The organism is Devosia sp. MDV22-iso42 (genome assembly GCF_058629155.1).
Window position 1 is genome coordinate 1 of the sequence record NZ_JBZVWR010000004.1, and the last position, 49,994, is coordinate 49,994.

Sequence of the window (49,994 nt, forward strand, 5' to 3'; positions counted from 1 at the left end):
CGGCGGCAGATGACGCGGCGCGCCCCTTGACACAAACCGCGATAGAGAAGCTGCCAGTGCCAACGGTGCTCGTGATCAAGTCCAGCCCTACAGTGGCAGCTTGCCGACCGGCGGGCAGGCCCCAGGAACATGGTTCATTGAAATTTGCCATTTCCGCACAAAGCGTGGCTTGGCACGGCACTTCCAGTCATCATGCCAGTCGCTTCCGTGAAGCTTAACGGCTGCACAGGTGCTTGAAACGTTCCGGCAAAGCCAAACCGCCGCTCTTGTACTCGGACGCGAGCCGGTCGCGATACCTGCAGGCTGCAATTGCTATGACCTCGTCTTGCCTGTCAGGCGGCACGGCGTTTGGGAACCCATCATCGCAAATAGCGAGCATCCGTTGCTTATTGTCGTCGCTAATTGCAAGCGCATGCGCTTCGTCCGCTACTCGCCGCATCTGCGCATCCGCATCGCGGGAAAGCCCACCCATGACGGACTGCTGAAGCTCCAACATGTTCAGAAGACACTCTTCCTGTTTGGTCAAAGAGGCCTCTTGGGAAGCCGCGGACAAAACATTTAGAAGGGCGAGAAGCAGTGCAAATCCAAACGCCCTGAAATATGCCACACGCAGTTCTCCCGCACCATGGTGAGCATAGACCACTATTTGTGCCGACCACAAACCAAGGCGCTGGTGGATCAATCAGTGGCATAGGCGCTTTCTGGCAGACGCGCAGTGCACCACGGCCGACATCAGCCCTGACCGGTGCGCCTCTCAGCTTACACGGCCAGCGAGCCCAGATGCAGCCAGTCTGGAAACCACCCCCAAACTTCCAAAACCGCCTTGCGCTATGCCTGTTGTGGCAGCGCTTCCAGGAACCGCATGGGCTGGCCGGTCGAGGCCGTCACCAGTTCGCCCTGCCACATCACCGTCCTGCCGCGCACAATGGTGCCGACCGGCCAGCCGGTGACCGTGACGCCGTCATAGGGTGTCCAGCCGACGCGGCTTTTGACGTCCTCGTTGCGGATCGTTTCGCGCCGCTTGAGATCGACAATGGTCAGGTCGGCGTCATAACCCACCGCGATGCGGCCCTTGCCGGCGATGCCGAACAGGCGGTTGGGGCCGGCGCTGGTCATGTCGACGAAGCGCTGCAGCGTCATTTTGCCGGCATTGACATGATCGAGCATGATCGGCACCAGGGTCTGCACGCCCGTCATGCCGGAATGCGAGGCGGGATAGGCATGGTCCTTTTCCTCGCGTGTATGCGGCGCGTGGTCGGAGCCAAGGATATCGGCCACGCCATTGGCCACGCCGCACCAGATGCCCTCGCGATGGGCCTTGTCGCGTACCGGCGGGTTCATCTGGGCATAGGTGCCCAGTTTTGTGTAGGCGGTTTCGTCCAGCGTCAGATGGTGCGGGGTGACCTCCACGCTGGCGACGTCCTTATGATCGGCGAGATAGACCATCTCCTCGGCCGTCGAGATATGCAGCACATGGATGCGCTTGCCGGTCTTGCGTGCCAGGTTCACCAGGCGCGTGGTGCAACTCATCGCCACTTCGGGCGAACGCCAGACCGGATGGCTCGACGGATCGCCCGGCACGCGCAGGTGCTTGCGCTCTTCGAGCATGTATTCGTCTTCGGAATGGAAGGCGGCGCGGCGGGAAATGGCGCGCAGGATGGCCTCGACCCCGGCATCGTCCTGCACCAGTAGCGAGCCGGTGGACGAGCCCATGAAGACTTTGATGCCGGCGCAGCCGGGCAGCTTTTCCAGTTCGGCCAGCTCGCCGACATTGTCATGCGTGCCGCCGATATAGAAGGCGAAGTCGCAATGCATGCGGTTGGTGCCCGCGGCGATCTTGGCCGCAAAGGTTTCCCGGCTGGTGGTCAGTGGGTTGGTATTGGGCATTTCAAAGACGCCGGTGACGCCGCCCATGACGGCCGAGAGGGAGCCCGATTCGAGGTCTTCCTTGTGCGTCAGGCCGGGTTCGCGAAAATGCACCTGGGTGTCGATGACCCCGGGCAGGATGTGCAGGCCTGTGCAGTCGACGATGTCGGCGGCGCTGTCGCCGGAAAGATCGCCCAGGGCGACAATGCGGCCGTGCCGAATGCCGACATCGGCCAGGCCCTCACCATCCTGGTTGACCAGCGTGCCGTTCTTGAAAATGCTGTCGTACTGCGCCATGTCTGTGGTCCTGCCGTTCCCGCACAGTGCCGGTTTAGCGGAGGCAGCGACCAAGAGGCAAGCGAGCATGACCATCCATTTGCGTGCCGACCGCGCCGTGTTCCGGTTTTCCGGGCCGGAAGCCCACAAGCTGCTCAACGACGTGGTGACGGGGGAGATTCCGGCGACGGGCGCGGGTGACGGCGAGCTGGCGGCCGCCTGGGCGCTGCTGTCGCCGCAGGGCAAGATCCTGGCCGAGGGCCTGGCCGGCCATGCCGAAGACGCCATCTGGGTGGATGTGTACCAGTCGGTCGCCGATGACTTTTTCAAGCGGATGAAGATGTATCGCCTGCGCGCGGCGGTGGTCATCGATGACCTGCGGGCCTCCCACCACGTCGGCTTTGCCCAGGACGCGGAGCCGAGTGGGATCAGGCATACTGATCGCCTCGGTCCCATTCATATCGGCTACCGCATCATTGCACCCGTCGACGCCACGGCGGACTGGGTGCAGAGCGACGACGTTTACCAGACCGCGCGCATCGGCGCCGGCATTGCCCACCAGGGCAATGACTTCCCGGCCAATGATGCCTTTGCTCATGATATCGGGCTCGACATTCTCGATGGCATCGACTTCGCCAAGGGCTGCTATGTCGGCCAGGAAGTGGTCAGCCGGATGAAGCATCGCGGCACCGCCAGGCGGCGGCCGGTTATCGTTTCGGGGGTCGACGCGCCCGCCGGCAGCGCCGTTATCACCGGTACGCGCGAGGCGGGTACGATCGGCCAGGTGGTCGATGGCATGGCGGTGGCCATTCTGCGGCTGGACCGGATCACCGACCTGTCCGCCGTGACGGTCGATGGCAAGCCTGTAACGCTGAAACTGCCGGTCTGGGCCAGTTACGCGTTTGGCGAATCGAGCGGCGATGAGTAGCGTTCGGCGCTAACAGTCTGCTAACCAATCGGGGCAAGATGGCACGGACCAGTTCACGCGCCTGGCAACGCATGTTGTCGGGGCGCCGTCTCGATATTCTCGACCCTTCGCCGATGGATGTCGAACTCTCCGACATCGCACACGGTCTTGCCCGCGTTGCCCGCTGGAACGGGCAGACCTATGGCGACTATCCGTTTTCCGTGGCGCAGCACTCGGTGCTGGTGCTCGAGCTGTTCCGCGCCGCCAATGCAGATGCGACCCCGGTCGCCCTGCTGCAGGCGCTGCTGCACGACGCCCCCGAATATGTGATGGGCGACATCATCTCGCCATTCAAGGCGGCGATGGGCGGCAATTACAAGGATGTCGAAAACCGTTTGCTGTCCGCGATTTACCTGCGCTTTTCGCTGCCGGCAGCGATGACCGCCCCCATTGCCAAGCTGGTCAAGAAGGCCGACCGCGAGGCCGCCTTCTTCGAGGCCATCCACCTGGCCGGGTTTGCCGAGGAGGAAGCGCGCAAGTTCTTTGGCGCGCCCGAGCAGCCGGCCTTCGAGGTGGATGCCTTCGACCGGCTGATCCGCCCCTGGCCGACAGGCGAGGCGCATGACCGCTTCGTCGCCGCTTTCAGCGCGATTTCCATTTAGCAGCAACGGTTTGGCCATGGGGAAATTAACCCTAAGGCGGGATGAACTTTGCGTGTGACATCGGCTTATGGTTTCTAATGGATTAACGCGGGCACGTTTTCCGCCTCAATCCGGGACACAAACCATGGACCTGCCAGATCGTCACATGCTGCTTGGCATGACCCTGGGCGCCATTTCGGCGATGGCGCTTGCGACCATCGGGCCGGGCATGGTGATCGAGAGCTTTGCCGATGGGTTGCTGAACCCGGTGGTGGCACCGGGTTTTGATACATCAAGGCTGGTCAAGTTCGAGGGGCGGCATTACCAGGTAGCGGCCGAGCCCTGGGTATCGCAGGATCCGACCTCGACCCAGGTGGTCAAGAAGGTCGAAGGTGGCAACGTGTCCTATGTGACCATCGCCAGCACGGCCACGGGCACCTATTCCAGCGACGTGCTCTATACCAACCATGTGCAATATCCCGGCATCACGGTGACCGAGGTTGCCCGCAATGGTGAGCCGCTTTCGAGCTGGCAGAATGGCCGCTGGTTCAGCTTCAGCAGCCGTGGGGCCAACTCATTCTACTCGGTGCGGGCCGGCGACGTCCGCGTCACGGGCTGGGGCAGCCGCACCTGCGTTACCGGCCGCGACTTCCGGGTCTGCTGATCAGCCGAACAGCCAGCCGCTCTTGAACTTGTAGAAGACGTGCAGGCCGATCTGGGTCACCTTGTTCATGCGCGGGGCCCAGGTGGGACGCACATAGGTGGCGTGGTAATGCGTCGCGTCGGCGACTTCAGTGAGATAGAGTTGGCCGTCGGTGAAGCGCTTGGCGATGTCCTCGGCCTGCGCCCAGGATTTGCCGTCATTGATGGATTCGGGAATTCCGTCACAGGCGAAGGAGAACTGGCAGGCATTGCGCTTGGTCTGGTTCTGGAACACCACGCCGCAAATGGTATCTGGATAGCGCCGGTCCTTGACGCGATTGAGCACCACCTGCGCCACGGCCACCTGACCGCGATAGCTTTCGCCGCGGGCCTCAAAGTAGATTGCCGTTGCCAGGCACCAAAGTTCCTTGTCCGAAGCAGCCACCACCTGCCCGGTGGCAAAGCCGCCGGTTACAGGGGCGGTTTCGCGGGCATAGGCCAGTTGCTCGGAGGCCATTGCGGGCAGAGGTATGCCCGCGGATGGGGGTGCGATGCCGGCAATGGCGTCGAGTGCGGCGGCCGAGGCCGGGTTGATGGCCACCGGATCAATGGCGGCAATAGACATCCGCGGACCGATCTCGACATCCCCGGTAGGGGCGATATCGGCAAAGCGGGTCTGGCCCAGCGTGGGATCATCCGGACCGGCGCGCAGTGACGCCAGGCGAATGCGGGCTTCCTCGAAGCTGCGCGACAGCGCCAGGACATCAACCTGGGGACGCATGCGATCAGTCTTGGCGGCGCGGTTGGGGCCGGTAAAGCCGGCGGCGGCGAACAGGCTGTCGACCGAACCGGTAATCACCGGATCGATGCCGGAATAGGACAGGCTGGCAAGGGCGAGCCGGGCCGGCGCCGGGGTGGCATCAAGCAGGTCGGACGCGGGCGCGAGGGCCATCCCGGTCAGACCGGCATAGCTCAGAACGCCAAGCAGGGCCACAGCCAGAAACCTGGCGACGGGACGCAAGCGACGATCCGCTCGGGCCAGGCGCAGACGCGCCACTGGCCGGTGGGAAAATACCATCTACGCAACTCAACACAACGCAACACAACAACTGTTCGACGGCAGAGACGCTAGAATGCCGACAGTTGTGATGATGACTTATTAGGGTTAGCAGGGCGTAAACGGAACCAGTGGCAGGGCAGTGGCCTGATTGTGGCAGGCGATGAACTTGCCGTGATGGGCCGGGTGGCGCGCCTCAGGCGCCGCAGGCCGCGCGGACTTGGCTGACTTCGGGCAAGAAGGCGTCGACGCGAAAACGCGCCGACAGCGACCGCGAATTGACCGGCGTCACCCGGACCGTCAGGTTGGTGGCACCCGCCAGGCCATCGAGAAACGTCGCCGCATCCCGTGTATTGTCGAGCACGAGGGCGGTGTTGTCGGCATTGACCGGCAGGGTGCGGCTGCGCGATGCCTGCAGATCGTATTGCAAGGTGATGCCGGCGTCGCGGCCCAGGGCCGACATGGTATTGCCGGCAAAGGCGAAGCTCACGCTCAGCACCTCATCCTGGCACATGATCACCATCGTGGCCGGGGCGCGCCCGCTCGGACGCGCGGGGATCAGCTGCTCGGACTGTACAGTGACGCTGAGGCCAGTCTGATCGGATTGGGCGGTGCGGAACAGGCCGTCATAGCAGGCCAGTCGCTCGACATCGCTCTCAATCAAGACGCATTGGGAAACGCCGGCCTGGGCCAGCGCTGGTGGTACGGGAACTGCAAGCAGAGGCAGCAGCGCGAGTGCCAGTGGTAATTTCACGGTGATCAGTGTCCCATCCCTTTGCGCCGACCTGTGCCGGCTTGCCCCCTACATATAGGGATTGCGCGAGCGTTTTTTAAGCGGTCGCCTGTGCCAATGTCAGGCGCGCCACCGGCACACGATAGGGCGAACAGCTGACATAGTCGACGCCCAGGCCGGAGAAGAACTTGAGCGAGGCCGGATCGCCGGCATGTTCGCCACAGATACCGATCTTGAGCCGGGGATTGGCGGCCCTGCCCCGCTCGATGGCAATGGCGATCAGTTCACCCACGCCCTTTTCGTCGATGGTGACGAAGGGATCGCGCTCATAGATTCCCTTGCGCTGATAGGCGGCCAGGAAAGTGGGCGCGTCATCGCGGGAAATGCCGAAGGTCGTCTGGGTCAGGTCATTGGTCCCGAAGGAGAAGAAATCGACCATGTTGGCAATGTCGCCGGCGCGCAGGCAGGCGCGGGGCAGCTCGATCATGGTGCCGAACAGCATCTTGACCCGGTCGCTGCGCAGCAGGCCGGAATTGGCGGCGATGGTATTCATGCGCTCGCGCACGAAGGCCACTTCGCTGGCGGTCGAGACAAAGGGCACCATAACCTCGACGGCCACCGGCTCGTCCTGGGTCTCGCTGGCGGCGCGGACGCCGGCCATGATGGCCTGCATCTGCATGGACAGGATTTCCGGATAGGTGATGGCCAGCCGGACACCGCGATGGCCGAGCATCGGATTGACCTCGGCTATGCGGTCGAGGCGCAGCCGCAGGGCCCTGACGGCCAGGCCGAGCGAGGCGGCGGTTTCCTCGATGTCTTCCTCGGTGCGCGGCAGGAACTCGTGCAGCGGGGGATCGAACAGCCGGACGGTGACCGGGCGACCGCGCATGGCCGAGAACAGGGCCGAGTAGTCGCCCGTCTGATAGCCGACCAGACCGTTGACGGCCTGACTGCGATCATCCTCGTCTTCGCTCAGGATCATGCGGCGCAGCGCCACCATGCGCTCGGGGGTGAAGAACATGTGCTCGCTGCGCGCCAGGCCAATGCCCTCGGCCCCAAAGCTCAGCGCCGTCATGGCCGACTCGACGGTTTCGGCATTGGTGCGGACCGCAATGGTGCGGGTGGCGTCGGACCAGTCGAGCAGCGTACCGATGGCGCCGCCGATATGGGGCTGGGCCAGCGGCAGGGTGCCGGCATAGACGGCGCCGTCGCTGCCATCGATGGTCAGCAGGTCGCCCATGCGGAACTCGCGCTCGCCGATCCAGCAGACCATGTCGCCGGCATCGACCGAGAGCGTGCGCACGCCGGCCACGCAGGGCTTGCCGGTGATGCGGGCGACGACGCCCGCATGGCTGGACATACCGCCGCGGGCCGTGAGGATGCCGGTGGCTGCCTTCATGCCCTCGATATCGGCCGGGCCGGTCTCGTTGACCACCAGGATGCAGTGCTTGCCGCGGGCGCGCAGGCGCGCCGCGTCTTCGGGGTTGAACACGATGGCGCCGCTGGCGGCGCCGGGCGAAACCCCGAGCCCCTTGGCAATGGGGGCCGCGCCCTGGGTGGATCGGAGGCGCGGATGCAGCAGTTGCGCAAGTCGGGCCGGATCGACGCGGCTGACGGCGTTCTGCGGCGACCACACCTTGCGCTTGACCCGGTCAACGGCCGCCTCGAGATCGGCTGCAGCCGAGGCCATGAACGGGCGGGCGGAAATGAACTGCAGTTGGCCAGCCTCTACGGCAACGGCGCAGCACATGTGGCGGCCTGCCTTGGCGTCGACCAGCGCGACCAAGGCGGCGGCCGATTCCGGCAACCGGGGCAGCGGCGCGCCGTCGAGCGGGGCCGGTCCCATGGCGCCGGTGGTGCCGTTGCGGGTGAGGAACTGCTCGATCTCGCCCTGGGCCTGGGCCTGGATCAGGACGATCTGCTTGCCACGGTCCTCATCGGCGCGCCCGGTCCAGCCCTGGCCGAAGCCATAGCTGTCAAAGGCACTCTTGATCGCCCGCGCCAGCGGTCGGCTAGGGTCGACCGAGTCTTCCGGGTGGGCCGGCGCGGCAATGCCCAGCTTGGCGGGCATCAGGCCGCCATTGTGGGTGGCCGCCGAGGTGCGCACCACCAAAGGCGGCGGCGTGCCCTCCTTGCCCACCAGCTTGAACAGGCAGGCGACCCAGCGGGTGCGCAGGCGGATATCCTTGCGGCTACGCTCGGATTGCAGCGCTTCCCAGGCGGCGCGGGTCAGGGCAATGGTGGGGATAGTAGGAAAACCGGCTTCGCCGACACGGAAGATCCAGCGCGCCTTGCCGCTGAGCAGCTTGATCTGGCTGGCCGACAGGTTCGCCTTCCCCATGGCCGGGGCAATCGCGAACATTTCCTGCGCCAAACTCACTGCTCGGTCCCTGTCGTGGTTAGACGGGCATCATGCCTGCACGGCTGGGCCGCTGCAACAAGACTTGACTTGTCGTCGTGTCGAAAGCATCTGACTGCTATGGAAAAGCGGCCACAACTAGACATTCTGCTCTGCGCCCCCCGCGGCTTTTGCGCCGGGGTCGATCGCGCCATCCAGATCGTTGAACTCGCGCTCGAGAAATACGGCGCCCCGGTCTATGTGCGGCACGCCATCGTGCACAACAAATATGTGGTGGATGGCCTGCGTGACAAAGGCGCCATCTTCGTCGAGGAGCTGAGCGAAATCCCCGAGACCGGCGCGCCGGTGGTGTTCTCGGCGCATGGCGTGCCCAAATCGGTCCCGGCCGATGCGCGGAGCCGCAAGATGTTCTTTCTCGACGCGACCTGCCCGCTGGTGAGCAAGGTGCATGTCGAGGCACAGCGGCATTTTGCCGAGGGTCACGAGATCGTGCTGATCGGCCACAAGGGGCATCCGGAGGTCGTGGGCACGATGGGCCAGTTGCCGGTCGGTGCCATCACGCTGATCGAAACGGTCGCGGACGCCGCGGTATTCGAGCCCAAGGACCCTATGACCCTGGCCTTCGTGACGCAGACGACATTGTCCGTCGATGACACCCGCGAAATTGTGGCGGCGCTCAAGGCGCGCTTTCCGGCGATCAACGGGCCGCACAAGGAAGACATCTGCTACGCCACCACCAACCGGCAGGAGGCCATCAAGGCCGTCGCGCCGGAAGTGGATGCGATGATCGTGGTGGGCTCGCCCAACTCGTCCAATTCGCTGCGCCTTGTGGAAGTGGCGGAGCGGGCCGGCTGCAAGATCGCCATGCTGGTCGATCGCGCATCCGAAATCGACTGGGATCGCTTTGCGGGCATCAAGACGCTGGGCGTCTCGGCCGGGGCCTCGGCACCGGAAAAACTGGTCGACGAGGTGATCGAAGCCTTTGCGCAGCGCTATGACATCAAGGTCGAGGCGCGGGTAACCGCCAAGGAGAACATCGCCTTCAACATTCCGCGCGAGTTGCGGACCATCGAGGCGGCCGTCACTGAATGACCGACCTGAGGCTGCTCGAAACCGATCGCCTGGCGCTCTCGGGCTGGAGCATGGACCAGGTCGATGACCTGTTGCGCCTGCACGGCAACCCTGATGTGTCGCGCTATCTCAAGGGGGACGGCTCGCCCTGGAGTCGTGCGGACTGCGCGGCGCGGATCGCGCTGTGGCGCGACAATTTCGTCAGTCACCGCATGGGCAAGCTTCGCGTGCAGCGCAAAAGCGATGGCGTCCTGTTGGGCCGCGCCGGGTTTGGGCTGCATGGCGAACGCGGCGAGCCGGAAATCGGCTACGCCCTGTTTCCCGAATATCACGGCAAGGGCTATGCAACCGAGGCCGCCGTTGCCCTGCGCGACTGGCTCTTTGCTGAAACGGACTGGATGTATTTTCTCGGCTTCGCAGATATGCGCAATGCCCCGTCACTGGCGGTGCTGAACAAGATCGGCATGGTGCGCACTCATGTGGGCGTGGTGGACGGGCAGCACACCCAGTTTCATATCATGCACAAAGGGCAATTATCGGCATGACCGAAACCGTGATCATCCATACCGACGGGGCCTGTTCGGGCAATCCGGGCCCGGGCGGCTGGGGCGCCATCCTGCAATATGGCGACAAGACCAAGGAACTGTGCGGCGGCGCCGAGCTGACCACCAATAACAAGATGGAACTGACTGCGGCCATCGAGGCGCTCAATGCGCTGACCCGGGCCTGCACGGTAGAACTGCATACCGACAGCCAATATGTCAAGAACGGCGTGCAGAGCTGGATGAAGGGCTGGAAGAAGAACGGCTGGAAGACCGCCGACAAGAAGCCGGTCAAGAACCTCGAGCTCTGGCAGGCACTGGACGAGGCCACCAAGCGCCACACCATCGACTGGCGCTGGGTCAAGGGCCATGCCGGGCACGACCTCAACGAGCGCGCCGACCAGCTGGCCAATGACGGCATGGCGCCGTTCAAGACCCGGCGCTAGACCCGCTGGGGCAGCAGGCGCTTGATGGCTTTCCAGGCGGGTGCCAAGGCATAGCCGACGACTGGAATGAGCAGCGCACCAAAAACGAGCCCGCCCACGCCGTCGATCAGCGCCATCATCAGCCAGCCGGCGAAATCGCCGATGGCCGGCACGGCATGGGCAGCCCATTCGGAGGCCGCTTCGATGAAGTGCTCGGGTCCGGCGAGGCCGAACTCAACCAGGCCATGGGCCAGGATACCGCCGCCGACCCAGATCATGGCGGCGGTGCCGATGACGCTGAGCACCTGCATGAAGACCGGCATGCCGGTGACAAGTGCGCGGCCAAAGGCGCGGCCCCCGCCGGTGCGGGCATTACGGGCCAGCCACAGGCCCATGTCGTCGCCTTTGACGATCAGCGCCACGCCGCCATAGACAACGGCGGTGATACCGATGGCGACCAAAGCCAAGATTATGGCACGGGTCCAGATATCGGACACTTCAATGGCCGACAGCGCAATGGTCATGATCTCGGCCGAGAGGATGAAATCGGTCTGGATGGCGCCGGCGATCTTCTGGTCTTCAAGCGTGGCGGCATTGACGGCGATGGGTTCGAGACCGGCCTCATGCACCTCGGCCTCATGGGGCGCCAAAGCGTGGAAGACCTTTTCAGCGCCCTCATAGCAGAGATAGGCGCCACCGATCATCAGCAGCGGCGTGATTGCTCCCGGCAGGAAGCTGCTCAGAACCAGGGCAGCGGGCAGCAGGAACATCAGCTTGTTCTTGATCGAGCCCCAAGCAATGGCGCCGACAATGGGCAATTCGCGATCTGCGGTGAAGCCATCGACATAGCGCGGAGTGACCGCGGCGTCATCGATCACGGCACCCGCCGCCTTGACCCCTGCCTTGGCGGCCTGGCCCGCGACATCATCAAGCGAGGCGGCGGCGACCTTGACCAGGCCAGCCACGTCATCGAGCAGAGCAAGCAGACCGACACTCATGCAAAAATTCCTTTGGTAGCGGCAGATTGATTTGGCATTGGCGGCCAGCCGGCGCACGATCGCAGCATGTTACGCAAAACGCTCCTCACCGCCACCGCCATGTTGTGCCTAACGCTGCCGGCACTGGCGCAGTTTCCGCCGCCGGGCATTTATGACTGCAGCAGGTCAGACGGCACCGCCTTCGGTACGCTGACCTTGTTCGTGGCGGGAGACTATGACTTTGTCACCGACGACATGCCGCGCGGCCAGGGCCAGGTCGCCTCATCGGGCTCGCAGGTGCAAGCGCTGAGCGGGCCGCTTGCCGATATCGAGCTCAGGGGCAGCTTCGTCACCGATGACCATGGCGACACCGAATTCGACTTTACTACCAGCAAGGGCGCCATTCACTGCGCCCTGCCCTCGCGCTGAGCGGCCGGTTCCTAGCCGGCCACCTTGGAGAAATCAGCGACCAGATGCATGGTGTCGCGTAAGCGCGCCAAGAGGTTGAGGCGGTTGGCGCGGACCGCGGCATCGTCGTCATTGACCATGACCGCGGTGAAAAACGCATCGACCGGGGCGCGCAGCGAGGCAAATTCGGCCATGGCGCCCTTATAGTCGTCGCGGGCAACGTGGCTGGCTACCGCGGCGTGGACGGCGTCCACGGCAAAGGCCAGAGCCGACTCTTCGGGTAGTTTCAGCACATCCTGGGCCACGGCGCCGGCATAGGTCCGGCCGTCCTTTTTTTCCTCGGCAGCCAGGATATTGGCGGCGCGCTTGTAACCGGCCAGCAGGTTCTGGCCATCGGCCGATGACAGCAGCGCTGACAGGGCCTCGGCGCGCTGGGTGATCTGCAGCATGTCGTCGCTGTCGGCCGCGATCACGGCATCCACCAGGTCATGGCGGGCGCCGGCATCACGCAGGGTGACCTTGAGACGGTCGTGGAAGAAGGCGAGGAGATCGGCTTCGACCTTGAGCGGGAATTTCAGCCCGTTCTCGGTGATGATACGGATCACGCCCAGAGCCGCGCGGCGCAGGGCGAAGGGATCACGGGAACCCGTCGGCTTTTCATCAATCGACCAGAAGCCGGTGAGCAGGTCGAGCTTGTCGGCCAGGGCCACGGCAATCGAGGTCGGCTCGGTGGGCACGGCGTCGGTGGGGCCGAGCGGCTTGTAATGCATCTCGACGGCCGTCGCGATATCGGCCGGCTCGCCCTGGGCGCTGGCATAATAGCGGCCCATCAGGCCCTGCAGTTCGGGGAATTCGCCGACCATGCCGGTGGTGAGGTCGGCCTTGGCCAGCATGGCAGCGCGCTTGGCGCGCTCGGGATCGGCGCCGACCAAAGGCGCGATCTCGCCGGCCAGCTTGACCAGCCGTTCGACGCGGGCAAACTGGCTGCCCAGCTTGGCGTGGAACACGGTATCTTCGAGCTTGGGCAAGCCATGCTCGAGCGGCAAGCTCAGATCGCCCTGGTAGAAGAACATGGCGTCGCTGAGCCGGGCGCGGATGACGCGCTCATTGCCCGCCGTGATCACCGCGCCACCATCGCTGGCCTCGGTATTGGCAGTGATGATGAAATGGGGCGCCAGCGTGCCCGTGGCATCGCGCAGGCAGAAGCACTTCTGGTTGGCGCGGATGGTGGCGATGATGACTTCCTCGGGCAGTTTGAGGAAGGCGGGATCGAAGGTCCCCATCATGACGACGGGCCATTCGACGAGGCCCGCGACCTCTTCAAGCAGGCCTTCGTCGGTGATGACGGTCAGCCCCTGGGCAAAGGCCAGGTGCGCGGCATCGGTCTTGATGATGTCCTTGCGGCGGTCGATGTCGAGCACGACCTTGGCGCGCTCCAGCGCGGCCACGTAATCGTCGAAGCGGCGCACGCGGATGGCGTCGGGCGCCAGGAAACGATGGCCATAGGTGGTCTGGCCCGAAGTCAGCTCGTTGGACTGGAAGGGGATGACCACCGGCTCTTCGTTCTCGGCGCCGAAGGTGGCGGTGATGGCGCGCAACGGCCGCACCCAGTTGAACGTGCCCGTGCCCCAGCGCATCGACTTGGCCCAGGGGAAATCCACCAGCAGCTTGGGCAGGATGGTGGCCAGCAGGCTGACGGCGTCGGCGCCGGGCTTTTCGATCAGCGCGACGTAGAAGTCGCCCTTCTTGGGGTCGCTTTCGATCTTGGCCTGATCGAGCGAGACGAGGCCTGCGCCGCGCAGGAAGCCGTCAATGGCCTGCTGCGGCGCGCCGACCTTGGGGCCCTTTTTCTCCTCGCGCGTATCAGGCGAACGGGCCGGCAGTCCGGTCACGGTCAGCGCCAGCCGGCGCGGCGTGACAAAGGCTTTGGCGCCCTCATAGACCAGACCTGCATCGACCAGCGCATTGGTCACCAGTTTCTTGAGGTCATCGGCCGCGCGCCGCTGCAGGCGGGCGGGGATTTCCTCGGAAAACAGTTCGAGCAGCAGTTCGGGCATGACAGATACCAGGGGTTGGAAAGCGCGGTTTTGCTTAACTTGGGCGGGACTGGATGTCCACTCGGAACCGCCGCCGCTGGCGGGAACGGGCAGCCTGCCGTAGCGTTGCGACAGAGCGTGCATAGGGAGGTGGCCATGGCCAAGCTCGATGGGCGGTGCTTTTGCGGCGCCGTAAGACTGCAGGTGATTGGCGACGTCATCCGGGCCCTGCACTGCCACTGCGAGAGCTGCCGCCGGGCCACGTCGTCGGCGGTGGGATCGTTCTTTACCGTGCGTCGCGACGACGCCGTGCTGCAGGGCGAGAGCCTGCGCTTTTACCCCTCATCGCCCGGCGTCCGGCGCGGCTTCTGCGCGCGCTGCGGCTCGCCAATGTCCTATGAAAGCGAAGAGCGACCGACGGAAATCGACCTCTATATTGCCAGCCTCGAAGACGCGACGGGCATTGCGATCGACGGCCATTCGTACTGGAACGAGCGGGTGCCGTGGCTGCATGTCGCTGACGACCTGCCCAAGGATCTCTAGCGCCCTACCAGCTACCAGTTACCAGCCACCACCACCGCCGCCGCCGCCGCCGCCGCCAGAAAAACCACCACCGCCGCCGCCCCCGCCGCCGGAAAAACCGGAGGAACTGGCCTGGACCGGCTGGGCCGCCACCATAGCCGCCGTCATCGACGCCGCCGCGGCGCTGACGGCATGGGTCATGCTGGCGGCGGAGCGGCCAGCAGAGCCCGGCGAGCCGCCATGGTACCAGACAGGGGCATAGTTATCGGGCGCGTCCGCCACGGCATGCCGGGACAGTTCGGCCTCGAAATGCGCGCTCCACGGCTCCTCGACGCCGAGGGCGATGGCAAAAGGCAGCAGCCGTTCGAAGCGCGTCACCGTCATGGGCGGCACGTCGTCCATATTCATGCGGTCTTTTTCCGCCGTCTCGAGATAGAGCTTGAGACCATCGATCTCGTCCATCACCTTGCGCCCCTGCAGCGTCGGCGCGCGCATCAGGAAGGCAAAAACGATGGTGACCACGACGATGGAAATGGCCGAGATGGCGGCAATATTGACCTGCAGCGCGGTCAGGCTGTCGAGGGCGAAGCCAAGGAAGTTGAAGGCCGCTACCGCGATCCAGATGGCGATGAAGACGCGCGACAGATAGCGCTTCTGGAAGCCCTTGCTGATCAGGCCGCCCAGCGAGGACAGCATGATGCCCAGGATGATCGAACCAATCAGCCAGAGCGGATCGAGGATGTCGGCAAAGGTCATGCCGGCCAGCAGCACGATGCCCAGAAAGTAGCCGAACACCGAATAGCCGATATTGGTCCTGAACCAGCGCGAGCGGTTTTCCCGAGCAATGGCGCTGACAAAGGCTGCCCGGCGTTTCTGCAGCGCCGGGCCGGTAGCCGTGTTGATCTCGACGCTCTGCTGGGTCTGCAGATAATCGAAGATCACCGCCTCGCCCGCCGGCAACGGCTTGTCCGGCGCCTTGCCCGTCACGGTCAGGCGCAGATTGTCGGTGCTGTTGTCGATGGTAATGAGGCCCTTGACCCCCAGATTGAAGATCGCCGCCGTCAGCGCGGTCCAGCCGCTGTCGCTGAAGCCCCATTTGTGGATGTAGTGGACCAGCGCCGGCGAGAAGCCGTCGGGGGCGTGAAAGCGCGGGAAGACCACGCCCTTTTCCGGATCGCGGCCAACGCGGAACCAGGCCAGTGCATTATACGCGGCGGCCAGCAGAGCAGCGAGCACTGGAATGATGTTGTCGCGCAGGTCGAACACGTGCTGCAGCCAGGCGTCGAAGCCGGTGGGATACTCGATGACGCCCTTGTCGAAGGCCACGGCTATGGTCATGCCCTCGCCGGCACCCAGGACCCGGGTGGCGCGGAAGCTGGCGACATTGTCGGCATTGCGCTTGATCGACACCGCCTGCTCGGTGGCGCCGACGGGGCCGGTATAGCCGGCCAGGTCGGTGATGACAGCGCCATCGGGCAGGGTTACCGTCGCCGTCGCTGTCCGGATGGGGAAGATCCAGTAGTTGCCGGTGACGTTCCAATAAAGCTCGTCATGGTCCTCGAAGGCCCGCGCCATGCGGCTCATCGTATAGGTGATGGCATAGCGGTGCGGCCCATAGGTGAGCATGACGTCCGGATCGCCAATCCAGATGCGCTGGAAATCGCCCATGCGCTCGACGCGGAAATTTTCGCTCCTGCCGTCGCGCTGCACGTCGAGCACCACGAAATCGGGCCGCAGCTTGCCCCCGTCACCGGTCAGCAACACGACGGGAATGTCGCGGTAGATGCCGCGGCGAATGTCCTGCCCCTCGGCATTGACGGTGATGGCCTCGGTGACCGTCACCGTGCCATCCACCGCCATGGCGATGGCGCTGGCATAGGCCGTGATTTCCTCGCGCGCCGTGGCCGGCAGGACGAGAAACAGCCCCAGCAGCATGCCGAGCAGCGGCCGAAACAAGAGGGGCATGGTGACTAGTTGAACTTGACGGAGGGCACGGCGCGGTCGGCTTCGTTCTCGAGCTCGAAATACTGGGCCGCATGGAAGCCGAAGGGGCCGGCGATGAAATTGGAGGGTACCGATTCGACCATCACATTGAGGTTGCGCACGGCACCATTGTAGTAACGGCGGGCCATCTGAATCTCGTCCTCGACGGTCTGCAGCGCGGCCTGGAATTCGAGGAATGTCGTATTGGCCTTGAGGTCGGGATAGGCCTCGGCGGTGGCGATCAGCCGGCCCAGGGCGGACGAGAGCTGACCCTCGGCGGCAGCACGCTGCTCGGGCGTGCCATTGGCGGCGCTGGTGGCGGCGGCTCGGGCATTGGTGACGGCCTCGAGCGTTTCGCGCTCATGGCTCATATAGCCCTTCACCGTCTCCATCAGATTGGGGATGAGATCGGTGCGGCGCTTGAGCTGCACGTCGATGCCCGACCAGCCCTCCTGGACCATCTGCCGGGTCTTGACCAGGCCATTATAGATGCTGACGGCATAGACGGCGGCGGCGACCACCAGACCGAGAATAATCCAGAGTGTCATGGCAGGGGCTCCCTCAAGCGCGGCTTGTATGGCGCGGACACTGGCATTGCGCCGCGTCCGGCGCAATGGGCGCCAGCGCTATTCGGCGCCGCCACCGGCGGTTTGCAGCCAGGCTTCGCCGCAGCTCTTGGCCAGTTCGCGAATGCGCAGGATGTAGCTCTGCCGTTCGGTCACCGAGATGACGCCGCGGGCGTCGAGCAGGTTGAAATTATGCGCGGCCTTGAGCACCTGCTCATAGGCGGGGATGGCCATAGTGTGTTGATTGCCCGTAGCGCCCTTGGCCAGAATGGCGCGGCACTCGTTTTCCGCATCGGCAAAATGGCGGAACAGGATGTCGGTGTCGGCAGCCTCGAAATTGTACTTGGACTGTTCCTGCTCGTTCTGCAGGAAGACGTCCGCATAGGTGACCTTGTCGTCGCCGCTGCCGCCGTTGAAGTTGAGCTCCATGATGGAGTCAACGTTCTGCAGATAGCAGGCCAGGCGCTCCAGCCCATAGGTCAGTTCGCCCGAGACGGGGTTGCACTCAAAGCCAGCAACCTGCTGGAAATAGGTGAACTGGCTGACTTCCATGCCGTCGCACCAGACTTCCCAGCCCAGGCCCCAGGCGCCCAAAGTCGGGTTTTCCCAGTCGTCCTCGACAAAGCGCAGGTCATGCAGCGCCGGGTCGATGCCGATGGCATAGAGCGACTTGAGATAGAGCTCTTGCAGGTCAGGCGGCGATGGCTTGAGGATCACCTGGAACTGGTAATAGTGCTGCAGGCGATTGGGGTTCTCGCCATAGCGGCCGTCCTTGGGGCGGCGCGAGGGCTGCGCATAGGCAGCCTTCCAGGGCTTTGGCCCAAGCGCGCGCAGCACGGTGCCGGTGTGCGAGGTTCCGGCGCCCATCGGCATGTCATAGGGCTGCAGAATGACACAACCCTGCTCCGCCCAGAATTGCTGCAGCGTGAGGATCAGACCCTGAAACGAGTTTTTCGGGTCCATGTGCGGTGGGCGGATGGTCATGTGGCAGTCCCTGCTAACTGGGACAAACCTCTAGTTTGACCGCCCGGCAGGGTCAACGGCGTTTGTCGTCATCTTCGGGACGGAAACGGCCGTCCTCGTCACGCTTGAGGTCGATGACGCCGGGCTGCTCGCGCTCCCGCAGGTCGCGTTCGCGGCGGAGGCGGCGGGACTCTTCATCCTCGGATTTGAACTGGCGGGTCCAGTCGCGCCAGATCTTCATCGCGCCGAGATAGATGAAGATGGCCAGGACCACGAAAATGAGGACGCGCAGCAGCATAGTTCAGAGCCCCAGCCGCGCCCAGACGGCGCGGTCCTCGATGGTTGCGGCGACATCGCCAGCCAGGCCAGCGACCGAAAAACCGATACGTGGCAGAGAGATAAGTCCGCGCTTGGGCTCGATGAGCTTGAGGCGCACATCCTTGCCATAGCGGGTGCGCAGGGTCTCGTGCAGGTCGCCCACGGCGTCGACCAGTCCGAGCTCCAGGCCGCGCGTACCGGTCCACCATTCGCCGGTGAAGAGGGTGTCGTCAGGGGCCTTGAGACGGTCGCCCCGCCGCCATTTGACCACCTCTATGAACGTCTGATGAATATCGAGTTCGAACTGCTTGATGCGTTCGATGTCGGAGGCCTTTTCCGGCAGAAAAGGATCAAGGGTGGACTTGTTGTTGCCGGCGGTATGGACGCGCCGCTCGACGCCGAGCTTTTCCAGCAGGCCGACAAAACCGAAGCCTGCCATGATGACGCCGACCGAGCCGACAAGCGAGGATGGATCGACGATGATCTCGTCACCGGCCACGGCGATGAAATAGCCGCCCGAGGCTGCAGCGTCTTCGACGAAGACCAGAACGGGCTTGTTGTGCTCGTCGGCCAGGTCGCGAATGCGCTTGTAGATCAGCCGGCTCTGCACCGGCGAGCCGCCAGGCGAGTTGATGATGATGGCGATGGCCGGCGCCGACTTGATGGCAAAGGCGCGCTTGAGCAACGGCGCGACGCCGGCGATATTGAGCCGACCCGGACGCGGATCGGCAGAGATGACACCCTGCAGCTTGACGACGGGAATAATGGCGCCGCTGCGCCCGGTGACGCGCTGCAGCCAAGTTCGCGCCTGTCGGGCCAGATCATTCATCGTCGCGCCTCTCCTCAAAACCATGCCAGACTTAGGTTGTAGCGGCGGGGATTACCAGTCGAGCCGGGTTGTGCCACGGAAAATTGCGTCAAAGGCAGGGGCAAAGGCCCGGCCGGTGGCATCATGCAGCGCGCGGCTGGCCAAGAGGGTAAGCGGGGCGCGCGAGCCCTTGATGGCACGCAGCAGCACGCGGCTGGCGGCCGCCTCGGGGCGCGGCGTCAAGGGCAGCAGGGTGATGGCGCCGAAGCGCTGGTCAAAGGCGGCCAGCAGGGGGGCAAGGCTCTCGGCGGGATAGATGAAGATGATCTCCCCGCCCGGCGCGGCACAGCCGGCGGCGGTCTTGACCCAGAGATCGAGCGCCGTCGCGTCCATATGGCGCGATCCCGCCCGACCGGCGTCACCTGCCAGCGTGCCGGCGCCATCGGCAAAGAAGGGTGGATTGGCGATGACCGCGTCAAAGCCATTGTCGGCGAGGCCGGCAGCATGGCGCGCCATGCCCTTCGCCGTGACATCGACTTCCAGGGTCCGGCCGCGCGCGGCCAGATCGTTATCGGCGAGGTTGAGGGCTGCCAGAGCCAGCATGTCGGGGTTCTGTTCGGCCAGAACGGCCTGTAAAGCAGGCGCATGAGCCAGGGCGACGAGGGCCGCGGTACCCACGCCGGCGCCCATATCGAGCAGGCTGGCGCGCCCCTGCCCCACCGAAGCGCCGAGCAGAACGCTGTCGAGTCCGGCGCGAAAACCATGGCGTGGCTGCGACACAGTGAGCCTGCCGCCCAAAAAGGCGTCGCGCGTTACCGATTGGTGTTTTACAAAGGCTCTTGGCTGGTCTAGGGACATCGCACCCGAAAAGGCCGGTTTTGCGCGACCTTACATGCGTAAAGCCCGCAGACTCAATCAATTTTGCCGTGGCGTATTGGGGTGAATAGACGGTGTCAGTGCTGACTCAGATTAAAGAGGCGCCCATCGCCACCCCGATCGACCGGTTGCTCGCAGCGACCGCTGACGACATGGCCAAGGTCAATGAACTGATCCTGAGCCGGGCCAATTCGCATGTCGAGATGGTGCCCGAGCTGGCGCGCTACCTGATCGACAGCGGCGGCAAGCGGCTGCGGCCAATGCTGACCGTGGCGGCAGCGCAGCTGTTCGGCAAGGGCAATGGCTCGGCGATCAACTTCGCGGCCGCCGTCGAATTCATGCACAATGCCACGCTGCTGCACGACGATGTCGTGGATGAAAGCGACATGCGCCGCGGCAAGCCGGCGGCGCGCATGGTGTGGGGCAACAAGGCCTCGATCCTGGTCGGCGACTTCCTGCTCGGCCAGGCCTTCATGATGATGGTGGAAACGCGCGACGTCGATTCGCTGGGCGTGCTGTCCTCGGCCTCCGCCGTGATGGCCGAGGGCGAAGTGTTCCAGCTGTCCAAGACGGGCGACCTCAGCACAACGGCCGAAGATTATGCCGAAGTGATCCGCGCCAAGACGGCCGTGCTGTTCCAGGCGGCCTGCGAAGTGGGCGCCATGGCCGGTGGCGCCGATGCGGCGGGACGCCAGGCGCTGGCCGACTATGGCCTCGAACTGGGCAATGCCTTCCAGCTGGTCGATGACGCGCTCGATTATGGCGGGCAGGCCGGCACTCTGGGCAAGAATACCGGCGACGATCTGCGCGAGGGCAAGATGACCCTGCCGATCATCCTGGCGCTGGCCGATGGCACCGCGGCCGAACGCGAGACCATCAGCACCGCCCTGGGTGATCCTGAGGCCACGGCCGAGCAGGTGGAAGCGGTGGTGGCGATCCTCACTCGGCTCGACGCCCTGCCCCGTACTCTGGCGCAGGCGCATGCGCATGCCCGTGCGGCGCAGCAGGCGCTCAAGGCCCTGCCCAGCTCGGCGCTGGCCACCCTGCTCAATGACGTGGTCGAATTCAGCGTGCTGCGCGCCTATTAGGCGGCGGGCACCAGCAGGGGCGCGGCGGCCACCCAGTGCTCGGGGTTCTGTGCCCGCATCAGCTGGGCGGCCTGATGGGCCTGCCCGCTCGAGCCGAACAGGCCGAACACCGTCGCCCCCGACCCCGACATGCGCGCCAGCATACAGCCCTGCGCCGCCGCCAGATGGTCGACGATCTCGCCGATGACCGGCACCAGCTTGACCGCGGGCGGCTGCAGGTCGTTGCGGGTCTCTGCCAGCCAGATGCCCAGCTGCACCGGCCGGGTCAGTGGCGATGGCAGAGCGGGCAGCGGATAATTGTCATGCGCCCGCAACCGGCGGAAGACGTCGGCGGTGGGCAGCGGCACCATGGGATTGACCAGCACGATATGCAACGCGGGGAATTCGGGCAGCACTTCGAGCAGTTCGCCCACGCCGCGCGCCAGCAGCGGCGCCGAAACCAGGCAGGCGGGCACATCGGCCCCAAGACGGGCGGCCAGATCGGAGAGCTCGGATACGGGAATGGCGTGGCTCGATTGCGACCGCATCAGCCGCAGGGCGGCGGCAGCGTCGGCCGAGCCGCCGCCAATGCCGGCAGCCACGGGCAGGTTCTTGGTGAGGCGCAAGGCCAAGCCGGTTGGGACCGCATCCGGCCAGCGGGCGCGAAAGGCAGCGATTGCCCGGGACACCAGGTTCGTCTCCCCTGAACCCAGCCCAAGCGAAAACGGCCCGACAATGGTCAGGGAATCGACCTTGTCCGGCACAGCCTCGATTTCGTCGGCCAGATCGGCAAAGACCACCAGGCTTTCGAGGTCGTGATAGCCATCCTCGCGGCGGCGCGTGACATGCAAGGCCAGATTGATCTTGGCCGGGGCGATATGGATGATGGACTCGACCACGCGGCGCTATTCGGTCGCGTTGGCTGCCGTCAGCCCATCGGCCAGCTTGGCGGCCACCCGCTCCTTGACGTGGCCTTCCTCATCCATGGCGGCAGCGATACGCCACTGGAAGCGGGCCTCGAGCTCGCGGCCGGCGGTCCAATAGGCGTCGCCCAGATGGTCGTTCAGTTCGGGATCGTTGGGCCGCAGCAGCACGGCGCGCTCGAGCGTCGCGACGGCCTCGTCGATGCGGCCAAGCTTGTAGAAGGCCCAGCCGAGCGAATCGACGATATAGCCATCCTGGGGCTGGGCATCGACGGCCTTCTGGATCATCTCAAGCGCCTCGATCAGGTGCATATCCTGATCGATCCAGCTATAGCCGAGATAGTTCAGCACGGCCGGCTGATCAGGATTAAGCTCGAGCGCCTTGAGGAAATCGGCCTCGGCCTTGGGCCACTGCTTGTCGCGCTCATAGGCAATGCCGCGGACATAGTAGAAGCGCCAGTCGGCCGGGTGCTCACCGCCGGTGATGGCGAGGGCCTGGCTATAGGCTGCGGCAGCCTCGGCATATTGTTCGTCATAGCGCAGCATGTCGCCATAGACCGAGGCGGCGTCGAGATCGTCCGGCTGGGTGGCCACGATATTGCCCAGGCGCCGCAGCGCCTCGGGACGATCGCCCAGGGCATCGAGATTTTGCGCGATGCGCACCACTGCGGTGGGCTTCATGGTGGAGGTGGCCGGCACGGCATCATAGATGCGGTTGGCGGCCTCATGCTGGCCGGCGGTATCGAGCAGTTCGCCCAGTGCCAGGGAGATCACATCGGCATTGGGGTCGAGATAGAGCCCCATGCGCAGGAAGACCAGCGACAGGTCCAGGCTGCCATCGCGCGACAGGGCAACGCCGATACCGTGGAACATTTCGGCGGCGCCGACCTGCACATTGGCGGCAAAGATGCCGGGGCGCTGGCCGGCGGCGATCTGCTCGCGCACCAGCGTGACAAAGGGATGGCTCAGCCCCTGATTCTCGAATTCGGCGATCACGTCGGTGGCTTCATCGAAGCGCCCGGCATTGGCCAGCACGCGGGCATATAGCTCGACCACCCGGGCCACATAGGGCTCGGCGGCAAAGGCCTGGCTGGCCAGGTCGATAGCCATCTCGGTCTGGCCGGCCACTTCGGCCATCAGCGCGCGGTGGAACACCAGGAAATCGTCGAGTCCGGTTTCGCCCAGGGTATCGAGCATGGCGTCGGCATCGGTCTTGCGGTTGGCGCCGACCAGGGCCCAGGCGCGCAGAATGCTGGCGGTGATGCCGGTAAAGCTGTCCTGGCCGATGGCGCCCAGCTGGCGTTCGGCAGAATCATAGCGACGCTCCTTGAGCGCCTCGGTAGCGATCACCAGTTCGGCCAGCTCATTGGTGGGATCGAGCTGGAGCAGGTGCTTGGCGGTGGACGCCGCCTGGCCGATCTGGCCATCGGCGGCAAAGGCGATGAAGGCGCGCTCGACCAGGATGGCATTCTGCCAGTCGGCCTGGGCCGCCTGGTAGAAATAGCGGGCGGCCTCGTCGGTGCGCAGATCCTGTAGTGCCTGCTGGCCGGCCATATAGGCGCCGGTGGCACTGGCGCGGAACATCGGCAACAGGTCGAAGCTGGTTCGCGGGTCCGATTGGGCGGTCTGCACCGGCTGTGCCGACTGGCCGGCCTGGCTTGCCGTGGCCGCCAGCAGAATGGCCATCAGGGCCGGGCGCGCGAAGCGGTTCAAAAGCGATGTCACGACGTTGAATTCTCCCATGGTCCCAGCGGACCCGTTCTGGCGGCGAAGATTGGCCGTTTTGGGACGCTACCGCAAGGGCGCCCCCATGAGTGTGATGGAGGCGCGCCTACATGCCGCTGTAATTGGGGCCGCTGCCCCCTTCGGGCGGCACCCAGGTGATGTTTTGCGCCGGATCCTTGATGTCGCAGGTCTTGCAGTGCACGCAATTGGCGGCGTGGATGCGGAACACGGGCGCACCGTCGGCATCGGCCAGTTCATAGACCCCGGCGGGGCAGTAAAGCGGCGCCGGCTCGCCATATTCCGGCAGGTTGTCGCGGATCGGCACGGCGGGATCGGCCAGCTTGAGGTGAACCGGCTGATCCTCGTCATGCGCCAGATTGGCCAGATAGACCGAGGAGGCACGATCATAGCTGATCTTGCCGTCGGCCCGCGGATAGCTCAGCACCGGCAGCACGCCCTTGCGCTTGAGGCCGGCATGATCGGGGCCGCGATGCGACAATGTGCCTAGCAGGGAGCGACCGAGCAGGGCGACAGCCCAGAGCTCGACGCCACTGGCCAGCACGCCCAGCATCGTGCCCAGGCGCGACCAGAGCGGCTTTACGTTGCGCACCGCCTGCAATTCCTCGGCAATGCCGGTCTGCATGATGCGCTCGGCGAAGTCGGCGATGACATCGTGCTGGCGGCCCTGGGCAATGGCGGCGGCGACCGCGTCGGCGGCGCCGATGCCCGAGAGCATGGCATTGTGAATGGCCTTGAGGCGCGGAGCGTTCATGAAACCGGCGGCGCAACCGATGAGGCCACCGCCCGCAAAGGCCAAGGAGGGGATGGACTGCCAGCCGCCGGCGGTGACGGCGCGGGCGCCATAGCTGATGCGGCTGGCGCCTGCGAGCAAGGGCGCGATGGATTTGTGCGTCTTGAAGCGCTGGAACTCGTCAAAGGGCGAGAGCGTGGGATTGGCATAATCGAGATAGGTGACGAGGCCGACATAGAGCTTGCGGTCCTCGGCGTGATAGACGAAGCCGCCGCCGGCCGTGGCATTGTCGAGGGGGAAACCCAGATAGTGATCGACCGTGCCGGGGCGGTGCCGATCGGCGGGAATCTGCCAGACCTCCTTGATGCCCAGGCCATATTTCTGTGGCTGCTGCTCGAGCCGGTAATCGGCGATGATGGTCTTGGCCAGCGAGCCGCGGGCGCCCTCGGCGATGAGGGTATATTTGGCTTCGAGGGCAATGCCTTCGGCAAAGCCGGGCTTGGGATTGCCGGCCGCGTCACGGCCGAGATCGCCGGTAATGATGCCGCGCACCGGGCCGGTGCCGCCGCCCAGCACATCGACCGCTGCCGTCATGGGGAAGATATCGACGCCCAGTTCGGTGGCCTGCTCGCCCAGCCAGCGCACCAGATTGCCCAGGCTGACAATGACGCCGCCCGGGGTCTTGAGCTGGGGCGGCAGCAAAGCATGGGGAAAGGCGACATCGGCTTTGGCGGTGAGGAAATGATAGGTGTCGGTGGTGACGTCGGGGCCGACCGGGGCGCCCTTGAGGCGCCAGTCGGGGATCAGCGCGTCCAGCCCGCGCGGATCCATGACGGCGCCCGAGAGGATGTGGCCGCCCAGTTCGGCGGCTTTTTCGACCACGGTCACCGCCAGTTCGGGGTGGCGCTGCTTGAGGCGGATGGCGGCAGCCAGGCCGGACGGACCGGCGCCGACGATCAGCACATCTGTCGAAAGGGTTTCGCGCGAACCGGCTTCGGCCATATAGGAACTGCCCCTGACTGGTGGACGCGGCTGGCCGCGCCAAACGGGCTGTGACATAACAGAGAACATGACCCAAGATCACCCGCTAAATCACGACGAAATGCTCGCCGTGCTGGATTGGTATCGCGCCGCCGGCGTCGATATCGCCGTGGGCGAAGAGCCGGTGGACCGGTTCGCGCAGCGCGCCCCGGCGCGGGTGGTGCCCACCGCGGTGGCCAATGCGGCGGCCAGTCCGGCGACCGGCGAGCCGGCGCGCGAACTGCCAATTCTAGGCGGCGACCCGGCCGAGGCGCGGCGCCTGGCCGCATCGGCGCAGACGCTTGATGAACTGCAGGGCCTGCTGGAGGCCTATGACGGCTGCGGGCTCAAGCTGCGCGCCACGCAGCTGGTGTTTGCCGATGGCAATCCGGCGGCCGATGTCATGCTGATCGGCGAGGCGCCGGGGGCCGAGGAGGACCGGCAGGGCAAGCCGTTTGTCGGCAAATCCGGGCAGCTGCTCGACCGCATGCTGGCGGCCATCGGGCTGGATCGCAGCAAGGTCTATATCGCCAATACCGTGCCCTGGCGGCCGCCGGGCAACCGCACGCCGACGCCAGAGGAAATGGCGCTGTGCCAGCCCTTCCTGCAGCGACAGGTGGAGCTGGTGGCGCCCAAGATCGTGATGACGCTGGGAGGGCCGGCGATGCAGACGATTTTCGATACCACTACCGGCATCATCAAGATGCGCGGCAAATGGACGACGCTCGGTATTGGCAGCCACACGGTGGAAGCGATTCCGACGCTGCATCCGGCCTATCTGCTGCGCAACGCGCCAGCCAAGGAGCAGGCCTGGGCCGACATGCTCAGCCTGCGGATGAAGCTCGACGCGCTGGGGCTCGGCTAGGGCGGAAAATCGTGCGGCGCGACCGGTTTTTGATTGCACCGGGGCCCGAACGCCACCCTAATGTCACCGTTGCGTGATTTGCAGCACGTTTCCTCCCCGCAAAGCCGAAAGCGTCATGGCCTCCGTTATCAAGATCTACGCCCTGTTCCTGGGTTCGGCGCTGTTGATGTTCGGCGGCGGCCTGCAGGGGCTGCTGCTGTCGGTACGTGGCGCCGAGGAGGGGTTTTCGCTGTTGGCGCTCGGCCTGATCGGCACCGGCTGGTCGGTGGGCTTTGTCGCCGGCTCGATCACCGTGCCCATGGTGGTGCGCAAGGCGGGTCATATCCGCGCCTTTTCGGTAATGGCGGCGATCGGCACCATCACCATCCTGCTCAACCTGCTCTGGGTCAACGATATCAGCTGGATCGTGCTGCGGGCGCTGAGTGGCTTCTGCTTTGCCGGGGCGGCGATGATCGTGGAGAGCTGGCTCAACGAGGTGGCCGAGAACAAGAGCCGGGGCACGATCTTTTCGATCTATGTGACCATCAACATGGCCGCTTCGACGCTGGGCCAGGTAGCCATGTCGGTGACCGGTACCGCCGGCTACGTGCCCTTCGTGCTGGGCGCCATCGCCTTTGCCTGCGCCATTCTGCCCACGGCGCTGACCTCGAGTCCGCAGCCGCGGCCGCTGTCATCGGCCAAGATCGATATCGGCCTGCTCTACCGCACCTCGCCGGTGGCGGCGATCGCGGCCTTTTCCGTGGGCATGGCCAATGGATCCTTCGGCACGCTGGCGCCGGTCTATGGCTATCAGCGCGGGCTCGATGCCAGCGGCATCGCGCTGCTGTTCGCCATTGCGGCCATCTTGGGCGCGGTGGCGCAGATCCCGTTCGGCCGGCTGTCGGACCGGATCGACCGGCGCATCGTACTGATCGGCCTTTCCGGCTTTGCCTCGCTGGTCGGGATCCTCACCGTGCTGATCAACCCGGAAGCGGGCTGGATCATGTATGTGCTGTTTGCCGCCTATGGCTTTGCCGCCAACCCGATCTATGCCGTGGCGGTGGCGCATGCCAATGACTATGCCAAGGATGGCGAATTCGCCAAGATTGCCGGCGGCATGCTGCTGATCCTGGGGATCGGGCTGGCCATCGGGCCGGCCGTGGCGTCGCTGATCATGGGCGCTTGGTCGCCGGTGGGGCTGTTCATCGTGACAGCCGCCTTCCACGGCGCGCTGGCGATCACCGCCTATCTGCGCATGCGGATCCGCAAGAGCGTGGATGTCGCCGGCCGGGCGCCATTCCAGCCGATGGGTAATGAGCGGCAGGTGACGCCGGAAAGCTTCGTGCTCGATCCGCGCGCCGATCCGGAGGATTTCGAGATGGATGTGGACGAGGCCCCCGTCCCCGAGGAACTGGCCAGCGTGCATGACGAGGAGAACAACGATGTTCAAGACCGACCGGTTTGAGGACCGCGCCTTCAAGCCGCTGTCGATTGCGGTCATCGCCGTGTCGGACACCCGCACGCTCGAGACCGATACCGGCGGGGCCCTGCTGAAATCGCTGCTGGAGGCCGATGGGCACATTTGTGCCGCACGGGTGGTGGTGCGCGACGATATCCAGCTGATCCGCCAGGCGGTACAGGGCTTTGTCGCCGATCCGAGCGTGGATGTGATCCTGACCACGGGCGGCACCGGCTTTTCCGGTCGCGACGTGACGCCGGAAGCCGTCGAGCCGCTGTTCGACAAGCGAATGGAGGGGTTTTCGGTGCTGTTCCACCAGTATTCGGCCACGACCGTGGGCACCAGTTCGCTGCAGTCGCGCGCCACCGGCGGGCTGATCGGCACGACCTTCGTGTTCTGCCTGCCCGGCTCGCGCGGCGCCTGCCGCGACGCCTGGGAAGGTATTCTCAGCCACCAGCTCGACTATCGCCACAAGCCCTGCAACTTCGTCGAGCTGATGCCGCGGCTGGCCGAACGCTAGGCCGCCAATACGTCTGTTGCATCACTCCCTCCCTTGCGATGCTCCTCCCAAGGTCAGATCGACGCCGCAGCTCGCCCTCGCACAGGTGACTTGCCAAGCCAAATGGCATCTGCACATGACGTAATGTATATTTTTCTTTACATCATGTCTGAAATTTTCGATACTAGGTTCGAAATGGCAGACAAGGGTAGGCGGCTATGTCGATGCGCGAGAAAACGTCCTGGATCGCAGTGCTGACGACGCTGGTGATCTGGAGCTACTATTTCAGCGTGTTCTGGAGCAGCGCGCTCAATGGCCGGATCGATAGCGTCGAGTTGCGTACCCTTTTCATCATCTGCATGGGCCTGTCGGTGGCGATCATGCTGAGCCTCAACATAGCCCTGGCCGTTGTGGCGCGACAATCGCTGGACGCGCCGCCCGATGAACGCGAACGTCAAATCGAGGCCAGGGCGGACAGCATCGGCTTCAAGCTGCTCGAAGTGCTGGTGCCGATCATGCTGATCGGCGGGCTGCTCAATCTCGACGCCATTCGCAGCGCCTTTCCCGCAGATCCCGTCGGGAGCACGGCGATCCTGTTCGCCAACGGTTTCCTCATGACCATGGTCATCACCGAACTGGTGCGCGAAGGCGTCAAGATCGTCCTGTTCCGGATGGCGGCCTGATGTCCCCTCCTCCAATCAGCAATGCCATCCGGCGACTGCGCTTCGAGCATGGCGAGATGACCCAGCAGGAACTGGCAAACCGGATCGGCATGACACGGCAGACGGTCGCCGCAATCGAACAGAACAAGTACTCGCCGTCTCTGGAAGCAGCGTTCCGTATTGCCGAGGTCTTCGACGTGGAGATCGGTGCCGTCTTCCAGTGGAAGAAAACCGGCACGCCCTGACGTCAAAACCATTCCCAAGAGGCCCGCCGCCCCGGCCCTGCTGGGACGCACGCCCCCTCATGTTCGAATCTGGAGAGTTTCATGCAAGCTGCCGTGCAGACTGCCTATGGCGCGCCCGACGTTGTCGTCGTCCGCAACATCCCTAAGCCAGTGCCCGCAGAAGATGAGGTGCTCGTGCGCATCGTCGCGACCACGGTGACCTCCGGCGATGCTCGACTGAGGGCGTTTCGTGTGCCTGCGGCCTTCTGGCTGCCGGCCAGACTCTTCCTGGGTATCTGCAAGCCCAAGCGCGCCATCCTGGGATCGGAGTTCTCTGGCGAGATCGAGGCCATTGGCCGGAACGTGCGCCGGTTCAGGGTCGGTGATCGGGTCTTTGGCATGCAGGTCTATGGTGCCCATGCCGAATACAAGATCGTGCCGGAAACTGCTGCGCTGATCACGATGCCGGACAATCTCGATTTCAAAGAGGCAGCCGCCTTGCCGTTCGGCGCAACAGCGGCGCTGCACTTTCTGCGGCACGCCAAAATCCAGCCCGGAGCACGGGTACTGGTCTATGGCGCAAGCGGTGCCGTGGGGTGCTTTGGGGTGCAACTGGCCAGGCATTTCGGCGCCCATGTCACGGCGGTGACCAGTACCGGCAATATGGGCCTGATGCGCGAATTGGGTGCTGACGCCATCATCGACTACAAGACGACCGATTTCGCACAGACCGGCGCGCGCTATGATGTGGTCATGGACACGGTCAACCGTGTTTCAGTCGCCCAGTTTCGGAAAATCGCTGCCCCGGGGGCGTCCCTGCTGGCTGTCGATGCCGGCGGGGGCATGTTCCTGCGCGCGGGCCTTGCAGGGCTTTTGCGAGGGCCCCGGATCGTTGTCGGCATGGCGACCGAAACTCTGGCGGACCTCGAGACCATCCGGTCCCTGGCGCAGTCGGGTGCAATTCGGGCCACGATCGACAGCATGCTGCCGCTGGCGCGCGTCGCGGAGGCTCACGCCCTGGTCGACAGCGGACGCAAGCGCGGCGCGGTCGTGATCACCGTGGCGGAGGCAAGGCCGAGCCTGCCCGCATCATGAGAAAGCGGCGCCGGGAGGTCCCGGCGCCGCCTGAAACGCGCTGATGCTAATGGGCGGCGTGGCCCGAGATGCCGCCGCCTTCGGGCTTGCGCACGAAGAAGGCCGTGAGGATGGCAAACAGCGAGATCACCGCGCCGACCAGGAAAGCGAGCTGGATGCCGCCGGCCAGGGCGCTGACCGGTTCGAGCCCCGCCCCGGCCAGGGCCTGGGTGCGGATGGTCATCAGCGCGACGAAGAGCGCGATGCCTGCGGCGCCGGCTACCTGCTGCACCGAGCCGAGGATGGCGCTGCCATGGGAGTACATTTCCTTGCGCACCGAGCCCAGGGCGGCGGTGAACAGTGGCGTGAACACCAGAGCCAGGCCGATGCTGATGATGATGTGGCCGACCAGGATGGCCCAGACCGAGGTGTGCTGGTCGACGCGGGTCAGGGCCCAGAGGACGGCCGACACCAGGGCCGTGCCGGGCACCAGCAGCCTGGTCGGGCCGATACGGTCATAAAGGCGGCCAACCGGCGGCGCCAGCAGGCCCATCAGCAGGCCGCCGGGCAGCAGCAACAGACCGGTCTGCAGCGTGTCGAGCCCGAGCACGTTCTGGGTATAGATGGGCAGCAGGATGACGGTGCCGAACAGGGCCATCATGGCGACCGCCATGGTCAGCACGGCAAAGGTGTAGTTGCGCGACAGGAAGGTGCGCAGGTCGAGCAGGGCCTTGTCCTGCCGCGACAGCACGATCTGGCGCCAGACAAAGACCGCCATGCCGACCAGGCCGACGACGAGCGGCAGCCAGAGCGGGAAGGCCGCCCCGACATGCTCGCCCTCGCCCAGGCTGGACAGGCCATAGACCAGACCGCCAAAGCCCACGGCCGAGAGCAAGACAGAAGCGATGTCGAGCGGGGCATAGCGCGGCGTCGTGACGTTCTGCATCCGGTTGCTGCCCACGGCCAGGGCGCCCAAGGCGATGGGCAGCATGAGGATGAACATCCAGCGCCATTCCAGATAGGCCAGGATGAAGCCGCCAATGGTGGGGCCGATGGCCGGCGCCACCGAAATGACGATGGAGATATTGCCCATGGTCTTGCCGCGCGTTTCGGGCGGCACCAGGGTCATGACCGTGGTCATCAGCAGCGGCATCATGATGGCGGTGCCGACGGCCTGGATGATGCGGCCGACAATCAGCAGTTCGATGCCGGGGGATGCGGCGCAGATAACGGTGCCCAGGGTGAAGGTCGACATAGCCAGCATGAAGACCGGGCGGGTGTTCATGCGCTGCAGCAGGAAGCCGGTAATGGGGATGACAATGGCCATGGTAAGCAGGAAGGCCGTGGTGAGCCACTGCGCGATATTGGGCAGGATGTTGAGATCGGCCATCAGCTGGGGAATGGCCACGCTCATCATCGTCTCATTGAGGAAGACGACAAAGGTCGAGCCCAGCAGCAGGGCAATGACCAGCTTGTTGCGCGCGGCATGATCGGTGACGTCCGGCGGCGCGCCGTCCATTGTAGTATCCTGGGTCGTCATAACGCTATCCCTCGAGAAATTCGGCAGTGTCGCCAGCACGACGTGCAGCAGCGGCAAAAAACGACACGACTGTGGTCAACTGGCGTGACATTCCCTGTCAGCATTGGATCGACCAGCCCGTCGGCCAGGCTCGCGCGGCAACACATAAATGGTTTAGCGGCGGAGCTCACGAGGAGCCGCGCCGCAGAGCGATGTGGCATAGTCCGGATCACTGACAGCGTCCATTCGTCACATCACATAGCTGCCTTGTGCCCTTGATCGAGCGGTAGGCAATCCTGGTACCAAAGGTGAACAAACACGGTATTGTTCTTGTTCTGTTCCCGCGGAACTGTTACATCCTGGGACGCGTTGTTCAGTCACGATTCGACTGCTTCACGTTCGGCAGGAGACGTTTGCATGGCCCTTTATCAAGCCCCGTCCTTTGAAGCGCTCGAGCAGCTCAGCCGCAGCCGCGATGCCGATCTGGCGCGGCGCGAACTGCTCGATGTCAGCCGTATTCGCGGCCGGGGCGCCCAGAGCAATCGCAGCGGCCGCTTCGAGAAGCAGACCCGCGAGAGCTTCGATGATGGCTGGGACAATGTCGAGCCGCTGTCGATCTTCGAGACCGTGGAACACAATGAGCGCGCCAAGACCATCATCACCAGCAATGACAGCCCCGATATCGGCTTCGAGCGCTCGATCAATGCCTATCGCGGCTGCGAGCATGGCTGTTCCTATTGCTATGCGCGGCCGACGCATGCCTTTCTCGGGCATTCGGCCGGCATCGAATTCGAACGCGACATCTATGTCAAAACCAATGCGGTCGAGGCGCTGCGGGCGGAGCTGGGGGCGAAAAGCTACCGGGTGAAGCCGATTGCCATGGGCACCAATACCGACCCCTATCAACCGGCCGAGCGCAAGCACAAGCTGACGCGCGGCATTCTCGAGGTGATGCTGGAGACCCGGCATCCGGTGATGATCACGACCAAATCCTCGCTGATTATCCGCGATCTTGACCTGCTGACCGAGCTGGCCAAGCTGGGCCTGGTCAAGGTCGCCATCTCGATGACCTCGATGGATCACAAGCTCAGCCGGCGCATGGAGCCGCGCGCCTCCTCCCCTGCCCGGCGGCTCGAAGCCATTCGCCTGCTCAGCGAGGCGGGCGTGCCGGTGGCGGTGTTTGCCTCGCCGATGATTCCGGCGATCAATGACATGGAGCTCGAACGCATTCTCGATGCGGCGGCGGCGCAGGGCGCCACCAGCGCGCAGATGATCCTGCTGCGGCTGCCCGGCGAAGTGCGCGATGTATTCCGCGAATGGCTGCTCCGACATTTCCCCGACCGGGTGCGCCATGTGCTGGCGCTGGTGCGCGATACGCGCGGCGGCAAGGATTATGACAGCCGCTTTGGCACCCGCATGACCGGCGAAGGCCCCTATGCCACGCTGCTGCGGCAGCGCTTCGACAAGGGCCGCGAGCGCTATGGGCTCGATGGCAAGCTGCCCGGGCTGCGCAATGACCTCTTCGTGCCGCCCAAGGTCGAAAGTGCGCAGATGAGCCTGTTCTAGGCTGGCGCGCCAAGCGGAATGCGCAGGCGGGTGGCAATGAAATCCAGCACGGCCGGATCGTCATAACCATCGGTGGAGAGCACGGCGCCGGCAGCGCGCAGCGGGGCATTGTCGAGGCTGGTGCGCAGGCCGATGGTAGCGAGGCCCGCCGCGGTGGCGGAGGCGATGCCGGTACGCGAATCCTCAAAGGCCACCGAGACGGCGGCGTCAGCGCCGAGCAACCGGAGCCCTTCGAGATAGGGCAGCGGGTGCGGCTTGCCATGGGCCAGTTCGGCACCAATGACCAGCGCCTGAAACCGGTGGGTGATGCCGAGGCCATCAAGGATCAGTTCGGCATTGGCGCGCGGCGCATTGGTGACTGCCGCCATGGCAATGCCAGCGGCATCGGCCAGATTGAGCAAGGCGAAGAGCCCGGGCACCGCGTGGATTTCCGTCGCCGCCAGTTCGCGGAACAGCGCCTCCTTATGATCGAGCACCGCCATGCCCTCGGCTGGGGACAGGCCGGGCAGGATATTGGCGGCAATATCGACATTGGCCAGGCCCTGCAGTTCGCGGGCAAAGCGGGCCTTGTCGAACTGCTGACCATAGGGGGCAAAGGCCCGGTTGAAGGCCAGCAGGTGCAGCGGATCGGTATCGGCCAGCGTGCCATCGATATCAAACAGCAGCGCGGCGCCGGGCGTCGGGATCATCGGTCGTTCCGTTCAAGCATGGGAGACTTCAGTATTGCGCGACCCGCCGGGCATAGCTGGCCATGAAGTCGAGCGAGGCGGTGACGCCGCGCATCGACAACCAGACGGATTTGTTGGCGGTCTTGCCGCCGGTCAGCGGCACGATCATGGTCACGGCGTTGCGCTGCTTCATGGTCTCGATCAGCGCCTGCTTGCGGGCCGGATTGGTGAAGTAGTAGCGGTTGGTCGTATTGTAGCGCGTCTCGATATCGCTATCGAAGGCATAGGCCTGGGTCCTGTCGCCGGCAAAGCTCAGGCGCAGCGGGCGGCTGGTATCGACCTCGACGCCATCGGCCGCCACGGTGACGGCAACATCGAGTTCGCCGGTCAGCCGGTTGCGCATCAACGTCAGCTGATAGGCCGGCAGATTAGCGCTGTTGAGCTCCTGGCTGCTGGTGCTGGCAAAGCAGGAAGTGCCATAAAAGTCGGCCGCATCCTCATCGATGACATCGGGACAGACGGCCAGCCAGTCGTGGTGGTATTCGCGCCATTCGCCATAAGGATGGTGAAACGGCTCGGCCGCCAGCGGCATTGCGGCGGCCAGCGTCAGGACAAGGGCGGTACCCAATCGTGCAATCATCTATATGGTTTCCCGGTGCTGCCCCCAGCGCGCCAGCTATAGCAGGCTGGCGCGCCGACGACAGCCCGGCATGTTGACTTGATCGCCGCAAAAGCGATGTTGGGCCATGATGTTCGATTCGCCCGTCCAGACCGCGCCCGACTATAGCCATGAGGCAGATCTCGTGGCCCGTGGCGCCCGCGTGGTGGCCGGCGTCGACGAGGCCGGGCGCGGACCGCTGGCCGGACCGGTCGTGGTGTCAGCCGTGGTGCTGGACCCCGACCGCATCCCGGCGGGGCTCAACGATTCCAAGAAACTTAACGAAGAACAGCGCGAGAGCCTGTTCGCGCAGGTGATGGCCTCGGCTTTGGCGATCAGCGTGGTGGTGGCGCCGCCCTCGATCATCCTCAGCCACAATATCCGCGGGGCCACCCTCTGGGCCATGGCCCAGGCGACCATCAGCCTTTCGCTCCGGCCCGACCGGGTGCTGATCGATGGCCGTGACGTGCCGATGGGCCTGCCCTGTACCGGCCTGGCGCTGATCGGCGGGGATGGACGGAGCGTGTCGATTGCCGCCGCCTCGATCGTCGCCAAGGTGACGCGGGACCGGATGTGCCGTGTCATGGACTGCGACGCACCGGCCTTCGGCTTTGCCGGGCACAAGGGCTATGGCACGGCCCGGCACATGACGGCGCTGAGCGAACACGGCCCCTGCCGGCACCATCGGCAAGCCTTTGCACCGGTGGCCGAGGCGCGGCTGCGCCTCCTGGCCCTGGCCGACCTGACGCTGCCCGAGGGGGCCTTAACGTCCTGCTAACCCTTTGAAAAAACGCTCCATTAACCCTGGCGCGCTATAACGGGGCCGTTAGTACTGCGTTAGGGTTAAGTATATGTTGCGTACCGCGCGTATGGCTCCAGTTGAAGCCGCGGCAGAGACACAGCGTCTGCCGATCGATTCCATTCTGGTGGGCGATTGCATCGACCACATGAACGCCCTGCCCGCCGGCTCGGTCGACCTGATCTTTGCAGACCCACCCTATAACCTGCAGCTCGACCAGGGCCTCACCCGCCCCGACCAGAGCAAGGTCGATGCGGTGGACGATGACTGGGACAAGTTCGACAGCTTTGCCCATTACGACAAATTCACCCGCGCCTGGCTGGCCGCGGCGCGCCGGGTGCTCAAGCCCGATGGCGCGCTCTGGGTGATCGGCAGCTACCACAATATTTTCCGGGTCGGTTCGGCGCTGCAGGACCTCGACTACTGGATGCTCAATGACGTGATCTGGCGCAAGGCCAATCCGATGCCGAACTTCCGTGGCACGCGCTTTACCAATGCGCATGAAACGCTGATCTGGGCGGCCAAGAGCCAGAAGAGCCGCGTCACCTTCAATTATGAAGCCATGAAACTGGCCAATGACGATACGCAGATGCGCAGCGACTGGCTGTTTCCCATCTGCACCGGGGCCGAGCGGCTCAAGAATGACGATGACGAGAAGGTGCATCCGACGCAAAAGCCTGAAGCCCTGCTGTTCCGCATCCTCAATGCCACCACCAAGCCGGGCGACGTGATCCTCGATCCTTTCTTCGGCACCGGCACGACCGGCGCGGTGGCGCGCAAGCTGGGGCGGCACTTTATCGGCATCGAGCGCGAGGAAAGCTATATCAATGCCGCGCTCAAGCGCATTGCAGCGATCCGCCCGGGCGTGTTCGAGGCGCTGCAATCGGTGACGCCCAAGCGCAAGGAAGTCCGCATTCCCTTCGGGTCGCTGATCGAGCAGGGATTAATTGAGCCGGGCACGCAACTCTTCGACTTAACGAAACGTTACTTCGCCATGGTTCGTGCAGACGGCTCACTTGTCTCCGGCTCCCATCAAGGTTCGATCCACAAGGTCGGCGCCTTGGTCCAAGGGGCTGAAGCATGCAACGGGTGGACTTTCTGGCACCACGAACAAGCGGGCCGCACAGCCCCGATCGACCTCCTTCGAGCGGATGTGCGGGCGCAACTGGAATTGATGTCTGCCTGATCCTGACCTCCAATCATCAGGCTTCTCACTTAGGCCACCGGTTTGCCCCGGTGGCCTTTTTGTTTGGACTCTTCCTCCTCTGGTCAGCCCGCTCTGGCCACCAGAAGAGGACCAACGGCGCTCAAAACTTGCCATCTACTAGACGACCGGTCTATTCTGCATTATACTGGAGCCATGACCGAGCCCCGCAAATCTGACCAGACCCGCCAGCGCATCCTTGATACGGGGCGCGGGCTGGTGCTCAGGGTGGGGTTTACCGGCATGGGGCTGACAGAATTGCTGGCGGCCAGCGGCGTGCCCAAGGGGTCGTTTTACCATTACTTTGCCTCCAAGGAGGCGTTTGGCTGCGTCCTGCTGCAGGACTATGTCGCCGATTATCTGGTGCGCATGGATGGCCTGGTCGCGGCGCCGCAGCCGGGCAGTGAGCGGCTGATGCGCTATTGCCAGGCCTGGCTGGCCAGTGAGGGCGCGCCCTCGATTGCCGAGACTTGCCTCGTGGTCAAGCTGGCCAGCGAAATTGCCGATCTCTCCGAGGACATGCGGCGCATTGTCGATGACGGAATCGGCCAACTGGTTGCCCGGCTTGAGCGCCTACTGGCCGAGGGCATCGCCGATGGCTCGATCCGGCCGCTGGCCGATCCGGCTCAGGCGGCGCGCCTGCTTTACGGCCAGTGGCTGGGGGCCGCAGTGCTGGCCAAACTGGGTCGATCCGAGCGGGCTCTGCACGATGCCCTTGCCGATACCAGGCAGCGCTTTCTGCCCTGAGCGTTCCCGCTACCCCTTTCCCTTCATCATCACCTCAACACAGGAGCTCGCCATGCGCGCAGCCATTTATGAGACTTTCGGCAATCCTTCAGACGTCACAAAGCTCGGTGACGTACCCCAGCCCCAGCCCGGCAAGGGCCAGGTGCGCATCCGCACCATCCTGTCGCCGATCCACAATCACGATCTGTGGACCACGCGCGGCAGCTATGGCTACAAGCCGACATTGCCCGCCATTGGCGGCACCGAGGCGGTCGGCACGGTGGATGCCGTGGGCGCCGGCGTCGATGCGGCGCTGGTCGGCCAGCGCGTGGCGACGGCGGGCAGCAACGGCACCTGGGCGGAGTATTTCATCGCCCCGGCCCTTGGCATCGTGCCCCTGCCCGACGCCATCGCCGACGAAACGGCTGCCCAGCTGGTCGCCATGCCGTTCAGCGCGATTTCGCTGCTCGACAGCCTCAATGTCAAAAAGGACGACTGGATCGTGCAGACCGCCGCCAATGGCGCAGTGGGCAAGGTGCTGGCCGCCTTGGCCGCCGAGCACGGCATCAAGCTGGTCAATCTGGTGCGGCGCCCGGAGGCAGTGGCCGAGCTGACGGCGCTGGGCATGCACCACGTCGTGGTGACGTCCGACAGTGACTGGATCGACCAGGTCAAGGCAATCACCGGCCCCGATGGCGCCCGGGCGGCGGTGGATTCGGTGGGTGGCGCGATCGGCGCCGGCCTCATCGAGGTGCTGGGCAATGATGGCGCGCTGGTGATCTTCGGCACGGCGACCGGCGCGCCCATGCCGATCGTCTCGGGCCCGATCATCTTCAAGCAGATCACCATCAAGGGCTTCTGGGGTTCCAAGGTCAGCACGGCCATGGCAGCCGACAAAAAGGGCATGCTAATCAGCGAACTGATCACCCTGGCCGTGGCCGGCAAGCTGCCACTACCCGTGGGCGGGATCTTTGACCTCGCCGATGCCGCCCATGCCATGGACGCTGCCCAGGCGTCCGGCCGTGCCGGCAAAATCCTGCTGCGGGCGTAAGGCAAAGGGGCTCGCCACAAAGGCGGGCCCCCGCGGTTGTGCCGTCCAGGTGCCTCTTAGGTGCCCTGCTGGCTATGGCCAGGAAGACGGGACTGCCGAACAGCCGTTATCGGTCGTCGCCTTCGACGCAACGACCGTCCCTGGCGGTAGACTAGATGTTTTGGCCACCCGAGACTTCGATCCGCTGGGCGGTGACCCAGCGGTTGGAGGGCTGCAGCAGGCTGGCAACGGCCGGGCCGACATCGTCCGGCAACCCCACGCGGCCCAGGGCGATCATGGCGGCAAAGGCCTCGTTATAGGCCGGCGTATCGCGCACAGCACCGCCCAGAAAATCCGTCTCAATCGCGCCAGGTGCAATGGTATTGGCGGTAATGCCGCGGCTACCCAGCTCCTTGGCCATATAGAGGGTCATGATTTCGACGGCGCCTTTGGCAGCGGAGTAAGCTGAAAAGCCCGGATTGGAAACGCGGGTCAGCCCGCTCGAAAAATTCACTATCCGCCCGCCATCGACCATGAGCGGCAGCAGTGCCTGGGTGAGGAAGAATACTCCCTTCACATGAACAGCGAAAAGAGAGTCAAACTGGGCCTCGGTTGTCTCTACAAGTGCTGCCATCTCACCATGCCCGGCATTGTTGACGAGGTGATCGAAACCGTCACGTTTCCAGGTGGAAACAAGGGTCGCGCGCAGCGTTTCGACGAAGGCGGGGAAGCTTGCCACGATACCGGTGTCGAGCTGTAGTGCCACAGCCTGGCGACCCAGAGCGGCTATCTCGGCAACCACGCGCTGGGCATTTTCCTGCCCGTTGCGATAGGTCAAGATGACGTCGCCGCCCATGCGGGCGATGTTGAGGGCCGTGTTCCGACCCAGGCCGCGGCTGCCGCCTGTTACGATGGAAATGGTTGTCATGCAGATGTCCTTCCGTTCGATTTATGGAAGGCGTTATGGCGTAACGGGAGGCGCGCTGGTTGCTCGAAACTCGACTTCTCTTGCCTAATCCTCCAACGCCGGTTGTGATCGTGAGTTCTTGGCATTAGAGCTTTGTGATGGTGAACACCCTGCTCGACGCCGTCCATCGATTTGTATCGATCCACACCGATGAGGTTGGAATTGCCAAGACACCCATACAAGGCCTGACGATTGTTCGAGAACTGGTCCCGACCGCCCTTCAGTTTGCCATCAATTCGCCCATGGTCGCGTTGGTTTTGCAGGGCAGCAAGCGCGTTACGCAAGGGAGCGACACCTACGACTTCGGTGCTGGGGATTCGCTGCTCATCACTGCCGATGTTCCCACCGTTAGCCAGATCACCCGGGCCAATGCGGCCAGACCCTACTATTCCCTGATCGTCCAATTGAATCCGAGCATCATCGCGACGCTGGTCGCTGAGATGGGCTCTTCGCCATTCGTCGCTGGCCGGCCGGTTCGTGTCGATCCTACCGATGCAGAGGTGGCTGACGCGGCCCTACGCCTGATGCGTCTGATCGATCGCCCGGCCTCCTTGTCGGTTCTACAGGACCAGCTTATGCGAGAGCTCCACTACTGGCTGCTCTGTGGGCAGCATGGTGGCGCCATCAGGGCCCTTGGTGTCACCGACAGCCATGTTCAGCGTATCGGTCGTGCGGTGGCGATTATTCGCGCGCGCCATGCCGAATTGTTACCGGTGGAGCAGCTTGCAAAAGCGGCAGGCATGGGCGTGTCATCCTTCCATGCTCATTTCCGGGCGGTGACATCCCTGACGCCGCTGCAATTTCAAAAACAGCTCCGTCTTATCGAAGCGCGCAGGATGATGATGGCCGAGGGCGCGTCCATCAGTAACGCCGCCTACGCGGTGGGATATGAAAGCATCCCGCAATTTACCCGCGAATATGGCCGGCTATTCGGACAATCGCCAGCTCGAGACTTAAGATCGAGCCGATCGCCTGCGCGCTCCTCTGCCTAGACAGCGTTGTTTCGGCAATCACCCGCAAAAGACCGCGCGGCGCCCCTATTCCAGCCCTGCTGCAGCCAGCACTTTCCGGAACAGCGTCGGCAGGGCTTCGCCCTTGAGGGCGGCGGGTTCGGCCCACCAGCCGCCATCGAGCGTTTCGGCCGGCACTTGCGCCGACCAGACGTCGAGCTCGAGGCGGAAGTGGGTGAAGATGTGGATCACCTGGCCGCGATGGGCCCAGTCTGCCCGCAGCGGATAGGCGACTTCGGCCAGGTCGGCGCCCCAGTCGGATCCCGGCACTTCGGTCATGCCGCCGAGCAGGCCCTTGGGCGGCCGGCTCTGCAGATAGACGTCGCCATGGCTATCAAGCATGACGAAGGCGTGGCCTTTGCGCACCGGGCGGTCAGCCTTGGCCGGCTTGATCGGATAGAGGGTCGGATCCCGCTGCCGGGTCGCAAGGCAGCCCTGCTGGATCGGGCACAGCAGGCAGGCGGCGGCGCGCGGGGCGCAGATGGTGGCGCCCAGGTCCATCATGGCCTGGGCGAAATCGCCGGCGCGAGCGGGCACCGAGGCCTGCAGCGCTGCGCGCAGTTCGTCCTTGGCCTCGCGCACCGGTACATCGAGGGCATAGTAGCGCGCCAGCACGCGGTCGAGATTGCCATCGAGCACGGCAATGGGTTCATCAAAGCAGATGGCGGCAATGGCTGCGCTGGTATAGGCGCCGATGCCTGGCAGGGTCTGCAGGCCTTCCGACGTTCTGGGAAAAACCCCTGCGTGGTCATTGACCACGGCCTGGGCGCAGGCATGGAGGTTCCTAGCGCGGGCATAATAGCCCAGGCCGGCCCATTCCTTGAGCACGGAATCCAGCGGCGCTGCGGCCAGACCGAACACCGTGGGCCAGAGGCTGGTGAAGCGGATGAAATAGCTTTTGACGGTGGCCACCGTGGTCTGCTGCAGCATGACCTCGCTTAGCCAGACCCGGTAGGGATCGGGGTGCTTTCCAGCGGCCCGATCCTTGGGCGCGATGCGCCAGGGCAGATCGCGGGCATGGCGATCATACCAGGCGAGTACTGCAGCGGCGTCGATGGGGGCGGGATTGGGGAGATGCATGGCAGGCAGATTTGGAGTAGGACAGGGCAACGCGCAAGTCCCTCACCCCACAGTGTCACTGCCCAGCCCATGGCCAAAGACGACCTCCCCGAACCGAAACGCCGCAACCGGACCATGAGCGTGGCCGATGTGCTGGCGGGTGCGCTCGATCCGGTGCTGAAGAAGCGCGGCTTTGCCAGCCGGGATATCATCACCCACTGGTCGGTGATGGCGCCCAAGCCCTATGACACGGTGGCCATTCCCGACAAGCTGAGCTGGCCGCGTGGCGAGCGCAGCGCAGAAGGGGCGACGCTGGTGCTGCGCTGCGTGCCCGGCCATGCGCTGGCGATATCGCATGAGGGCGACAAGATAGCCGCGGCGATCAACCGCTATTTCGGCTTCGTGCTGGTGGGATCGGTGCGCCTGTCGCCCGAGGCATTCACCCCTGGTTCAGGCAAGAAGGACGAGGCTGTATTTCAGCACAGCCCGGATGTGCAGGCCAAGGTGGCGGCGCAACTGGCCGAGGTGGACAATGCCGAACTACGCGAGGCGCTGCGGACGCTGGGCCATGCGCTATCGAGCCGGGCGGAGCGCAATAGCGGATAGTGCGTTCACCCAGCAGTGATAGTCATGCCCACTTGCTCCCACAATTGTCCCGTGTAGTGTCGCCGAAATGAAAACAGGAGCGTTAGCTGTGAATTTTACCCGTCGTGACACCCTTAGGCTGGCCGTTGCCGCATCGGCTCTGAGCCTGTGTGGGGTCGCCACCGCCAATGCTGCAGAAGGCGACATGGTCGCCGTCGACAAGCTGATGGCGCCCGCCGGTGACTATGTCGACCATGCCCAGGGCAGCGAGACCGCGCCGGTGACAGTGATCGAATATGCTTCGCCCACCTGCCCGCACTGCGCCACCTTCTCCAATGACGTGCTGCCCGGCTTCATTGCGGCCTATGTCGATACCGGCAAGGTGCGCCTGATCACCCGGCCCTTCGTGCGCAATGTGCTCGATGCGGCCGTGTTCATGCTGGCGGAAGCTGCCGGTCCGGACAACTACCACAACGTGGTCTCGACCTTCTTCAAGACGCAGACCACCTGGGCCACCTCGGAAGCGCCGCGCGACGCGATCCTCGAAATCGCCAAGCAGCTGGGCTTTACCCAGGAAACTTTCGATGCCGCATTGACGAATCAGGCCCTGTTTACCGGGATGGAAGCGGTGCGGGATCAGGCACTCAACGAATTCGGCCTTTCGGGAACCCCGACATTCTATGTCAATGGCAAGACGCTTAGTGGCGACAAGACGCTCGAGGAACTGGCGGCCGAGATCGACCCGCTGGTGCCGGCTGACTTTGTCGCGACCACGGGCGCCGCTACCCCGGCTGTTCCCGCTGCCGACACACCTGCTGCCACTACCGTTACCCCCGCTGAGCCAGCCGCAGCGCCTGCTGGCGGCGCGATGGCCCCGGCCACACCCGATGCCATGGCACCGGCTGCCCCTGCGCAGTAAGCCAATCTCTGGCAGCGCTGCCCGGGTAGCGCGCCAAGCGAGCGTAGCTCTTATGGCCTTCTCACCGCAAATCGCGCCACTGGCGCGATTTGCCCTGTGGGACGGTTCGACGTGAAATTCTCCCGCCTCCGGCTGCATGGCTTCAAGTCGTTCAGCGACGAAACCACCCTGGTCATGGAGCCGGGGCTGACCGGCATTGTCGGGCCCAATGGCTGCGGCAAGTCCAACCTCGTCGAAGCCATGCGCTGGGTGATGGGCGAAAGCTCGTACAAGGCGATGCGCGCCTCGGGCATGGATGACGTGATCTTTTCCGGCTCGGGCAACAGGCCGGCGCGCAATTCGGCAGAAGTCACGCTGGTGCTCGACAATTCCGATCGCACCGCCCCCACCGCCCTTAACCATGCCGATATTCTCGAAGTCACCCGCCGTATCGAGCGCGAGGCCGGCTCGGTCTATCGCGTCAATGGCAAGGAAGTGCGTGCCCGCGACGTGCAACTGCTGTTTGCCGATGCGTCCACGGGCGCCCATTCGCCCGCCATGGTGCGGCAGGGGCAGATCGGCGAGCTGATCTCGGCCAAGCCGACCGCCCGGCGGGCCCTGCTGGAAGAGGCTGCCGGGATATCCGGGCTGCATTCGCGCCGGCACGAGGCCGAATTGCGGCTGCGCGCGGCCGAGACCAATCTCGAACGGGTCGATGACATCATCGCCCAGGTCGAGAGCCAGCTCGAAACCCTCAAGCGCCAGGCGCGGCTGGCTACGCGCTATCGGGCGCTGAGCGGCGATATCCGCCGCGCCGAGGCGACGCTGTTTCATATCCGCTGGGTCGCCGCCCGCTATGCCGAGCAGGAAACCGCGGCGCAGCAGGCCGTTCTGATCCGCGAACTGGCCGATGCCACCCATCTCGAGATCGCGGCGCAGAAGGCGCTTGAGGCGGCCGATGCGGCCGTCCAGCCACTGCGCGAGCGCGAGGCGGTGACCGGGGCGGTGCTGCAGCGCTATACGATCCTGGCCGAACAGCTGGCCGAGGAAAGCCGGCGCGCCGGCCAGCGCCAGGCCGAACTGGAAGACCGCATCCGCCAGCTGGTGGCCGACGGTGAACGCGAACGCGAGTTGGTGGCCGAAAGCGAGACCACGCTCGAATTCAACGAAGAAGAACTGGCCCGGCTGCAGGACGAGGGCGAAGAGGCCCAGACCGATTTCGACGTGGCGCGGCAGGCGGCAGACAGTGCCCGGGCCGATGTCGACACGGCGGAAGCCGCAGCGCGCGCCGCTGCCGATGCCCTGGCCGAGGTGCGCGCCCGGCGCGACCAGGCCGCGCGCAGCGCCGCCGATGCGGCCGACCGCACGGCGCGGCTGGGCCAGCAGCTGGCCGAGGTCGACGCGGAGGCCGGGACGATTGCTGCCCGCCTCGATGCCGACGAGACGCTCAGCCTCAAACGCGCGGCGCTGGCCTTTGCCCAGGAGCGGACGACCGAGACCGAACAGGCGGCCATTGCGGCCGAAGAGATTTCCACTGAAGCCCAGGCCAGGCTGGATGCGGCGCGGCCCAAGCTCGCCGAGATCGATGCCGCGCTCAACCGGCTCGAGGCAGAGGCGGCGACGCTGGGCAAGATGCTCAATGTCGGCGCGAGCCTGTGGCCGGCCATTGTCGATGAACTCAAGGTGGCGCCGGGCTACGAGACCGCCCTGGGCGCTGCGCTCGGCGATGATCTCGAGGCCAGTTCGGATGCCGGCGCACCGATGCACTGGTCGGTGCCGGTCGATCACAGCGATGACGCCGCTTTGCCCCAGGCGGCCGAACCGCTCAGCCGCTATGTTACCGGCAGCGCCCTGCTCAAGCGCCGGCTCGACCAGATCGGGCTGATCCATGCGGTGGATGGCCCCAGCCTTATGCATGCGCTCAAGCCGGGCCAGCGGCTGGTGACGCTGGAGGGCGCGGTGTGGCGCTGGGACGGCTTCATCGCCGCCGCCGATGCCCCCAGTGCGGCGGCGCAGCGGCTGGCACAGCGCAATCGGCTCAGCGAACTCGATGCCGAAATTGCCCAGACCAAAGGCGAGCGCAATGGCTGGAAGCGCGATGTCGATGGCCTGATCGCGGCGCTCGAAGCTGCCCGCCACGCCGAACGGCAAGAGCGCGAGGCCTGGCGCGCAGCGCAGCACGCCATTGGCGCGGCGCAGACCGAGGTCGATTCGGCGCAGCGCGCCATTGGCGATCTCACCACGCGGCAGACCACGCTGGAAGAGGCCCGCATGCGGCTGGGCGCCAGCCTGGCCGAAGCGCAGGCCCAGCATGAGGCAGCGCAGCGCGCTCTGGCCGATGCGGGCACCGAGGACGATGCGGCGCGGCTCGCCGAGGAGAAACAGGCCGTGCTCGTGGCGGCGCGTGAGCGGGCCGACCAGGCCCGGCTCAGGCTGGGCGGCTTTGAAAATGCGGCGCGGCTGCGCGACAGCCGGCTGGCCCAGTTGCAGCGCGACAGCGAGAGCTGGACCCGCCGCCGCAACAGCGCCCTGGCGCAGCTGGCCACGCTTGACCAGCGCAGCGCCGAGGTCAGCGCCCAGCTGGCCGCCTCCAGCCAGACCCCGGATGGCTTTGCCGCCCGCCGGGCGCAGCTGGACGATCAGATCGAGACGGCCAAACTTGACCACCAGGCCGCCGGCGACCGCTTCAACCTGGCCCAGACCGTGCTGCGCGAGGCGGACAAGGCGCTGCGCGCCGCGAGCGAGACGCTGGCCAATGCGCGGATCGAGCTCACGCGGATCGAGGAGCGCGGCAAGGGTTTTATCGTGCAGCGCCAGCAGATCGAGCGACAGATTGAGGAGACCCTCGACATTCCCGCCTCCAAGACGCTGGAAGCCTCGGGCATTCGTCCCGAGGAAGCCCTGCCCGCAGAGGCCGCGACCGAGCAGAAGGTGGAGCGGCTCAAGGCCGAGCGCGAGCGGCTGGGCGGGGTGAACCTGTCGGCAGAAAAGGAGGCGGGCGAGGTTCAGGCGAAGCTGGACCTCATGGTCAAGGACAAGACCGACCTGATCGAGGCCATTGCCAAGCTGCGCACCGGCATTTCCTCGCTCAACCGCGAGGGCCGTGCCCGGCTCAACGAGGCCTTCATAAAGGTCAATGTGCATTTCCAGGAGCTGTTCACCACCCTGTTCGGCGGCGGCACTGCCGAGCTGACCTTTGTGGAAAGCGATGATCCGCTCGAAGCGGGGCTCGAAATCATCGCCCGGCCGCCCGGCAAGAAGCCGCAGACCATGACGCTGCTGTCGGGCGGCGAGCAGGCGCTGACCGCCATGAGCCTGATTTTTGCCGTGTTCCTCACCAATCCGGCGCCGATCTGCGTGCTCGACGAGGTCGATGCGCCGCTCGACGACGCCAATGTCGAGCGCTTCTGCAATCTGCTCGATTCCATGCGCCAGCGCACCAATACGCGCTTCATGGTGATCACCCACAACCCGATCACCATGAGCCGGGTCGACCGCCTGTTCGGCGTCACCATGGCCGAACGCGGCGTCAGCCAGCTGGTCTCGGTGGATTTGACGACAGCGGCGACGTTTCTTGAGGCGGGTTGTGTGCAGTGAACCATAACCTGCACATGGAAGCATAAACTGCAACTGAGGGACTCATAAGTTGCACATGGGTACCCAGCCCCTTTCCAACGACAATGACTCTGCATCGATTACTATGAGCGCGTAATGGTGCGCTGGCGCATGCAGCCGAACAGGTTGCAAAAACGCTCGATATTGGCGTCATCGAGCGCGTATATCGGCGCTGGATTGGTCAAAAACACCGCAAAGGTGAGATCGCCGTGCCCAATTACATCCCCGGGCCAGCCAATGGCTCGGGCAGGTGGATGGGAAACAAGTGTTCCACGTCCGGGAACTGGGTCATCAGCGCGGTCATGGTTTGATCAACGAAGAAGGCCATGTCCTCGATCAGTTCCTGCTGACGGGGAAGGTGATCGGCGGTGAAAGCCCAACGCCACTGATCAACAAGCTCCAGTAGCCGGTGTTGGCAGATTTCGAGCTTCAGGCTTTCCACCAGTTCCTCGACGCCGGCCGACCGCCATGCGCTCGCATACTCACCAAAGGTCTCTTGGTCCATGGGATAGGGCCGGAACGCCAGCTCATTTGGATGCTCTCTGGAAACGTGAATGCTGTCGGTATAGCAGCTGACACCATAGGCGACTTCGAAGCACTGCTCTTTATCGGCATTGGCGGAGAGCCATTTCACCTGAGCTCGGAAACCCGCTCGACGCTGCCCGTTTGGCATCGTCCCGCCGCCGGGTAGGATGGCGACATCATAGAGGTCGTGCACCCGGCAGGAGTAGATCTCCTCGGGGACTTCGAAGGGTGGCAAATCCTGTGGATCTGGCGTCATTGTAATCTCCATCGTGGATTCAACCATGAAGGTGGCATCAGCAAGGAACCAGGTCGGCATGCAGACAAGGGCGGAATTGAGCACAGACCTTGCTATGAAGGCACGTTCAGTCATTTGTAGTGCTGCGCTAAGGTTGGCTTTGCTGATTCAGGGAATGAGAAAATGACTGCAGCGGCGGACCTCACCGAAATCGATCACACACATCATTTCATCGGCGACACGCACTTCGGTCACGCCGGCATCCTCGAATTTGCTATGCGGCCGCAGGCGACTATCCAAATCCATGACCAGGAAATCATTGCCAACTGGAACGCTTGGGTGAAGCCGACCGATACGGTTTGGCATCTGGGTGACTTTGCCGGCGAAGACGTGCCGTTCGACTATGTTGAATCAGTCTTCCGGAAATTGCATGGGATCAAAAGGCTGCTGGTCGGCAATCATGACGGCGTGGCGGTGCAAGGTTTGCCATGGGCCAGCGTGGATGTAATGCGCACACTTGTTGCACCAGGTCTCAAGATTGTACTTTGCCATTACCCGCTTCGAGAGTGGAACGGCTACCACAGTGGTGACCTCCATTTTCATGGACACAGTCACGATCGATTGCCGTCCAGCCGCCAAAGCTGGGATTGCGGTGTGGACAGCCAGGGCTTTCAGCCAATGACTTACAAAGCGATCCAGGACCGGATGAAAAAGCTTGATGAATGGGATTTCGCCGGCGCCCCAGCCAAATCCTAGGCGCTCCATGGTGTTGGTCTATCCTTGGAATGCTCCTGCGAGGTGCGGCCGGTAGCAGCAAGTCTCTGAAATTACGAAGTATTGTTCGGGTAAATTTGCATTTCGATCCAATTGACCGCATCCTAGTTCTCGAGGGCATTTTCCGAGGGGGCGGGTGTGGCAGGTTTGTTTGATGAAACCATTGAATTGGAATTGCCTGAGCGTGTGCACTTCCTCCGTCGGCTAGAAGGGAACCCAGTAAAGCGCTTATACGCCCCAGAAGAAACGCTGTTAGTCAGGTGCTCGCCACGTGCCGTCGGAGGCGGTTTCCGTTGCTCTCACAAAGGCAGGTTTTCCTTCGGCGTAGTATCTGGAAACGCCACAAGCACACGGGGTGACCATGCAATTTTGAGGGTGGAAGACGCGTCCTCGGTGGAATCCATTATTGCAGGTTCGTGCCGGGGCAAATGGACGTTGCCGAAGCCAGTTGACCTGCTTGATTTGCCTTCTGACCAGGTAGCGCTGATCGACCAAACCCTTGAATCTTGGGATGGGAAATTTCGTATACTGCAAGAGAAGGTCGTCGACGGAGAGGTAGTCCGCAATGGAATGCGTTTGCCTCAAGTAGGCGCAATCCATGCAGTTCAAGCGCACTGGACCGTCAATCGAACGCCCGCCACTGTGGTTTTGCCTACTGGAACCGGCAAGACGGAAACGATGCTTGCCATTCTGGTGGCAGAGCAGATCAGGCATCTTGTGGTCATTGTCCCAACGGACGCGTTGAGAACCCAAATCTCCGAGAAATTCCTCAGCTTGGGCTTGCTTAAACGCTCTGGCTGCCTCGAGGCGAGCGCTTTGTTGCCGACTGTCACAACGTTCCGAACGGCTCCGCACGATGCGGGAAGCATGACGTATCTGCTCGATCGTACACACGTCCTTGTAACGACCATGAGTGCTATCAGCGGCATGCCTGAAGCACTGCAACGGCAAATTGCGGATTGGTCAACTCACCTATTTGTCGATGAAGCCCATCACTTGGGCGCCGACACCTGGCGGCTATTCAAGTCTCTGTTCGCCGAGCGGCTCGTCCTGCAGTTCACCGCCACACCTTATCGAAACGACAAGAAGCGGGTGGATGGCAAACACATCTATAGTTATCCACTGGCCCAGGCACAGGCGGACGGGCTATTTCGTCCGATCAGTTATCTGCCCACGTTCGGGATCAATCGCGACGATACCGATGGCAAGATCATCGCGAAGGTCAAGGAGCAGCTGGCGTCGGATCGCAAGCATGGTTTGAAGCACCTCGTTATGGCACGGGTGGGAACAATAGCTTCCGCCGTTGCCCTGCATGCCAGATACGTTGCGGAGATGCCGGAGGCCAACCCGCAGATCATCTACAGCACGATGCCGAAATCTGTGAAGCAGGAGAGCCTTCGAAAATTGCGGGCAGACGAAGCTCACGTCATTGTCTGCGTGAATATGCTGGGTGAGGGCTTCGACCTTCCCGAGCTAAAAATCGCTGCGCTACATGACCAACATAAAAGCGAAGCCATCACGCTGCAGTTTATCGGGAGGTTCACTCGCATGAGAACGGATCTCGGCGACGCCACCGTTATCGCGAACGTTAATGCCGATGACGTCAACGCTTCGTTGAGAGCGCTTTATGCGGAGGATGCGGACTGGAACCGAATTCTCCGGGTCGTAGGGCAAAAGCGGTCAAAACAGGCAGAACGTCGGGAAGAGGTCATCACCGGTTTTGCCACTCGGCTCGAGCATTTCGACGTCGAGAATCTGCTCCCGCGGATGAGCACCATTGTATATCGGACCACCTGCGATGAGTGGCGCCCTGAAGATCTTGGGGACGTGACGTTGCCCCCAACTTCTATCCAGCGTGAAGTAGACTCGGGCGGTTGTTTGACCTGCCCCCGAAGTTTGGACCGCCCGAACGGGCAATTTTCCGCTTTTTCT

General features: G+C 64.1%; 49 protein-coding genes. 27 read left to right on the forward strand and 22 right to left on the reverse strand.

The features are described from left to right. On the forward strand, positions 1-218 hold a 218-nt coding region (locus tag AC4NN3_RS01195; protein WP_491925322.1), incomplete at its 5' end, for a hypothetical protein. Here AC4NN3_RS01195 and AC4NN3_RS01200 read toward each other — a convergent pair. Both AC4NN3_RS01200 and AC4NN3_RS01205 read right to left on the reverse strand, forming a co-directional pair. Continuing rightward, positions 215-526: a hypothetical protein gene (locus tag AC4NN3_RS01200; protein WP_491925323.1), complete on the reverse strand. Its 312-nt coding sequence runs from the start codon at positions 524-526 to the stop codon at positions 215-217. The two genes, AC4NN3_RS01195 and AC4NN3_RS01200, sit on opposite strands and share 4 nt — an antisense overlap. Positions 527-828: 302 nt before the next feature. Next, complete coding sequence (locus tag AC4NN3_RS01205) at positions 829-2,163, reverse strand: dihydroorotase (RefSeq protein ID WP_491925324.1); 1,335 nt, start codon at positions 2,161-2,163, stop codon at positions 829-831. Between the two features lie 67 nt (positions 2,164-2,230). Here AC4NN3_RS01205 and ygfZ point away from each other — a divergent pair, with 67 nt between their 5' ends. The 3 genes from ygfZ to AC4NN3_RS01220 all read left to right on the forward strand — a co-directional run bounded on the left by ygfZ (position 2,231) and on the right by AC4NN3_RS01220 (position 4,354). After that, positions 2,231-3,070 carry a CAF17-like 4Fe-4S cluster assembly/insertion protein YgfZ gene (gene ygfZ, locus AC4NN3_RS01210; RefSeq protein ID WP_491925325.1) on the forward strand — a complete coding sequence of 280 codons (840 nt, stop codon included), beginning with the start codon at positions 2,231-2,233 and terminating at the stop codon, positions 3,068-3,070. 38 nt (positions 3,071-3,108) lie between these two features. Continuing rightward, the gene (locus AC4NN3_RS01215; protein WP_491925326.1) at positions 3,109-3,711 is read left to right on the forward strand and encodes a YfbR-like 5'-deoxynucleotidase; all 603 of its coding nucleotides are present in this window, start codon (positions 3,109-3,111) and stop codon (positions 3,709-3,711) included. A 124-nt stretch (positions 3,712-3,835) separates the two neighbouring features. Next, the gene (locus tag AC4NN3_RS01220; RefSeq protein ID WP_491925327.1) at positions 3,836-4,354 is read left to right on the forward strand and encodes a hypothetical protein; all 519 of its coding nucleotides are present in this window, start codon (positions 3,836-3,838) and stop codon (positions 4,352-4,354) included. Here the strand turns inward: AC4NN3_RS01220 and AC4NN3_RS01225 are convergent, their stop codons facing one another. The 3 genes from AC4NN3_RS01225 to AC4NN3_RS01235 form a co-directional block, all read right to left on the reverse strand. After that, positions 4,355-5,410, reverse strand: coding sequence for a cell wall hydrolase (locus tag AC4NN3_RS01225; protein ID WP_491925328.1), 1,056 nt, complete (start codon positions 5,408-5,410; stop codon positions 4,355-4,357). It lies immediately after the preceding gene. Positions 5,411-5,585: 175 nt separating this feature from the next. After that, positions 5,586-6,143: a hypothetical protein gene (locus AC4NN3_RS01230; protein ID WP_491925329.1), complete on the reverse strand. Its 558-nt coding sequence runs from the start codon at positions 6,141-6,143 to the stop codon at positions 5,586-5,588. Between the two features lie 76 nt (positions 6,144-6,219). After that, on the reverse strand, positions 6,220-8,484 hold the full coding sequence (locus AC4NN3_RS01235; protein WP_491925330.1) for a putative PEP-binding protein: 2,265 nt from the start codon (positions 8,482-8,484) through the stop codon (positions 6,220-6,222). 117 nt (positions 8,485-8,601) lie between these two features. Between AC4NN3_RS01235 and ispH the strand changes: the two genes are divergently transcribed. Genes ispH through rnhA form a run of 3 tightly spaced genes read left to right on the forward strand, consistent with a single transcriptional unit; the run spans position 8,602 to position 10,540 of the window. Next, positions 8,602-9,573, forward strand: a complete 972-nt coding sequence (gene ispH / locus AC4NN3_RS01240; protein ID WP_491925331.1) for a 4-hydroxy-3-methylbut-2-enyl diphosphate reductase — start codon at positions 8,602-8,604, stop codon at positions 9,571-9,573. After that, positions 9,570-10,097, forward strand: a complete 528-nt coding sequence (locus tag AC4NN3_RS01245) for a GNAT family N-acetyltransferase (RefSeq protein WP_491925332.1) — start codon at positions 9,570-9,572, stop codon at positions 10,095-10,097. Before ispH ends, AC4NN3_RS01245 begins: the two co-directional genes overlap by 4 nt. Then, entirely contained in the window at positions 10,094-10,540 is a 447-nt protein-coding gene (gene rnhA, locus AC4NN3_RS01250; RefSeq protein ID WP_491925333.1) for a ribonuclease HI, read from the forward strand. The genes AC4NN3_RS01245 and rnhA overlap by 4 nt, the downstream gene beginning before the upstream one ends. On the opposite strand, the gene AC4NN3_RS01255 is transcribed toward rnhA, so the two are convergent. Beyond that, the gene (locus AC4NN3_RS01255; protein WP_491925334.1) at positions 10,537-11,517 is read right to left on the reverse strand and encodes a DUF808 domain-containing protein; all 981 of its coding nucleotides are present in this window, start codon (positions 11,515-11,517) and stop codon (positions 10,537-10,539) included. The two genes, rnhA and AC4NN3_RS01255, sit on opposite strands and share 4 nt — an antisense overlap. 66 nt (positions 11,518-11,583) lie before the next feature. On the opposite strand from AC4NN3_RS01255, the gene AC4NN3_RS01260 reads away from it, so the two are divergent. Then, positions 11,584-11,925, forward strand: coding sequence for a hypothetical protein (locus AC4NN3_RS01260; protein WP_491925335.1), 342 nt, complete (start codon positions 11,584-11,586; stop codon positions 11,923-11,925). Positions 11,926-11,936: 11 nt separating this feature from the next. Here the strand turns inward: AC4NN3_RS01260 and glyS are convergent, their stop codons facing one another. Beyond that, positions 11,937-13,961, reverse strand: coding sequence for a glycine--tRNA ligase subunit beta (glyS, locus tag AC4NN3_RS01265; RefSeq protein ID WP_491925336.1), 2,025 nt, complete (start codon positions 13,959-13,961; stop codon positions 11,937-11,939). Between the two features lie 135 nt (positions 13,962-14,096). Here glyS and AC4NN3_RS01270 point away from each other — a divergent pair, with 135 nt between their 5' ends. Continuing rightward, the gene (locus AC4NN3_RS01270; protein WP_491925337.1) at positions 14,097-14,483 is read left to right on the forward strand and encodes a GFA family protein; all 387 of its coding nucleotides are present in this window, start codon (positions 14,097-14,099) and stop codon (positions 14,481-14,483) included. 18 nt (positions 14,484-14,501) lie between these two features. On the opposite strand, the gene AC4NN3_RS01275 is transcribed toward AC4NN3_RS01270, so the two are convergent. From AC4NN3_RS01275 to AC4NN3_RS01300, 6 genes are all read right to left on the reverse strand, one after another. Further along, positions 14,502-16,427: a DUF2207 domain-containing protein gene (locus AC4NN3_RS01275; protein WP_491925338.1), complete on the reverse strand. Its 1,926-nt coding sequence runs from the start codon at positions 16,425-16,427 to the stop codon at positions 14,502-14,504. Positions 16,428-16,432: 5 nt separating this feature from the next. Next, a complete protein-coding gene (locus AC4NN3_RS01280; RefSeq protein WP_491925339.1) occupies positions 16,433-16,993 on the reverse strand; it encodes a LemA family protein in 561 nt (186 codons plus the stop codon). Between the two features lie 78 nt (positions 16,994-17,071). Then, positions 17,072-17,995 (reverse strand): glycine--tRNA ligase subunit alpha, encoded by a 924-nt coding sequence (locus tag AC4NN3_RS01285; protein ID WP_491925340.1) that lies wholly within the window; start codon positions 17,993-17,995, stop codon positions 17,072-17,074. A gap of 52 nt (positions 17,996-18,047) precedes the next feature. Further along, a complete protein-coding gene (locus AC4NN3_RS01290) occupies positions 18,048-18,272 on the reverse strand; it encodes a hypothetical protein (protein ID WP_491925341.1) in 225 nt (74 codons plus the stop codon). Between the two features lie 3 nt (positions 18,273-18,275). Next, positions 18,276-19,112, reverse strand: a complete 837-nt coding sequence (locus tag AC4NN3_RS01295) for a S49 family peptidase (protein ID WP_491925370.1) — start codon at positions 19,110-19,112, stop codon at positions 18,276-18,278. Between the two features lie 60 nt (positions 19,113-19,172). Continuing rightward, positions 19,173-19,880 carry a tRNA1(Val) (adenine(37)-N6)-methyltransferase gene (locus AC4NN3_RS01300; RefSeq protein ID WP_491925342.1) on the reverse strand — a complete coding sequence of 236 codons (708 nt, stop codon included), beginning with the start codon at positions 19,878-19,880 and terminating at the stop codon, positions 19,173-19,175. 170 nt (positions 19,881-20,050) lie between these two features. Between AC4NN3_RS01300 and AC4NN3_RS01305 the strand changes: the two genes are divergently transcribed. After that, positions 20,051-21,064 carry a polyprenyl synthetase family protein gene (locus AC4NN3_RS01305; protein ID WP_491925343.1) on the forward strand — a complete coding sequence of 338 codons (1,014 nt, stop codon included), beginning with the start codon at positions 20,051-20,053 and terminating at the stop codon, positions 21,062-21,064. On the opposite strand, the gene AC4NN3_RS01310 is transcribed toward AC4NN3_RS01305, so the two are convergent. The 3 genes from AC4NN3_RS01310 to AC4NN3_RS01320 all read right to left on the reverse strand — a co-directional run bounded on the left by AC4NN3_RS01310 (position 21,061) and on the right by AC4NN3_RS01320 (position 25,444). Then, positions 21,061-21,942: a 4-(cytidine 5'-diphospho)-2-C-methyl-D-erythritol kinase gene (locus AC4NN3_RS01310; RefSeq protein WP_491925344.1), complete on the reverse strand. Its 882-nt coding sequence runs from the start codon at positions 21,940-21,942 to the stop codon at positions 21,061-21,063. The genes AC4NN3_RS01305 and AC4NN3_RS01310 overlap by 4 nt on opposite strands. 6 nt (positions 21,943-21,948) lie before the next feature. Continuing rightward, entirely contained in the window at positions 21,949-23,691 is a 1,743-nt protein-coding gene (locus tag AC4NN3_RS01315) for a tetratricopeptide repeat protein (RefSeq protein ID WP_491925345.1), read from the reverse strand. A gap of 106 nt (positions 23,692-23,797) precedes the next feature. Beyond that, positions 23,798-25,444, reverse strand: coding sequence for an electron transfer flavoprotein-ubiquinone oxidoreductase (locus AC4NN3_RS01320; protein WP_491925346.1), 1,647 nt, complete (start codon positions 25,442-25,444; stop codon positions 23,798-23,800). 67 nt (positions 25,445-25,511) lie between these two features. On the opposite strand from AC4NN3_RS01320, the gene AC4NN3_RS01325 reads away from it, so the two are divergent. The 6 genes from AC4NN3_RS01325 (at position 25,512) to AC4NN3_RS01350 (ending at position 30,245) form a co-directional block, all read left to right on the forward strand. Further along, complete coding sequence (locus AC4NN3_RS01325) at positions 25,512-26,327, forward strand: uracil-DNA glycosylase (protein ID WP_491925347.1); 816 nt, start codon at positions 25,512-25,514, stop codon at positions 26,325-26,327. 115 nt (positions 26,328-26,442) lie between these two features. Next, positions 26,443-27,771, forward strand: a complete 1,329-nt coding sequence (locus AC4NN3_RS01330; RefSeq protein WP_491925348.1) for an MFS transporter — start codon at positions 26,443-26,445, stop codon at positions 27,769-27,771. Beyond that, complete coding sequence (gene moaB / locus AC4NN3_RS01335; RefSeq protein ID WP_491925349.1) at positions 27,749-28,285, forward strand: molybdenum cofactor biosynthesis protein B; 537 nt, start codon at positions 27,749-27,751, stop codon at positions 28,283-28,285. The genes AC4NN3_RS01330 and moaB overlap by 23 nt, the downstream gene beginning before the upstream one ends. Positions 28,286-28,488: 203 nt before the next feature. After that, entirely contained in the window at positions 28,489-28,947 is a 459-nt protein-coding gene (locus AC4NN3_RS01340; protein ID WP_491925350.1) for a hypothetical protein, read from the forward strand. Further along, positions 28,947-29,171, forward strand: coding sequence for a helix-turn-helix transcriptional regulator (locus tag AC4NN3_RS01345; RefSeq protein WP_491925351.1), 225 nt, complete (start codon positions 28,947-28,949; stop codon positions 29,169-29,171). Before AC4NN3_RS01340 ends, AC4NN3_RS01345 begins: the two co-directional genes overlap by 1 nt. A gap of 81 nt (positions 29,172-29,252) precedes the next feature. After that, positions 29,253-30,245 carry an NAD(P)-dependent alcohol dehydrogenase gene (locus AC4NN3_RS01350; protein WP_491925352.1) on the forward strand — a complete coding sequence of 331 codons (993 nt, stop codon included), beginning with the start codon at positions 29,253-29,255 and terminating at the stop codon, positions 30,243-30,245. A gap of 46 nt (positions 30,246-30,291) precedes the next feature. Here the strand turns inward: AC4NN3_RS01350 and AC4NN3_RS01355 are convergent, their stop codons facing one another. After that, positions 30,292-31,764, reverse strand: a complete 1,473-nt coding sequence (locus AC4NN3_RS01355) for an MDR family MFS transporter (RefSeq protein WP_491925353.1) — start codon at positions 31,762-31,764, stop codon at positions 30,292-30,294. Positions 31,765-32,160: 396 nt separating this feature from the next. Between AC4NN3_RS01355 and AC4NN3_RS01360 the strand changes: the two genes are divergently transcribed. Next, positions 32,161-33,309: a PA0069 family radical SAM protein gene (locus tag AC4NN3_RS01360; RefSeq protein ID WP_491925354.1), complete on the forward strand. Its 1,149-nt coding sequence runs from the start codon at positions 32,161-32,163 to the stop codon at positions 33,307-33,309. On the opposite strand, the gene AC4NN3_RS01365 is transcribed toward AC4NN3_RS01360, so the two are convergent. After that, the gene (locus AC4NN3_RS01365; protein WP_491925355.1) at positions 33,306-33,998 is read right to left on the reverse strand and encodes an HAD family hydrolase; all 693 of its coding nucleotides are present in this window, start codon (positions 33,996-33,998) and stop codon (positions 33,306-33,308) included. The two genes, AC4NN3_RS01360 and AC4NN3_RS01365, sit on opposite strands and share 4 nt — an antisense overlap. Positions 33,999-34,026: 28 nt before the next feature. Further along, on the reverse strand, positions 34,027-34,617 hold the full coding sequence (locus AC4NN3_RS01370) for a hypothetical protein (RefSeq protein ID WP_491925356.1): 591 nt from the start codon (positions 34,615-34,617) through the stop codon (positions 34,027-34,029). A 106-nt stretch (positions 34,618-34,723) separates the two neighbouring features. Here AC4NN3_RS01370 and rnhB point away from each other — a divergent pair, with 106 nt between their 5' ends. The 4 genes from rnhB to AC4NN3_RS01390 all read left to right on the forward strand — a co-directional run bounded on the left by rnhB (position 34,724) and on the right by AC4NN3_RS01390 (position 38,415). After that, positions 34,724-35,413 carry a ribonuclease HII gene (gene rnhB, locus AC4NN3_RS01375; protein WP_491925357.1) on the forward strand — a complete coding sequence of 230 codons (690 nt, stop codon included), beginning with the start codon at positions 34,724-34,726 and terminating at the stop codon, positions 35,411-35,413. 91 nt (positions 35,414-35,504) lie between these two features. Continuing rightward, positions 35,505-36,620: a site-specific DNA-methyltransferase gene (locus AC4NN3_RS01380; protein WP_491925358.1), complete on the forward strand. Its 1,116-nt coding sequence runs from the start codon at positions 35,505-35,507 to the stop codon at positions 36,618-36,620. Between the two features lie 174 nt (positions 36,621-36,794). Further along, positions 36,795-37,385: a TetR/AcrR family transcriptional regulator gene (locus tag AC4NN3_RS01385; protein WP_491925359.1), complete on the forward strand. Its 591-nt coding sequence runs from the start codon at positions 36,795-36,797 to the stop codon at positions 37,383-37,385. A gap of 52 nt (positions 37,386-37,437) precedes the next feature. After that, positions 37,438-38,415 carry a zinc-binding dehydrogenase gene (locus tag AC4NN3_RS01390; protein WP_491925360.1) on the forward strand — a complete coding sequence of 326 codons (978 nt, stop codon included), beginning with the start codon at positions 37,438-37,440 and terminating at the stop codon, positions 38,413-38,415. Between the two features lie 151 nt (positions 38,416-38,566). Here the strand turns inward: AC4NN3_RS01390 and AC4NN3_RS01395 are convergent, their stop codons facing one another. Further along, a complete protein-coding gene (locus tag AC4NN3_RS01395; protein ID WP_491925361.1) occupies positions 38,567-39,322 on the reverse strand; it encodes an SDR family NAD(P)-dependent oxidoreductase in 756 nt (251 codons plus the stop codon). A 137-nt stretch (positions 39,323-39,459) separates the two neighbouring features. On the opposite strand from AC4NN3_RS01395, the gene AC4NN3_RS01400 reads away from it, so the two are divergent. Next, positions 39,460-40,353, forward strand: a complete 894-nt coding sequence (locus tag AC4NN3_RS01400; protein ID WP_491925362.1) for an AraC family transcriptional regulator — start codon at positions 39,460-39,462, stop codon at positions 40,351-40,353. A gap of 45 nt (positions 40,354-40,398) precedes the next feature. Here the strand turns inward: AC4NN3_RS01400 and mutY are convergent, their stop codons facing one another. Next, on the reverse strand, positions 40,399-41,451 hold the full coding sequence (mutY, locus tag AC4NN3_RS01405; RefSeq protein WP_491925363.1) for an A/G-specific adenine glycosylase: 1,053 nt from the start codon (positions 41,449-41,451) through the stop codon (positions 40,399-40,401). A gap of 69 nt (positions 41,452-41,520) precedes the next feature. On the opposite strand from mutY, the gene AC4NN3_RS01410 reads away from it, so the two are divergent. From AC4NN3_RS01410 to smc, 3 genes are all read left to right on the forward strand, one after another. Continuing rightward, positions 41,521-42,036 carry a DUF721 domain-containing protein gene (locus AC4NN3_RS01410; protein WP_491925364.1) on the forward strand — a complete coding sequence of 172 codons (516 nt, stop codon included), beginning with the start codon at positions 41,521-41,523 and terminating at the stop codon, positions 42,034-42,036. An 88-nt stretch (positions 42,037-42,124) separates the two neighbouring features. Further along, positions 42,125-42,934, forward strand: a complete 810-nt coding sequence (locus AC4NN3_RS01415; RefSeq protein ID WP_491925365.1) for a thioredoxin domain-containing protein — start codon at positions 42,125-42,127, stop codon at positions 42,932-42,934. 111 nt (positions 42,935-43,045) lie between these two features. After that, the gene (gene smc, locus AC4NN3_RS01420; protein WP_491925366.1) at positions 43,046-46,510 is read left to right on the forward strand and encodes a chromosome segregation protein SMC; all 3,465 of its coding nucleotides are present in this window, start codon (positions 43,046-43,048) and stop codon (positions 46,508-46,510) included. Between the two features lie 235 nt (positions 46,511-46,745). On the opposite strand, the gene AC4NN3_RS01425 is transcribed toward smc, so the two are convergent. After that, complete coding sequence (locus tag AC4NN3_RS01425) at positions 46,746-47,423, reverse strand: hypothetical protein (RefSeq protein ID WP_491925367.1); 678 nt, start codon at positions 47,421-47,423, stop codon at positions 46,746-46,748. 48 nt (positions 47,424-47,471) lie between these two features. Here AC4NN3_RS01425 and AC4NN3_RS01430 point away from each other — a divergent pair, with 48 nt between their 5' ends. After that, a complete protein-coding gene (locus tag AC4NN3_RS01430) occupies positions 47,472-48,044 on the forward strand; it encodes a metallophosphoesterase (RefSeq protein WP_491925368.1) in 573 nt (190 codons plus the stop codon). 411 nt (positions 48,045-48,455) lie between these two features. Next, a partial coding sequence (locus AC4NN3_RS01435) for a DEAD/DEAH box helicase (RefSeq protein WP_491925369.1) occupies positions 48,456-49,994 on the forward strand: 1,539 nt, incomplete at its 3' end.

What these genes read in the sequence shown, in the direction of transcription:
- AC4NN3_RS01205 (WP_491925324.1), bottom strand. Translation starts at nt 2,163, where the DNA reads ATGGCGCAGTACGACAGCATTTTCAAGAACGGCACGCTGGTCAACCAG.
- ygfZ (WP_491925325.1), top strand. Translation starts at nt 2,231, where the DNA reads ATGACCATCCATTTGCGTGCCGACCGCGCCGTGTTCCGGTTTTCCGGG.
- AC4NN3_RS01215 (WP_491925326.1), top strand. Translation starts at nt 3,109, where the DNA reads ATGGCACGGACCAGTTCACGCGCCTGGCAACGCATGTTGTCGGGGCGC.
- AC4NN3_RS01220 (WP_491925327.1), top strand. Translation starts at nt 3,836, where the DNA reads ATGGACCTGCCAGATCGTCACATGCTGCTTGGCATGACCCTGGGCGCC.
- AC4NN3_RS01225 (WP_491925328.1), bottom strand. Translation starts at nt 5,410, where the DNA reads ATGGTATTTTCCCACCGGCCAGTGGCGCGTCTGCGCCTGGCCCGAGCG.
- AC4NN3_RS01235 (WP_491925330.1), bottom strand. Translation starts at nt 8,484, where the DNA reads ATGTTCGCGATTGCCCCGGCCATGGGGAAGGCGAACCTGTCGGCCAGC.
- ispH (WP_491925331.1), top strand. Translation starts at nt 8,602, where the DNA reads ATGGAAAAGCGGCCACAACTAGACATTCTGCTCTGCGCCCCCCGCGGC.
- AC4NN3_RS01245 (WP_491925332.1), top strand. Translation starts at nt 9,570, where the DNA reads ATGACCGACCTGAGGCTGCTCGAAACCGATCGCCTGGCGCTCTCGGGC.
- rnhA (WP_491925333.1), top strand. Translation starts at nt 10,094, where the DNA reads ATGACCGAAACCGTGATCATCCATACCGACGGGGCCTGTTCGGGCAAT.
- AC4NN3_RS01255 (WP_491925334.1), bottom strand. Translation starts at nt 11,517, where the DNA reads ATGAGTGTCGGTCTGCTTGCTCTGCTCGATGACGTGGCTGGCCTGGTC.
- AC4NN3_RS01260 (WP_491925335.1), top strand. Translation starts at nt 11,584, where the DNA reads ATGTTACGCAAAACGCTCCTCACCGCCACCGCCATGTTGTGCCTAACG.
- glyS (WP_491925336.1), bottom strand. Translation starts at nt 13,961, where the DNA reads ATGCCCGAACTGCTGCTCGAACTGTTTTCCGAGGAAATCCCCGCCCGC.
- AC4NN3_RS01270 (WP_491925337.1), top strand. Translation starts at nt 14,097, where the DNA reads ATGGCCAAGCTCGATGGGCGGTGCTTTTGCGGCGCCGTAAGACTGCAG.
- AC4NN3_RS01275 (WP_491925338.1), bottom strand. Translation starts at nt 16,427, where the DNA reads ATGCCCCTCTTGTTTCGGCCGCTGCTCGGCATGCTGCTGGGGCTGTTT.
- AC4NN3_RS01280 (WP_491925339.1), bottom strand. Translation starts at nt 16,993, where the DNA reads ATGACACTCTGGATTATTCTCGGTCTGGTGGTCGCCGCCGCCGTCTAT.
- AC4NN3_RS01285 (WP_491925340.1), bottom strand. Translation starts at nt 17,995, where the DNA reads ATGACCATCCGCCCACCGCACATGGACCCGAAAAACTCGTTTCAGGGT.
- AC4NN3_RS01290 (WP_491925341.1), bottom strand. Translation starts at nt 18,272, where the DNA reads ATGCTGCTGCGCGTCCTCATTTTCGTGGTCCTGGCCATCTTCATCTAT.
- AC4NN3_RS01320 (WP_491925346.1), bottom strand. Translation starts at nt 25,444, where the DNA reads ATGGCCGAAGCCGGTTCGCGCGAAACCCTTTCGACAGATGTGCTGATC.
- AC4NN3_RS01325 (WP_491925347.1), top strand. Translation starts at nt 25,512, where the DNA reads ATGACCCAAGATCACCCGCTAAATCACGACGAAATGCTCGCCGTGCTG.
- AC4NN3_RS01330 (WP_491925348.1), top strand. Translation starts at nt 26,443, where the DNA reads ATGGCCTCCGTTATCAAGATCTACGCCCTGTTCCTGGGTTCGGCGCTG.
- moaB (WP_491925349.1), top strand. Translation starts at nt 27,749, where the DNA reads ATGTTCAAGACCGACCGGTTTGAGGACCGCGCCTTCAAGCCGCTGTCG.
- AC4NN3_RS01340 (WP_491925350.1), top strand. Translation starts at nt 28,489, where the DNA reads ATGCGCGAGAAAACGTCCTGGATCGCAGTGCTGACGACGCTGGTGATC.
- AC4NN3_RS01345 (WP_491925351.1), top strand. Translation starts at nt 28,947, where the DNA reads ATGTCCCCTCCTCCAATCAGCAATGCCATCCGGCGACTGCGCTTCGAG.
- AC4NN3_RS01350 (WP_491925352.1), top strand. Translation starts at nt 29,253, where the DNA reads ATGCAAGCTGCCGTGCAGACTGCCTATGGCGCGCCCGACGTTGTCGTC.
- AC4NN3_RS01355 (WP_491925353.1), bottom strand. Translation starts at nt 31,764, where the DNA reads ATGACGACCCAGGATACTACAATGGACGGCGCGCCGCCGGACGTCACC.
- AC4NN3_RS01360 (WP_491925354.1), top strand. Translation starts at nt 32,161, where the DNA reads ATGGCCCTTTATCAAGCCCCGTCCTTTGAAGCGCTCGAGCAGCTCAGC.
- AC4NN3_RS01365 (WP_491925355.1), bottom strand. Translation starts at nt 33,998, where the DNA reads ATGATCCCGACGCCCGGCGCCGCGCTGCTGTTTGATATCGATGGCACG.
- AC4NN3_RS01370 (WP_491925356.1), bottom strand. Translation starts at nt 34,617, where the DNA reads ATGATTGCACGATTGGGTACCGCCCTTGTCCTGACGCTGGCCGCCGCA.
- rnhB (WP_491925357.1), top strand. Translation starts at nt 34,724, where the DNA reads ATGATGTTCGATTCGCCCGTCCAGACCGCGCCCGACTATAGCCATGAG.
- AC4NN3_RS01380 (WP_491925358.1), top strand. Translation starts at nt 35,505, where the DNA reads ATGGCTCCAGTTGAAGCCGCGGCAGAGACACAGCGTCTGCCGATCGAT.
- AC4NN3_RS01385 (WP_491925359.1), top strand. Translation starts at nt 36,795, where the DNA reads ATGACCGAGCCCCGCAAATCTGACCAGACCCGCCAGCGCATCCTTGAT.
- AC4NN3_RS01390 (WP_491925360.1), top strand. Translation starts at nt 37,438, where the DNA reads ATGCGCGCAGCCATTTATGAGACTTTCGGCAATCCTTCAGACGTCACA.
- AC4NN3_RS01395 (WP_491925361.1), bottom strand. Translation starts at nt 39,322, where the DNA reads ATGACAACCATTTCCATCGTAACAGGCGGCAGCCGCGGCCTGGGTCGG.
- AC4NN3_RS01400 (WP_491925362.1), top strand. Translation starts at nt 39,460, where the DNA reads ATGGTGAACACCCTGCTCGACGCCGTCCATCGATTTGTATCGATCCAC.
- mutY (WP_491925363.1), bottom strand. Translation starts at nt 41,451, where the DNA reads ATGCATCTCCCCAATCCCGCCCCCATCGACGCCGCTGCAGTACTCGCC.
- AC4NN3_RS01410 (WP_491925364.1), top strand. Translation starts at nt 41,521, where the DNA reads ATGGCCAAAGACGACCTCCCCGAACCGAAACGCCGCAACCGGACCATG.
- AC4NN3_RS01425 (WP_491925367.1), bottom strand. Translation starts at nt 47,423, where the DNA reads ATGACTGAACGTGCCTTCATAGCAAGGTCTGTGCTCAATTCCGCCCTT.
- AC4NN3_RS01430 (WP_491925368.1), top strand. Translation starts at nt 47,472, where the DNA reads ATGACTGCAGCGGCGGACCTCACCGAAATCGATCACACACATCATTTC.